This is a genomic window from Paucidesulfovibrio gracilis DSM 16080, assembly GCF_900167125.1.
Classification (GTDB): Bacteria; Desulfobacterota; Desulfovibrionia; order Desulfovibrionales; family Desulfovibrionaceae; genus Paucidesulfovibrio; species Paucidesulfovibrio gracilis.
Window position 1 is genome coordinate 343,924 of record NZ_FUYC01000002.1, and the last position, 57,671, is coordinate 401,594.

Genomic DNA, 57,671 nt, shown 5'->3' on the forward strand with positions numbered 1-57,671 from the left:
CGGAATATTCACCACGATGGTATCGCCATCCACCACACGCCGGACCTGGGCGCGGAGGTGTCCGTATGTTTTGTCTTTTGACAACGCTTCCGGGGCCACGACGCAAAGCGAAGCAACCAGGAAGAGGCAGATCAGCCGCATTTGTGGACCTCCATCCGGCCAAAATGTGTCAATAGTGCCGAACGGAGAGAATCGAATGATAATTGTCGTTCGACAAAAAGTATCTACGTAGCGTGACAGTATTTTGTCAAGTGGACAATTATTATAATACGTATTTTATATAGAAAAAGTAAAGCCCCGGCAGGCCGGGGCTTGGGTCGTTGAAAGTGAGTGAGCGCCTATTGCCAGGCTTGTTGAAACGCCTGCAATCGTTCGGCGTACGGTGGGAATTTGAAGAATGCGGAACCGGAAACCAGCACGTCGGCCCCGGCCTGCACCAGCTCCCGGCAATTTTCCAGGGTCACGCCCCCGTCAACCTGAATCAGGGTGTCGGTCCCGGCCTGATCAATCATTCCGCGCAGTTCACGGATTTTCTCCAGACAGAAGGGAATAAATTTCTGTCCGCCGAAGCCTGGGTTCACGCTCATGAGCAGCACCATATCCAACTGGGGCAGCAGGTATTTCACTGCTTCGCAGGGGGTTGCCGGATTCAGGGACACGGCACATTGCACGCCCTGATCCGCAATGGCGGCCACGGCGCGTTCCAGGTGGTTGGTGGCCTCGGCGTGGACGCAAATCAGGTCGCAACCGGCATCCACGAATTCATTTACATAGCGTTCCGGCCGTTCAATCATCAGGTGCGTATCGAAGAACAGATCCGAGTGCTTGCGCATGGCCTTGATCACGGGCGGCCCGAACGTAATGTTCGGCACGAACAGTCCGTCCATGACGTCCAGATGCGCCCATTGCAGGCCCGCGTCCTTAAGAGCCCCGAGTTCGTCCGCCAGTCGCGCAAAGTCGCACGAGAGCAGGGACGGGGAAAGAATGACTTCCTTGCTCATGCCTTTAGATCCTCTGACAGGCTGGTTACGTATCCAGCCTGGGGTTGTGTTGTTCAGCGTGCCGTGATGTTGAAGTCCACTTTGATCTTGAACATCTTGTCCGCTGGAAGATTGAGCACCTTGATTCCGGTGCGCTCCGTGATTTCCGCGAGGGTGGACTCCACGTCCTCCCAGTTCGGACCGATGTATGTGAACCATACATTGAATTCGTTTTCACGCAAATAATTGTGCGTCACCCCTTCATGCCGGTTGACCTCGGCCACGAATGCGTCCAGCTGGTCTTCCGGTACCTTGGCGGCGCACAGGGTGGACCGCCACCCCAGCTGCCGCGAGCCGAAGTTGGCGCCGATGCGCCGGATGACGCCGCTGTCCCGCAGGCGGTTGATGCGTTCCAGGACTTCTTCCTCGGTCAGGCCCACCTGTTCGCCCACCACGGCGTAGGGTCGCGAGGCAATGGGATAGTCCGACTGAATGATGTTCAAGATGTTGCGATCAAAGTCGTCCATTTCATGCATGGGTGTCTCCGGCAATGGAAAGGCGTTGTTCGGCCTGGTCCCGTGGTAACGAAACCGGCGTTTACGCCTTGGCCTTCTTTTTCGGTTCGTAGGAGCAGAGCGGCTCCTCTTCCAGGTAGTGGCCGTTCATGGTTTGGGCGCGGGCACGGCATCCGCCGCAAACGCGTTCATACTCGCAGTGTCCGCATTTACCCCGGTAGACCTCGGGATTGCGCAGATTGAGGAATTGCTTGGAAGTACGCCAGATCTCCGGGAAAGGGGTGTCGCGCACGTTGCCGCAGTCCAGCTCCAGGTAGCCGCATGGCTGCACCTGCCCGGTGTGGGAGATGAAGCAAAAGCCAACCCCGCCCAGGCAGCCGCGGGAAACCGCGTCCAGCCCGAAGTTTTCAAAGGTGACGGGGATGCCGTCCTCCTTGGCGCGCTGCCGCAGGATGCGGTGGTAATGGGGGGCGCAGGTGGCCTTGAGCTGCATGTCCGTGGTCTTTTGGAAGTCGTAGAACCAGTTGAGCACGTTTTCGTATTCCTGATCCGTAATCACCTCGGTACCCAGCTCCACGGCCCGGCCTGTGGGTACGAGCAGGAAAATGTGCCACGCGGCCGCGCCGATGTCTTGACAGAGGTGGAAGATTTCCTTGAAGAACGGCAGGTTATTCTTTGTCACCGTGGTGTTGATCTGGAATTCGATGCCCGCCTTTTTCAGCCGTTCAATTCCTTCCATACTGGTCTTAAAGGCACCGGGAACGCCGCGGAACTCATCGTGTTGTTCCGGGTTGGCTGCGTCGATGGAGATGGAACACCGCTCAATGCCCACCTCCTTGATGCGCGCCACGTTCTCCTCGGATAGCAGTGTGCCGTTGGGAGCCATGACGCAACGCAGTCCTTTGGCCTTGGCGTAGGGAACCAGCTCAAAAATGTCTTCGCGCAGCAGGGGTTCGCCCCCGGTGAAGATGATGATGGGGTTGCCCACGTCCGGGAAGGTGTCGATAAGCGCCTTGGCTTCCTCGGTGCTCAGTTCGCCCTCGTAGGGTTCGGGGTGGGCCTCGGCCCGGCAGTGCTTGCAGGCCAGATTGCAGGATCGGGTCACTTCCCAGGCGATGAGTCGGCAGGCCGGGGTTCCGTCCTCCAGCGTCATGGTGGGCTTATGGCCGGGATGTTCGTGGGCTTCGCCCGGATGTTTGCCGGGGTGGCCGCCCGGATGTCCGGCGGCATGGGGATGATTGGATTCGCTCATGGGGTTCGCCTCCCGGGGTTACAACGTCTTGAGCAGATCTTCGGTGAAATAGGTCAAAATCAGGTCGGCTCCGGCCCGCTTGATGGCGGTGAGCGATTCCAGCACGACGGCTTGCTCGTCAATCCAGCCGTTTTGGGCTGCGGCCTTGATCATGCTGTATTCTCCCGAGACTTGATAAGCGGCCACTGGCGCGTCGAAGCTGTCGCGCACCTGGCGCACGATGTCCAGATAGGGCAATGCGGGCTTGACCATGAGGATGTCCGCGCCTTCAAAAACGTCGGCCGCGGCCTCGCGCAGAGCTTCCCGGCTGTTGGCCGGATCCATCTGATAGGTCTTGCGGTCGCCGAACTGGGGGGCGCTTTCCGCTGCTTCGCGGAAGGGACCATAAAACGCGGAGGCGTATTTCACGGCGTAGGACATGATGGGCAGGTTTGGGAATCCCGCATTGTCCAGCGCATCTCGGATGGCCAGCACCCGGCCGTCCATCATGTCGGACGGCGCCACCATGTCGGCCCCTGCCTCGGCATAGGAAACGGCCGTGCGTGCCAGCAGCTCCAGCGTGGGATCGTTGAGCACGTCGCCGTCCTGCACGATGCCGCAATGCCCGTGGGAAGTGTATTCACAGAGGCAGACATCCGGGCAGACCAGCAGGTCGGGCCAGTTCGCTTTGATCATGCGGATGGCGCGCTGGACAATGCCGTTGTCGTCATATGCGCCGCTGGCATGTTCGTCTTTTTGCGCGGGAATGCCGAAGAGCATGAGACTGCGCAAGCCGTTGTCCACAGCCTGGGCCACACGCTGTTCCAGTTTTTGGAGGCTGAGTTGGTGCTGTCCGGGCATGGACGAGATGGGCTTTTCAAAATTTTCGTCGTCGGTTTCCACGACGAAGTAGAGCATCATCAAGTCTTGGGGTCTGAGTTCGGTTTCGCGGACCATGTCGCGCATGGTGCGACTGCGACGCAGGCGACGTCCACGGTGAAATTCGGGCATGTCGGCTCCTTTTTTCCTGGCGATGGGAAGCCTCCGCAATGGAAAGGTGTCCCACGCCCCTCTCTGATATGTTCGGCGTTGATCCGCAGCGTTCCGTGCCGGGATTGGGTAAGGCGCGGAACGTGTGATTGTATCCTTGTTCCCCTTGGGGAGTGTGCGACAAACCCCGGGTGGGCGCAAGCTGTGAACCGGAGTGGTAGAGGAAAAAACCGGGGAAGCGGCGCTGTGGCGCCGGACATCCCCGGTGTTGATTCCCGTTGGTTCGTGAACCGCCTGTTATTCCTTGACGCCCACAGGCTCCCCGGTGATTTCCTCGTCCGTGAGGTAGCAGGCCGGGTCTTCGGCCCAGAAATCCCCGTGGTAGGCTTCGGCGCGGGCGCGGAAGTTGCCGCCGCAGATATGCAGGAACCGACAGTCGGCGCAGCGTCCCTTCACGTAGGGGCGCTTGTCCTTCATTTTATGCAGCAGTTCAATTTTCGGGTCGTCCCAGATCTCGGAGAAGGGGCGCTCCAGAACATTGCCGAAGGTGTGGTGGCGCATGAACTGGTCCGCATGGACCGAGCCGTCCCAGGAGATGCAGCCGATGCCGCGTCCCGTGGAGTTGCCTTCGTTCCACTTCAGCAGTTCCAGCACCTCGGCGGCGCGTTTGGGATCTTCCCGCAACATGCGGTAGTAGAGGTACGGACCGTCGGCGTGGTTGTCCACGGTGAGCACTTCTTTGGGCAGTCCTTTGTCGAACAGCGCCTTGGTGCGGTCCATGATCAAATCCACGACCTGGCGGGTTTCCTCGTGGTCCAGGTCTTCCTTGATCAATTCGGAGCCGCGGCCCGAGTAGACCAGGTGATAAAAACAGATGCGCGGAATGTCCCGCTGCTCGATGAGATCGAACAGATGGGGAATTTCCGAGGCGTTGCGCTTGTTGATGGTGAAGCGGAGTCCGACCTTGAGTCCTTCGGCCTGACAGTTGGCCACGCCTTCCAGCGCTTTTTTGTAGGATCCGGTCACGCCGCGGAACTGGTCGTGGATCGTTTCGGCCCCGTCCAGGGAAATGCCCACGTAGGAAAGTCCTACCTCGCGCAGTTCCTTGGCTTTTTTCTTGGTGATCAGGGTTCCGTTGGTGGAGATCACCGCACGCATTCCCTTGCTGGTGGCGTAGCTGGCCAGTTCGGTCAGGTCTTCGCGCACCAGGGGTTCTCCGCCGGAAAAGAGGATCACGGGCGCGCCGTAGGCGGCGAGGTCGTCGATCATCTCCTTGGCCTTCTCCGTGGAGATGGGATCCTTATGCCCGCTGGGATCGATGGCTTGGGCATAACAATGCACACACTTGAGGTTGCACCGCTGGGTCATGTTCCAGACCACCACGGGTTTTTTGTCCTTGGAGAACTGCAGGAGGTGAGAGGGAAGCTGACCCGATTCCCGTCCGTAGCGCAGCGCGTCCGAGGGTTCCACCGAGCCGCAGTAGAGTTTTGAAATACCGATCATTACCTAAACCTCGCTTTGAAGTGGGACCATTGCGGTATCATAAAAGGCGTGGCCCGAAAAGTCGAAATACGGGCATGCCGAAGGCGGAGGACTTTCGTCCCCCCGGCTTGCCGGACTGAAACAGAGCACGTTTCGCGTTTTTTCCTGGCCGTTCGTTTACAGCCCCGCGCCTTGCGTGACACAAAGGCTCCGAAGGGTTCGTGCGCCGTGTTGTACACGTAGGGAGCGGCCCGCATCAAGGGATCGACCTTCCCTATCAACGTATCGTCCTTCCTTCAGCTAAGACGTGGGGCCGAGCTGTCAACCTCGGTCCGGATCAAGCCGTACTTCCACCCGGCGATTGAGTTGTTTGTTCGCGGGGGAGGTATTGGGGACCAGGGGATCGGATTCGCCCCGGCCGTCCGTACGCAACAGGTTCGGGTCCAGTCCGTGGTTTTGGACCAGATAGGTACGCACGGCCATGGCACGCCGCCGGGAAAGGTCCAGGTTGTAGGCTTCGGAGGCGTCGGAGTCGGTGTGGCCGATGAGCAGCACTTCCCGGCCACGCAGTTGGGGCGATTGCAGCGCCTGGGCCAGTTCATCGAGGTTATCATAGTATTCCGGACGGATGGTGTCCTTGTCCACGTCGAATTCAACCCGGATATACACACTGCCTGCCGAAGGCGCGGCCAGTTCTTCAGCCAGATCCATGCCCTGGATGGTGGCTTCCATGTCTGTTTCTGCGCCGGGGGAGGCCTCGTCCTCCTCGGTGAGCCCATCTACGATTTCCCTGCTGGTAAAGGCGTAGCCCAGGGAGCGGGGATCCACGGGCGGCAGCCAGGAGCGAAGCGGCACGGCCATATCCTCGGCAATGGCCCTGGTGATGGCGTAGAGCGGGGAATCGGGCAGGCGGGTGGTGGTGACCCAGAGGATCCAGTCTTTGTTGCGCTGGAATGCAATGCGTCCGGATTGTTCCATGGAGTGCAGGAGCATTCCGGTTTGGGTTTCGTAGATGTCGCAGCGGATGGTCATGGCGGAATCGTCCACCGTACCGCCTGCATAGAGGTAGGGTACGGTGAGAAGAACAAGCATGTCGGCGCCGCGTTGCCCGGCATCGCGCAGGGCGGATTCCCGTCCCCGGTAGGTCTGTTTTTCAGCCAGAACCAGGGTGGGAAAGACCGGACGTTCGGTCCAGGCGTCAAAAAAAATACGGGACATCTGGCGGCCCAGTTCCAGGCGCGTGGGCAGGGATTCGCGAATCCACATGGGATACATGAGTGCCTTGATGGGCGTATGGAGGCGGTCCACCGGGCGGACGTAGATGCGCAGATTGGAGCGGTCCACGGCGGCGTCTGTGGCGATTTCGGTCTGCTGGGTGATGGAGGGCCGCACATAATTGCAGGCGGCCAGCGTACCGAGCAGCAGGGTCGCGGTCAGGAGAAACGCCGGAATCCGGATGCGGGACGGCGGTGTTTGGTGCATGGTCGTTCCCTCGTTGTGCGGATGCGTTACCGATGATGCCAAGGAGCTGACGCTTCCGGCATGATCTCGGTTATGCAGCAATATGCATACCAGCGAACCGGGTGGCTACTGCAACAAGCGGGTGGGCGAGGGCGCGGACTGGATGGATTCGATGAGCCGTCGGCGGGATTGCAACAAGCCCTGACGCAGCATCTGGCGTTCCCGAACAGTGAGGCGGCGGAAATCCTTGCTGCCTGCTTGATGCACCAGGCTTTCCGCTTCGTCGCGGATGTCACGGATGGCATTCTGCAGCTCCGGCTGTCCCGGGCAGGCGCGGGCCGCATCCTGGGCCAGGGCACGCAGTTCCTCGGCCATATTTTGCACGGCGCGTGGTTCCAACTGCCGTTGGCGTCGGCGTCGGGCGGCCAGAGCGTGCAGCGCTTCGCGCATCCGGCGAAAGATCATTGCTGCGGCCCTCCGGCCATGTCCGGCATGGGAACCTGCATGGCAGAGAAAAAGAGCGTGGCAATGACCACGACCATGAGTCCCAGCCCCAGGGCCGCACGCCAGACCGGGACACGGTGGATGGCGGCGCAGCCCACCACGGTGAGTCCCAGGCTCCACAACCAGCCCACCAGATATCCATAGGGCAGAAAGCAGAGCACTAACGGCGCGTAGGAATAGGCTACGGCGCGGAAAGTGGCTTCAAAGCCTCGCGGGGCGGCCTTGAGCAGCATCAGCACGCCATGAAGCATGCCGGTGTTGAGAAACAGATTGATGATGAACAGAATGGGCAGGGTCACGAACAGGGTCACCGGATCCAACCCCGTGGCCGGTCCGCTGCTTTCCAGCATGGTGGCTTCGGCACCGGTCCCCAGTCCCATGCCGGGAACGGGCGGCAGGCCGACCATGTCCCAAAACAGGCTCAGAATCATGTAGAATTCAAACAACAATAGTCCGAATACCAGGGGCCGCGCCATACCCGCCAGAGGCATGACACGGAAGAACAGCCGTGGCTGGAGCAAGGCCCGACGGATGGTCTGCCCGAGTCCAGGGAAGAACCCATAATTTTCCAAATCCTCGAAGGGAGGCGGTAGAGTCGATTCACCCTGCTCGTCCTGTGCGGGGACCGGACCCGGCGACGGACGCGAATGGAGTCGCCCGTCCGGGCCGTAAAAGCCGGAGTCCTGCCGCGCGGAGGAGGCTTGCTCGGATGGAGAGGGAGATTCCGTGGTATGCTGGTCGTCAAAAGCAAACTCTTCGGCCGGGATCGCCCGGAAGCGAAATTTGACGCCACACCGGGGGCAGGTGGCCATTTCACTTTTCTTTGGGATTTTATCCTCGGGAACATCCCTGGTAAAGTCACACTGGGGGCATTTGATTTGCATATTGTTCGATGCGCCGGACCGGGCGGGGCTGGATGTTTTTATCTCAAATATCGAAATCTCACATACGTGAGAACCGGGGACGACGCAACCCGCGTTCAACGGACCGGAGCCTGCGGCAGCAACAGGAGCCGCAGTTCGTTGCAGAGCGGATTGGCTCGCAAAAATCGCCGTAGCGGTAAATGGGGATATTCCGGGCTGAGCCGGTGGTGAAGTGATCCGCCCGAGGCTTTGTCGAATTTTTGGAGCTTTTGTGCCAGGGCTTCCGGACGCTTGCGTGTGTGGGCATAGTGCAGGATGGGCGCATCCAGGATCAGCCCTGTTCGTCCGGAAACGCCGGTAAGCCGTTCGTGGACCGGTTGTTCGAAACGCAGGTCCGCGTGGTTGCGAAAGAGCCGAAGTTGCAGATCCGGCCAGAGACCGTAGCCCACGCGGCAATGGTCTTCGTCTGGCAAGAAGGTCAGACGGGGGAAAAAGTAGGCCTGCACGCCCCGCACGGGGAACAGACCCGGCATCAGGGTCCAGTGGTCGTCGGAAAGGCGCTCGTCACCGTCCAGGTACAGCACCCATTCCGCACTGCATTGCTCCAGCATGTGGTTGCGCTGGGCCGCGAAGTCATTGTTCAGGGGGCGGGCGAATTGGTGAACCGGGCAGGCGGCGGAGATTTCCCGGGGAGGCACCTCCTCGGCGTCCCAGAGCACAATCAGTTCCTCCACCCAGTCCGGGAACTGTGCAAAAAAATTGTCCAGATCAGGTTCATCCGGGTGCAGAACGCAGCCCACGGACAGGGACGGAGCCTGCACCGCGAAGTGGCCGAAAGGCGTTCCGTTGATGGCCGCGTGGGGGCGGGCCAGGGTCAGGGTGCGTTGGAGGGATTGGTAGTCGCTCTTTTCCTTGGCCGCCAGCTCCGGATTGAGTTGTATCATGGCTTGGTCAGGCAGGGCGTTGTCCTGGGCCAGCAAATAAACCAACGCCCAGGGCGAGGTGTCCACCAGCCATTGCAGGGAGCCGTCGGGAGTGCCGCGCAGCTCCGGAAATGCTTCGCGGACCGCTCTGGCCCGGGCGGGGTTGCTTTCGCAAACCGTCAGCCGCGTGGCCGCAGGCAGCTGTTCACGCAAGAGAGAGAGCAAGCGTCCCGAGCCGATTCCCAGGAGCACCAGCCGGTCCTTGCGGCTTTTCTCCAACAAACGCACAAGGCGTTCCGCGTGTTCCGCCAGTTCGGTTTCCGGGCATTCCTTGGGTACCGCGTCCCGGGAGGGGGTGTCTTTCCATTCGAAGGCGAGGATTTCTTCAGTATAGGCGTGGAACAGATGCGGTTCAGTGGGCATGGACGGTTACTCCGTGTTCGGCGAGCACGCTGGTGTAAATGGCTTCGAGTCGACGTACAAGTGTCTGGACCCGGAAGAGACGCTGGGCTTTTTGCTGTCCGGCCCGACCCAGTTTTTGGGCCAGTTCCGGATGGGTGAGCAGGTGGGATACGGCCCGGCCGTACTCTTCGGCGTTGCGGACTACGATGCCGGTTACGCCGTTTTCCACCAATTCCACCTGGGCGTTGTCCCGGGGGGGCGGGCTGGGGTGCGTGACCACGGGCAGACCGCAGGCCATGGCCTCGGCAATGACGAGGCCGAAGGATTCCCCCCGGTCGTTGGCGTGGGCCAGTACGCTGCAACTTTTGTAAAATTCGGCCAGTTCCGCATCGGTGCGAACGCCCGGCAGGAATTCGACACAGTGTGCCACGCCGTGCTGTTCCGCCAGGGTACGGGCTTTGGGTGTGGCTCCGATGACGCGGTAGCGCATTTCGGGTACCCGCTCAAGGGCGTAGGGAAGGAAGTCCAGGGCCATGGAGGACCACTTTCCTGGATCCTGGCGGGAGATACGGCCCACAACAGGGTTGGAGAAATCAAGGGAGCTGGAATGCGCCTTGGCGAAGAAATCCGTATCGACGGGGTTGTAGAGTACGTCGTAGAGGGGCGGCGTGGATGGAATTCCGTACTGCACGGAATATCGTTTGGCGCAAAAATGGGAGACAAAGAGGTGTCTGGCGACGATGCGCCCCGACGGACTGGGGTCATGGTGTCCGAAGACGTTGGTCTCCACCACGGGGATGTTGCAAAGCCGCAAGGGCCGCATCAAGGCCGGTTCGGGCCAGCCAGCCCGGTGAACATGGACCAGGGTGGGGCGCACGGTTTTGAGGATGTGCAGCAGGTCGTCATGGATGTATGTGGTCAGCCCCATGGCCCGAAGCATCTGGCCGCGTTCACCGTCGCGGGGGGAATACACCACGCACTCCCATTGGCGCGGATTCAGGTGGCTCGCAAAGAGCTGGAGCACCTTTTCCGTGCCGCCGAGCCCCAGGGAGTTGGCGATATGCAGAATGCGGACTGGTTCAGACATGGCTCGAAAATCTGTTTGGCCCATTTTCCTGAACTTGGCAAGGGGAACGCCATCAGCGGCGGACTGTCTTTCCGGTCGATGAAGGGCAGAATCAGAGTACCGTTTCATCGGACCATCGGTCCCGGGCGTTTGTCCTCCCCTGCGTCCGGCCCGGCGCATCGTGCCATGCCGGACCGGATCGAACCGCTCAGAGAGAGTTGGAATAGGCGGACGCGGCCCGTTGGCGGAGCAGGTTTACGGATTTGGACAAGGACGGCTTGGGCGGTTGCTTGGGCTGTTCCTCGTCGGCCGTTTGCTGCTGCGGGGCTGCAGGTTGTTGCTTTGCTGCCGGGGCAGGTTGTTGTGCTGCGGCGGAAGCGTGCTGTTCCTGCGGCTGTTTTGATGCCTGAGGTTGCGTGGGAGGCGTTGGGCTTGGCTGTGCGGGGGCCGAAGAAGGCGTCGCGGATTGTGAGGCTGGGACGGCTTTCGCGCCCTGTGCGGCCGTAGGGGGCGTGGGGTTCGATTCCGTAGCTGTAGTGGTTTCCTGGCCCTTCTTCGCGGCGGCGGCCCCCAGAGCGGCGGCCCGGTTTAGCCCGGTGCGGGCCTGGCCGGAGAGCTGTTTTTCGGTTTCCGGTACGATCTGGGCATAGGCAGAGCGAATGTTTTCCAGAATATTCAACACTTCGTCGATCATCCTGGTGTCCATTTTCAGATTGGCCTTGGCCAGCCGGATGTTGCAAAACATATACAGCGAATCCAGGTTGTTGGCGAGCTTTCCGCCTTTGTCGCGGTTCAGGCTGTTGGCCAGTTCGCTGATGATGTCCATGGCCCTGGAAATCAGGATGCCCTTTTTGGCGTAGTCCTTGGCCTCGATCCGCTCTTTGGCCTGCTTGAGGAACTTGATGGCCGCGTCGTAGAGCATGATCAAGAGCTGTCCCTGGGTGGTGGTGGTCACCTGGGTGGCAAGGTAGGCGTGTGCGGCCTTGCTCATGGTTATGGTCCTCCTGGATGCTTGGTGCCCTGGGCGGGCATTCCATGGTTCCGGTGTTTAGCCTTGAGACATTTGGCTGATCTGGCTCGTGAGCTGCGCGGACTGTCCTTCGTATTGTCCGAGCAGCGCGTCGAGCCTGGCAAATTTTTCTTTGAGGGTCCGCTCCATCTTGGTGATGCGTTTTTCCTCATAGGCGATTTTATCGTCGATCATATCCATGATGTCTTCGTAGTTTTCTTCAAGGATATGAAGCGGACCGGTGTTTTCGTTGGTCAACTCTTTCAATTCATTGATAAACTGGCCGGTCTTCCCCTGTTTGAGCACGCCGAGAGGATAATCCTCATCGCTGGTGCCGCTCGGCGGATAGGTGCCGGGCGCCCTGTTCAGCACATCGAGCACAAGACCGGCGGAGGGGTTTTGTTCCACCAGGGTATCGCCCACGGCCACCTTGTTGGACGGCGAAGTGATCCGGTGGTTGACGTTGTCGATGCTGGCCTTGAATCCGTTGATCCAGGCTTCGGTGATTTCGCCGGAGCCGTCCACCGTGTATTTGACCTTATAGGAGCCTGCCTGGGTAATGCTGTCGATGTGAGAGTAATAGGCCAGGTCGTTGGTGTTGTAGACGCCGCCTTCATGGTCCGCGCTGAAGAGTTTGGCCACGGCGTCGGTGTCTTCGGCCAGGGCTTCGTCCAGGCGCTCTTCGTCCACTTGGAGCAGTCCGGCCGTGGGGGAGTTTTCATCCGCGTCCGTGAGGATGCCCACCTGGGAAAGCGAAGAGAAGACATCTCCCTGGGGCGCGGCCCCGCTGTCATCATAATAGAAGAATCCCAAGCCCTTTTCCGAAGCGATATTTTTCAGGTTTTGGGAAATCATTTCCACGCCGTAGTTACCGGTGAGCAGGGAGCCTTCCTCTTCCACGGTGTCGAAGTTGGTGATTTCCAGGATGTACTTGCGAACTTCGTTGATCTGATCCACGAAGGTGCGCACATTTTCCTTTACGGCTTCCTTGTCCGTATTCACGGTCAGGGAGATGTCCGTTCCCAGGGATGAACCCTTCAGATTGAGCGTCAGGCCGTCCACAATGCCGGTGACGGTGTTGGACGGTACGGATATCCAGTCCGAGGTGGGCCAGCCGTTAACTCGTAATTCGGCATTCTGGTTGGATTGGGTTACGTCGAAATCTGCAGCGGTGAAGCCCGAAAGCGTGGTTCCGGCTCCGATTTCCAGGGTGGCGTCCTCGCCCAGATCCATGCCGCGAAATTGCAGGTAGACCTCGGAGCCGTCGGATATGAGGCTGGCCTTCACACCGGGGTTGTCCGGATCGTTGTTGATCAGGTTTTGCAGTCCTTGCAGGGTGGTGCCGCCTGGCACGTTCAGGGAATGGCTCACACCCTGGTAGGAGTATTCAAACGTGGCACCGGCGCCGGATGCCGTGACTTCCGCATCCGTGGCAAGATAACCGTTTTGGTTCGTCAGGATGGCGTTTTGCGCCAGTTGGTTGATGCGCACCGTGTGGGAGGCTACTTCCGCGGAGCTGTCCGCCGTGGCGGAAACCACGTCAGAATACGTACTGGTTACGGACTTGGTCAGAAATTCATTGACCGTGTTCATGCCTTCCATTGTGGACTTGAGGGAGAGCATGCGGGTGTTCAGCTCATTAAAGGCCTCGACCTTGGCTTCCCATTCGGATTTCCAGGATTCAAGACGCACCACACGGTTGCGCTCGATCTTGATCATTCCGTCGATGAGCTGGTTGAAGTCGGTGCCGTTGCCGAGCCCGGCGAAATTTATTTGTCCTGACGTGTAATCACTCATGGCTTTCCTGCCTGGGAAAAATTTTCCTTGTCTGGTTCTCCGCTACGCAAGGTTGCAATTGAGGTGCCATGAATGAAAAAGGCCGGACCACCCGAATGGGGGCGATCCGGCCGTTTGGCTCGCCCTGGATTGGGTCGAGCTGTGATGCCTCTTACCATTAACCGCCGATGAGCTGCAGGGCCATACGCGGCAGCGAGTTGGCCTGGGACAGCATGGCCACGGCGGACTGGGTCAGAATCTGCGACCGGACGAATTCGGTCATTTCGCTGGCCACGTCCACATCGGAGATGCGGGATTCAGCGGCCTGCAGGTTCTCGGCCTGGGTATTCAGCGTGGTGATGGTGTTCTCCAGGCGGTTCTGCAAGGCACCGAGGTTGGCGCGGATCTTATCCTTGGAGGTGATGGCGTTCTTCAGCGCCACCAGGGATTCCTGGGCCAGAGCCTGGGTGGAGATGGCACGGCCGCTGGACGTGGTGGCGGACAAGCCGACACCCAGAGCAGAGGACGTGGAAGTGCCGATGGAGATGTAGTAGTAGTCCTCGGCGCTGTCGTTCTCGGTGCCGAAGTGGACCTTCAGCGGGCCGGTGGCCACAAGCCCGGTTCCGTCGTGGGCGCTGTTGTCACCGGAGAGGTTGCCGTTGAGCAGGTAAATGCCGTTGAAGTCCGTGGAGTTGGCGATACGGGTGATTTCCGAGGCCATGGCCTGATATTCGGAGTCGATGATCAGACGCTGGTCCGAGGTGTACGTACCGGTGGCCGCCTGTTCGGCCAGTTCCTTCATGCGGATGAGCTTTTCGTCGATGACGCCGAGGGCGCCGTCCGCCGTCTGGATCAGGGAAATAGCATCGTTGGCGTTACGAACGCCCTGCTGCAGGGCGCTAATGTCGGCGCGCATCAACTCGCGAATGGCGAGACCCGCGGCGTCATCCGCGGCGGTGGTGATGCGCAGACCCGAGGACAGGCGCGCCGTGGACTTGCTGAGTGCGCCATAAGACTGACTCAGGTTGCGCGCCGCATTCATGGCCATCAAGTTGTGGTTAACGACGAGGGACATACTTTCCTCCTTGAAACGGTTGCGGCTTCCTTGCCTAAATGGATACGGGCACGGCTCCGGTGCCCTTTTCCTTCTTGAGTTGCCCGTTTTATCGACCCCCACGGAAAAAACTTTAGAGGCCGAAACATTTTTTTTGTGCGGTTTCGTCACGACGTTTCAGCGGGATGCGGAGGACGTTTGGAAAATGATGCGCATGGCTTGGCATGATAGCTGCTTAGTTGGAGGGGGAGCGTCGATTTGCCGACGTTCAGCTATATTGCAAGGAGAACCCCATGCCGCAGCCCCGCCGAGAGTCGTTGTTTCCTCCGCATGGTTCCTGCCCGAGCGGGCGGGAGGCCGCCGCCACTTCGGAACGTCTGGATGTTTTGTTCCGCGAAATGGATCGGATGATCTGTGAAGAACCGGATACGTCGAATTCCTTTTCTGTATTGCGGGAACGGGAAATCGCGTCACGGGCGTTTGCCCTTTGGGAACGGGCTATGTGTCGCAACGATGCCGCCCACCCCCTGATGCGGGCTGTACGGCGTCCGGCGTTGGGGCAGGCTGTTCGAGACCTGCTGGGAACATGGCCGGAACCGTCAGCCGGGAGTTGTGCCGAAACCGCTCCGCTGGTCCGACTGCTTGACGCCCTGGAAGAAACTCCGCTGTCGGAGGAATTTTGTCGGGTGGAAAAGGCCATGCAAGGCAGGATGAGTAACGCAAATCGGGTGGCCGAGGCCGTTCGCAGCGATCCTGTGTTGGCGGCCTTGTTGCTCCGTCTGGTCAACAGCCCGTTTTACGGCGTGGGACGGCGTGTGGACTCCCTGCAACGGGCCGTGGCCTTTGCCGGGTTTGATGAATTGTCGGCTCTGGCGTTGGTTGTTGCCGTGGTGCGTGCCTTTGGTGGATCGTCCGGTTTTTGGCGACGTTCTGTTTTGTGCGGTGTACTTTCCAAGGCGTTGGCACGCCGGGCCGGATTGAGCGGACAATGGTTTTTTGCCGCTGGGCTGTTGCATGATGTGGGTGGTTTGCTGGCCCGTATGGTGGTTCCCGGCACCTACGGCGCGTTCGTGCGCTCCCTGGCCGATGGCGCAACGCCCTGGGAACGGCTGGAGAAAAAGTATCTCGGTATCACGACTCCGGAACTCGGTGTCAGGCTTTTGTCCCGGAAGGGTATGCCCGAGTCCGTGGCCGAACTGGTGGGGCGTCGGCGAGGGACCGGCTCTTCAGAGGATCCGGGTACAGCGGCACTGCATGTGGCCGAGGTCTTGGCCGCTTCCATGACCGTGGGACGAAGCAGCGGGGATGTGGTCATACCGGAGTTGCATGTAGCTTGCTGGGAGATGCTGGGGCTCGGCGTTCGCGACGTGGAAACGCTGCTGCCCGAAGCGTTGGCCCAGGCCGTGCGGATTGCCGGGGGCATGCCCGGTTTGCCTGGGAAAAAATAACGTTCCCCTGCCTGGGATTCGTTGCTCGCCGTGTGAGGCAACGGTCTTTTCTATGAGAATTTTCCGGTGATAACGGACCCAAAAAAACGCCGCCTCCACTATGGAAGCGGCGTTTTGGTTTGTATGCGGATGCAACGCAGAGTGTGTCTGCGCGGCTAGAACAGGCCTTTCAGTTCATCCACCGCGCCTTCCACTTCTTCCTGGGCGCCCTGGGTGGCCCCGCCGGCCTGGTCCATGAGCCATTCCCCACCCTGCATGACGATATCGCCGGAATCCTTGAAGGCCTGCTGCAGACCGTCGTACAGGCCGTCCACGAGTTTGGCTGCGGCCTTTGCCGGGGTGGTGCCGCCGCTTTCCTTGCCGATGTCCGCGATATGGATTTCCGGCAGATCAAGGCTCAGTCCTTCGCCGGGAAGACCGGTGATGTCGGCGGTGACCTGTCCGTTGCGGACGTATACGTTTTCAATGATCAATTTTTTGGATGGCTTGCTTTCCGCGGGTTGCTCCCCGGCGGGTTCGCTTTCGCCGCTAGCCTCGGCCTTGCTGCCGCCCGTGGATTCCTGGATATTTTTGAGCAGTGCTTCGAAGTTATCCATTTTGCCCTGGGTCTCGTACACGATGGCCGGGGCATCAATGACGATTTCGTGAATAATGATGGTGTCCGAGAGCAGCGAGTCGCGGTCCAGCTGCACGCTGATGGTACCCACGGCCAGGAGGTCGCGAGGCTTGAATCCCCGGTTCACGGGGTTGCCCACGCGCAAGCCGTTGAGTGCGCCCGAGCCTGAGAACAGTCCGATGTCCGCGTTGTCCAGATGCACTTCGGTCTGGGTGACTTTCGGGCCGAATTCATTCACGCCCATTTCCACGATGGAGTCCACGTTCAGCAGTACGTAGACCAGAATGCCCACCACGAGCACTACGGCGGCCGCGCCGATGAGAAGTAATTTTTTCAAGATGCTTCCTCCCTGATTTTTTAATAATTTTGCTTGTATCCTACCAGGCTCGGTACCGCAACCCGGAAGCGGGGAATGGGTTGTCGGTCCAGGCATGCGTTTCTTTCTTAGGACATGTTGCCGCAAAAAGGTGCGGTGTGTAGGATAAGGGCAAACCATGTTGATCAGGGGGGGCATCCCCTGAAAGGAGTGTGTCCATGGCGGTTATTACCGTGCGGGAGCTTCGCGCCATTCTGGATCGTGGCGATCGTCCCCTGCTGGTGGATGTGTTGTTTGAGGAGCGATTTGCCAGGCAGCACGTCAGCGGAGCGGTATCGGCCTGCGTCTACAACGTGACGTTTTTGGACCAGATGGCGGAACTTGTGGAAGACCGGGATAAGCCGGTGGTTGTTTACGGCGTGGATGACGAGGATCATTCGGCCATGGTGGCGGAAGAAAAGCTTCTTCAGGCGGGATGGATTTCGGTCTTCCGGCTGGGCGGCGGTATCCGTGCCTGGATTCGGGAGGGAGGATCCGTGGAGGGGGAAGCCCCGGCCTCGGATCTGGACGAGGAGGCTGTTTTTCAAGCCCCGTCGGGCGTGGTTACGGTGCTTCCCGCGGAAAGTACCATTGGTTGGGAGGGGCGCAACACTTCCGGTTCGCATCGGGGCAGTCTGGACGTGGAGTCCGGTTCGTTTCGTTTTTCGTCGGACCAGGCATCGGGAGAAGTTGTTCTGGATATGCGCAGCATCCGCAATCATGACGTGGAAGAGGAGTCGTTGCGCAGTGTGCTGGTGGCCCATTTGCTGTCCGAGGACTTTTTTCATACCGACGCGTTTCCCCGGGCGCGGCTGGCGATTGAAACCATGCGTCCACTGCACCGGGAACCGAGGCAGCCGAATCACGCGGTACAGGGAACATTGGAGCTGCGCGGCGTTCGCGCCCCGTTCGAGTGCGAGGCGACGCTGGAAAATCTGGAGGCGGGCCGCATGACGCTGGAAGCGCATTTTGATCTGGACCGCACGCTTTGGGGCGTCAACTACGGGTCTGCCAAGCTCTTTCGTTATCTTGGCTATCATCTGGTGTTCGATCCGATCAGCGTGAACGTACGTCTGGTCTTGGAAGCCTGACGCGTTACACTGCGGGAAAGCGCGGCTGGGCGAAGTGGACGGCGTGCTGCATATCCAGGCCGGGTAATCCGCTGTCCAGTCCTGGACCGGGACCAACGAGGGAATCCGGGGCGGCTTCTCCAAAGGCCAGGGGTTCCAGCTGGTGCCAGAGATGCAGGGTGTTTTGCCGGGCTTGGGCCTGCAATGCGTGGAATGTGACGGTTTCCGGTGTGCCGGTCACCGGGTGGGCGTAGCGGAGCGGGCCGGAGAGCGTTGCTGTTTCCTGGAGCACCATGGACCGGGGCGGGATCGCCAGAGCCAGGATATCCCGCAGGACTTGTAGTTTTCGGGGGAGCCTGGGGCGTAACTGTGCGGCCAGACTCCCGGCGCGGGACAGGGAGAATGAATTCATTCGGCGGAAAATGGTCCAGGCACGTTGCAGGGCATTACATACGTCCGCTTCTCGGCAGCGAATCAGATCGGCCAGTCCTTTTGTCGCGCAATGGGTCAGGGGGTCGGTCTGCCGTAGCAGTCCGGCCAGGGCATAGCGGCCAAGTTCGGTCCGGCTGCCGGCCATGGACAAATCCAGGCAGGATTCCAGAAACCGGTGTCGTTCCACGGCCAGTGGCTCCGCGTAATAGTTGCCGCAGAGGTAATGGATAAGAGGGTGCATGGCCGTGTCCGCGCCGATGTGGGAAGCCATGCCCGCGAGCAAGGCCCGGGCCTGGGGGGCGCGGGTTTCCGTGGCGTGGGCGGCCTGGATACGAAGCAGGTCGTATGGGTCGTGGCCCCCACCGCCATGGAGCCGGTGAGGCAAACGGAGAATGGGTTTTGGTTCCCCGGCCCATGGACGCTCCAGGTAAAACAGGACATCGTGAAATACCGCCCCCAGGAGCAGATAGGGAACGTGATTGCGGGCGTCCGCGCCCAGACGACCGTTTTGCGGCAGATGGGCCGATTGCAGGGCGATTTGAAAATGTACGTATTCCTTGGGCATGCAAAGATCCTACCTGTAAATTGCGGCACTGCCCACCCCCGGGCGCGGCGGGGCGGGCGTTCTCTCCGGCTTTGCATTATGTGAAGCCTTGGGTATGCTGGAGAAAAATTATCAGCGGAGGAAACGCTCATGCGACGGACGAATATTGATGCGGATCAGGTCAAGAAGGTTGAGGTGGAGGAACCGGATCAAACACGCGTGTATAACGGCGGTCCGGGGGAACCTGCGGTACGCTCCGCCGGAAAAAGCGTATTTTTCATCGGCCCGGAGGGATCGGGACGCCGGGAAGTGGGGCGCATTCTGGCTGCACGGCTCAAGCTGGGCTTTGTCGAAATTGCGGATGCCGCCGCGCTCCAGTCCGCCTTGGATGGCGACCGGGTGGTGGCTTCCGTGGATAAAGAGCTGTTGCAGGATGAAGCATTGGCATCAACGCTGAACGCCGGTGGGGTGGTATTTTACACCATGGCCGGGGTGCAGGCGGTGGCCGAGGCCCGCGGTCTGGTGGTGGATGAGGAGTGCAAGCGCCGTATCTTTGCGGAAATAGATGAATGGGAACCGGTGTTCATGCGCATGCTGCACTTTTTGTTGCCCGGCGGCCTGAGCGCCGAGGCCACGGCTGCAAGCGCAGCAGACAAATTGTATATGGTACGATAACGGGAATCAATGGTCCGGAGCGAACAACGCCACCGGCAGGGATGGAGGAATCATGGGCCAGGGCATGGAACCAACGCCGATTGTGGACTTGAAAGGGTTTTACGAGCGCATGCACCAGACCCGGGAAGTGCGCGTCCGGGCCGTGGCGGATATTGCCGCAGGCCGGGTGCCGGATTCCGCGCTGGTACGGGTGTTGGAAACAACGCTTGAGGACTTGCGAAACATCTTGCGTCCTGACGGAAAGGCGGAATTGGAGGTCACGCCCGGCCGATCCATGGAGCTGGATCTCGGGTACGAGATTGGCGAACTGGAAAAGGACGTGCTTTATCTTCGACAGGGCGAGGACGCTCTGTTGACCTTTCTGGCGCAATTGCATCCCGATTTTTCCCAGGAAGTCAGCACGGCACTGAATGTCTTGCAGGGGCGTTCCTTCAAAGCCTGGATTACGGACCGGGACGGCACCACCAACAACTATTGCGGGCGTTACAACTCGTCCATCCAATCCGCATACAATGCGGTCTTTCTTTCCCGCTATGCGCGGGTCCATGTGGGGCGCTCAGTGTTCATCACCTCTGCGCCCCTGCGCGACCCCGGCATCGTCAACGTCAGTGTGAATCCTGACGGGTCCTTCATCTATGCCGCGTCCAAGGGACGGGAGTGTCTGGACCTGGAAGGAGCGCGGCGGGTGTTTCCCATTGAGCCGGAAAAGCAGGCGCTGCTCGATGCCTTCAACGCGCGGATGGAGACCCTGCTTTGCGAGCCAGCGTATGGTACGTTTACGCTCATCGGTTCCGGGTATCAGCGGAAATTCGGGCAGACCACCATTGCCCGCCAGGACATCACCGGTACGATTCCCGAGGATGAGTCCAAGGCGTTTTTGGCCGTGATCGGCCAGGTGGTCGCGGAGGTGGACCCGGAAGGTCGTCATTTCTACATCGAGGACACAGGTCTGGATGTGGAGGTGATTCTTACGGTGGATGACGAGCAGGGCGGCAAAGATTTTAGCAAGGCCGAGGGCGTGGCGTTTTTGGACCAGACCTTTGCCTTGGACCTGCAAAAGGGGCCGAATCTGGTCAGTGGGGACACCCGCTCGGATCTGCCGCTGGCCCAGGCCGTGTTGGAACGGTGTCCGGAGACCTGGGTGGTCTTTGTGACCCGGGATGAGGAACTGGCGGCCGATGTGCGGCGGCTCACGCCCTCTTCTCTCGTGGTGTCGCGGCCGGATGTGCTGGTGACGGCATTGGGCATGCTGGCCCGTTCCGACGTATAAGGCGTCGCAGGGATATCTTCGAACCGGGATGTGACGCGGCTTATTGCCGCACAAGAAGGTTTTGCAAGGAGCGAATATGTCGACCAGCGGACCGCAAGGTGTGATTTTCGATCTGGATGGCGTGATTACCGGAACGGCCAGGGTTCATTCCATGGCCTGGGAAAGCATGTTCAACCGATATCTGCAACAGGTGGCCGAGCGGGACGGCAAACCCTTCCAGCCCTTCACCGCGGAGGACTATCTTGCGTATGTAGACGGGAAGCCGCGCATGCAGGGGGTTCGGAGCTTTTTGGAGTCGCGGGGCATTGACCTGCCTTTCGGCGACCATGACGACAGCCCGGACGTGGAAACCGTTTGCGGCCTGGGCAATCGCAAGAATCTTGATTTTCAGAAGGTGCTCAAGGAGGAGGGACCGGACGTGTTTGCCTCCTCGGTGGAACTTGTGCGCGAATTGAAGCGGCGCGGCATCCGCGTGGGCGTGGCCTCGTCCAGCCGCAACTGCCGGTTGATTCTGGAATTGGCGGGATTGGATGATCTTTTCGAGACCCGGGTGGATGGAGACGTTTCCCTGGAATTGGGGCTGAAGGGCAAGCCGGATCCGGACATTTTTACCACTGCGGCGGCCAACCTCGACCTACGGCCCGGGCAGTGCGTGGTGGTGGAGGATGCTATCTCCGGCGTGCAGGCCGGATGCGCGGGAAATTTTGGCCTGACATTGGGGGTGGCCCGAGAGACGCCCGGGGATGTGCTTTTGGCCAATGGCGCGGATTTGGCCGTGCGTGATCTGGGTGAAATCAGTGTGGACGATCTGGAGGACTGGTTCCGCAACGGCCTGGAACGGGATGGCTGGACCTTTGCCTACCAGGGGCTGGATCCGGAAAACGAGAAGTTGCGAGAAGCCCTGACCACGGTGGGCAACGGATACCTCGGTGTCCGGGGGGCGTTGGAAACGGAGCGTGCTTCCGAGCACCACTACCCGGGGACATATCTGGCTGGTGTGTTCAACAAAATTCCCACTCCGCTGCATGGACGTGATATTTATAATAATGATTTTGTGAACTGCCCCAACTGGCTGCTCATGGAATTTCGGGTGGACCAGGGCGAATATATCAGCCCCATGGACATGGAGGTGCTTTCCTATTCCCATGCGCTGCACCTGCGTGAAGCCGTGCTTGAACGGCGTATGGTGGTCAAGGACAATCTTGGCCGCATAACGCGGTTGGTGTCGCGGCGGTTGGCCAGCATGGCGGATCCGCATCTGTTGGCCCAGCGGTTGGAATTGACCCCGGTGAACTGGTCCGGCCGGGTGACGGTGCGTTCGGGTATTGACGGCAACATCATCAATGACGGCGTGGCCCGGTACCGTCAACTCAACCAGCAGCACCTTGAGTTTGTGAAAAGCGGGAAGGCCGCGGGCGGCGTGTTTTTGGAAACGCGCACCACGGCTTCGGGCTATCACGTGGCCATGAGCGCCAAACACGTTCTGTTTGACGAGGGGCGGCGTATTCACGGCACGCGGGAAGTCTGCCCCGACCGTGCATTCATTGGTGAGGAGTTGTCCTTCCCGGCTGGAGAAGGCCGCTGTTACGCCGTGGACAAGCTGGTCAGCGTGTATACCTCGCTGGATGCGGAGGAACCGCGCCGGGCGTCCGTGGCCCGACTGGATCGGGCGCGTAGTTTCCGGCAGCTTCATGCCGGACACGCCAAAGCCTGGGAACGCCTGTGGGACAAGGCGGACATCAAGGTGGGCGGCGATCGGCTGGTGCAGCGCACCTTGCGGCTGCACGCCTATCACCTTTTGGTGACGGCCTCGCCGCATAACCGGAATTTGGATGCGGGCATGCCTGCGCGCGGACTTTCGGGCGAGGCCTACCGTGGTCATATTTTTTGGGATGAACTGTACATCCTGCCCTTCTATGATCTGCGTTTCCCGGAAATATCCAAGGCGCTGCTTTCCTATCGCTACAACCGGTTGGAGGGGGCGCGGCAGTATGCCCGCGAGCACGGATACGAAGGCGCTATGTTTCCCTGGCAGACCGCGGACGGTGGGGAGGAGGAGACCCAGGAGGTTCATTTCAACCCCAAAAGCGGGGATTGGGGACCGGACCTGTCGCGTCGCCAGCGTCATGTTTCCATCGCCGTATTCTTCAATACCTGGCGGTATGTGCACTGCACCGGAGACTGGAACTTCATGCGCCGTCAGGGGGCCGAGTTGATGCTCTCCATCGCCCGGTTTTGGGGGTCCATTGCCCAAAAGGACGAAGCCACGGGACAATGGCACATTGACGGCGTCATGGGACCGGATGAATTTCATGAATCCCTGCCTGGTTCCAATCGGGAGGGGCTGCGAGACAACGCCTACACCAATGTGATGAGTTCCTGGTTGTTGGAACGGGCTGTGGATCTTCTGGAGCGGCTTTCTCCGGCGGACCGCAAGCGGGTGGCGAAGCGGTCGGGTCTGCGTGACGAAGAACCCGAGCGCTGGCAGGAAATCGCCCGAGGACTGCACGTCAGCCTGAACGAGCAGGGCGTTATAGAACAGTTTGCCGGGTATTTCGGATTGGATGAGCTGGATTGGGACGCCTATCGCGCCAAATACGGGGACATCCACCGTCTGGACCGCATTCTCAAGGCCGAGGGGGATTCGCCGGACCATTATAAGCTGGCCAAACAGGCGGATACGTTGATGATGTTTTATGCTCTCCCCCCCGAAACCATTGTGGACATTCTTGGCCGACTCGGGCATGACGTGGGCGACCCGGCCACATTGTTGCGCCGGAACTATGACTATTACGAGGGGCGCACCAGCCACGGGTCTACGCTCTCCAAGGTGGTTCATGCGCTTATCTCCAGTTATTTCGGGGATGACGCCACTGCCTGGCAATGGTTCCTTGAGGCTCTGGTCAGCGACATCCACGATAGTCAGGGCGGCACCACGCTGGAAGGGATTCATACCGGCGTCATGGCCGGAACCCTGGACATCGTAACCCGCTATTTTGCCGGGGTGGACGTCACAGGGGAGCGTCTTACGATCCAGCCGCATCTTCCCGCGCATTGGTCCGAATTGGAGCTGAAACTCCGTTTTCGGGGTGATTGGTACGGCCTGCGGCTGAAGCCGGGCAAGTTGCGCGTCACCCTGTTGGAGTCGTCCAAGGACGCGGTACACCTTGTGGTGCAAGGGCGGTCCGTGGAGTTGACCCCGGGCCGGGCGCGTACCGTGACGCTGGACAGGTAGACCGCTTGCCGGGCGCCATGCCCCAACGAGATCATCGGAGTGCTTCATGGCCGAAAAAAAATTGCGTGTCGAGCTGTTGAGCATGACGCCCAACGCGCTTGAATTGTTGTATGCCGCCTTTCGGCAATGCTATCATGCCGGGTTTGTGGCCGACATGTGGCCCCGCCTGCTGAACGGGGAGATCCCCCCGGAAAAGCAGGCGGGACTGGTCAGCCGCGTTTTGGAATCCGGCCACGACAGCCCTGTGGAGCATGTGAGCTTTAGCTTTGCGGTGGAAGGCATTTCCCGAGCCTGCTCGCACCAGCTGGTGCGCCACAGGCTGGCTTCCTACTCGCAGCAAAGTCAGCGGTATGTCACGGAGTCGGACATGGAGTACATCCTGCCTCCGGCCATTGCCCGAATTCCGGAGGCGCGTGAACGGTTTGAGGCCTTTATGCAGGAGGTGGGGAGCGCGTATGCGGATCTGCGTGACATCCTGGTGGCGCACGGGCGTGCATCCAAGGCCAATGAGGATGCCCGGTTTGTCCTGCCGCAGGCAGCGGAAACCAAAATCGTGCTGACGATGAACTGCCGGGCCTTGCGGCATTTTTTCCATTTGCGCTGCTGTGCTCGGGCGCAGTGGGAGATTCGAGCCTTGGCCGATGCCATGCTCGTCATTTGTCGAGAGAAGTTGCCCGCGATTTTTGCCACGGCTGGAGCCAGGTGCGTGGAGTTGGGCTACTGCCCGGAATCGGAGCGGTTTACCTGCGGAAAATACCCACTGCGTAAGGATATGGCGTAAGTCGAAGATCCTATCGGCCTGGGGGTATCCCCCAGGCGACAACTCTTCGACATTTCAATGCCTTTTTATCAATGTCCCCGAGGGGACCGTTTTTTTGAACGAAATCGTTGTTACTAAAGCGAGACAATGGTTACCAACCCTTGGCGCTTCTGGATTTCCTGATGACGCCTGGGGAACTGCCATTGGTTGAAGAGGAAGATCGGAAATTTTATCTGATCTTTTTTTGTCCAAAAAAAACATAGTGTTAATGTTATACGTGTAGGAAAGAGACGAATGAATGTCTAGAAAAGTCGGTTATAACTTTTTATCTATGAGAAAAAAATTAAAGTAATTGTAAGGAAAATGACGAAATCAAGAATCATCCCTGTGGAAAACTTTTTTCACACTTGTTGATTCATGGTGAAGAAAAGTCAAAAGTCCTTGCACGGTCCGCTGTTGTGCCGCAAAGACAGAAACGGCTCTAACGCGTGTTGTGCACCTTTTTCAACTTTTACAAAGAGATGAGCTGTAGATAAGAGTTCGGCGCTTCCACGGGGCTTCCGTGGTCAGCCTCTTTGAGCAGATTCCATCCATACGGTAGTGACTCCTTCATGATCAAAGACGTCTGGAACGACATCCTCAAAACACTCGAAAAGAGCCTCAACCCAGGGCTTTTTACTATATGGATCCGCCCGCTGTCCGCCCGTTACGAAAATGGCGTACTCACCCTGCTGGCCCCCAATGATTTTGTGGCTGGCTGGGTGCGTGATCGACTCCTGAACGTGATCGCCGACGCCGCATTGCAGACCATCGGCTCCTCCCCGCGCGTGGAGGTGAAGGTGGACGCCGCACAAACCGCCAAAACACAGGCTGCCGCAGCTGAGGCGCCAACGTCCCCTGGAGTCTCTTCCGGCATGGCCCGAGGAGGGGGGCGGGCGAACGTTGCGCCGCCGGTCGTCTCCTCGCCGCAGCAACAAATGGGCCTGCCCATCGTGCAGACTCCGGAAGTGTGCCGCAATGTCCGCTGGCGGTTCCGCTTCGAGGATTTTGTGACCGGTCCCAGCAATGAACTGGCGCTGGCCGCGAGCAAGAGCATGTGTCACAATACCCTGCTTTCGGATCATCTTTTTTTGTGCTCCAGCCCGGGGCTGGGTAAAACCCATCTGCTGCATTCCATCGGCCGAGGGCTTTCCGCCGCGTCCAATCGAGCCAATCCCCGTGTGGCATGTTTGAACTCCGAACAATTCGCGTCCCGGTTCGTCATGGCCATGCGGGCCAACGAACTGACCCGGTTCAAGGCGGAATTTCGCGAAGCCGTGGATGTGTTGCTGCTGGAGGATGTGCATTTCTTCCAGGGCAAGGAAAAAATGCAGGACGAATTGCTCGGCACGCTGAAGGCTCTGCAGGAACGCGGTTGCAAGGTCGTGCTGACCAGCTCCTTCCGTCCCAAGGAGCTGTCCAACGTGGATTCCCAGCTGGTTTCCCGCATTTGTTCCGGGTTTATGGCGGTGATCGGCACGCCGGATTTCGAAACCCGTCGCCGCATTGTTCTGCGCAAGGCCGAGGCAATGGGCGCCCAGGTCTCGGACGACGTGTCCAATCTGCTGGCTGAACGCATCACCAAAGACATCCGCCAGCTGGAAGGCTGTTTGAATAACCTGGTGCTCAAGGCGCGGCTGCTTAGACAAAACCTTTCCATGGAACTGGCCTGGGACATGCTGGACAACTACACCCAGACCAATCCCCGGCCGGATTATGATCAGATCATCAACTTTGTCTGCCGCACGTATGGACTGACTCAGGATCAACTGCGCTCCAAGAGCCGAAAGCAGCAGGTGGTGCTCGCCCGCGACACCGCGTTTTTCCTGGCCCGCAACCATACGGATCTTTCTCTGGCCGCCATTGGAGAACGTCTCGGCCGTCGTCATTCCACCGTGATCAAGGGGATTACCAAAGTGGAGCGGGAAATTTCCAGCCTCACACCGTTGGGCCGTCAGCTGAAGCAAACAGTGGAGCGCATGACGCCGTAGCCGTTTGCGTTTTGCTTACCGAAAAAAACGTGCGTTCCATGTGGGACGCACGTTTTTTTATGAGCGGGGTTCTTTGGGAGTCAGTCCGTATCCCGGGAACGGCGGAGCATCTCCCGGGCCTGCTCCGGGTCCATGCCCCGCTGCCGGGCGATGGTATCCAGATTTTCTTCAGCGTCGGACGGGCGCATGTATAACGGCGCAACAGCCTCATGCGAGTAGCGGATTTGTGGTGCGCAGGCCGCATCCAGAAGATCCTGGGCGGACGATGCATCCCATGCCGGACCAAGGTCACGAAACGCGATTTCTTGACGCAGGTCGGTGAAAAAAGCGGCGTTGCGGCGCAGTCCGCTTCCCAATACAGAAAGGGGCGCATCCGAGCGGTGAAGCGTTTCCAAATGGCGGGCTGCGTCCTCAATGGTTCCGGACCGTGGCGGTCCCAGTGGTTTGGCCTGTTGATCGAATCCCTGCACATAGACTTGGCGACGCCGGGAGTGGGTAACAACGGCCAGGGGACCGGCGAGCAGTGGTGCGGCGCGGCGGGCCAGGAGCGGCAGGTGGTCGATGCCTGCCTGGGGAAGGTCGTGTACCTCGGCAATGGCCGAGGCCAGCGCCAGGGACAGGCGGAGTCCGGTGAAGCTGCCGGGACCGCGGACGCAGGCGATGCGTTGAATGTGCTTGGTGGTCAGTCCCAAGGCGTCGAGCATGGACCGCAGGGATGGCGCGAGAAAGCGCACGGATTGCCCCGGTACGGTCCATTCCTGGGCCGCCAACAGGGTGGACCCTCCTTGAGGGGCGGGATGCCCCAGGACCAGTTGCAGACGTTCCTCAGCCCCGTTGAGGGCCAGTGTCAGTCCGTCAGGAGAAGAGGATGCGATGGATGTCATTATAGAACGTCAGAGCCATGAGGCCCAGGAGAAAGGTGAGTCCCACATACGTGGCGAACTGCCGGACCATGTCGTTTACGGGGCGTCCCGTAACGGCTTCGAATCCGAAAAAGAGAATATGGCCTCCGTCCAGCACCGGAATGGGCAACAGGTTGAGGATGCCCAGGTTGATGCTGATGAACGCGGCCAGCAACAGCACATCCACAAGACCGGCCCGGGCGTGTTTGCCCACGGCCTGAGCGATCATGATGGGACCGCCCACGCCCTTGAGTGACGCACGGCCTTCCACGATCATGAGAAAGCTTTTGGCCGTCATCTCAATGGAACTGATGGTTTTGCCCAGGGCCGCCCCGGTGCCGAGATCCCAGCCCAAGGAGCGTTCCAGCGGTTCCACGCCAAAGCTGACGCCGATTTTGGGGCGGGGTAAGATCTCGTCGTTCTTATCTTCTTCGTTAAGGAAGGTGGGTAGAACCAGAAATTCATGGTTCACACCGCCGCGCACGACGCTCAGGCGGACGGGGTTCTCACGGCTGAACAGAATGGTGGTAAGCAGGTCATTGGGCGAGTAAATCGCCTCGCCATCGATCCCTATGATGCGGTCGCCGGGTTCCATGCCTGCCATTTGGGCCGGGCTGTCGTCGAAGACCTCCTGAACCGGGAATTGGTAGAGGGTTACCTGACCCTGGGAGAGAAACAGCCCCCAATAGATAAACCAGCCGAGTACAAAGTTGAATACCGGGCCGGCCAACACCACCAAGAGGCGCTGCCAAGCCGGGCGCAACATGAACCGTTGATCTTCGGGGAAGTCGGTGTCTTCATCTACTGTTTCCTGGCTTTCTCCGGCCAGGCTGACGTATCCACCCAGCGGCAGGGCGGAAAGCCGATATTCGGTTTGCCCCATGGTGCGTTTGAACAGCACGGGACCGAACCCTAAGGAAAAGGACTTGACGCCCATGCCCAGGACACGGGCCATGAGGAAGTGTCCGAGTTCATGAAAAAATATCAATCCGCCCAGGACGAGGATCACTGCGATGGTACTGGTCATGATGCTTGCCCCTTTTTCGGGCTTTCTCCTTGCTGCTTTCCGGTCTTGCTCCCAGGGGAGGAATACCGTTTCGTTCGCGCTTGTGCTTCTGGAATACGGTGAGGAAACGACCGTCAGGATTGAATGAGTGCCTGCCGTGTTTCCTTGTCCAGCTGCAGGATGGCTTCCGGGGTATCGACAGTGGTGCCGGAATGGGCCGCAAGGGCGTTTTCGATCATTTCCGGGATAGCAAGATAGCGGATTTTTCCGTTGAGGAACAGGTCTACGGCCACTTCATTGGCGGCGTTGAGTACCACCGGGTGGCTCGGCCCGGCCGCAAAAGCTTCCTTGGCCAGTCGCAGGCAGGGAAAAGCCGTGAGGTCGGGCGCTTCAAACGTCAGCTTTGCGCATTCCGCCAGGTTCAGGCGCTTAAGACCCAGGGTAACCCGTCGGGGGTAGCAAAGGCAATGCGCGATAGGCACCTGCATGTCCGGCAAGCCCAGATGGGCCAGTTGCGATCCGTCGTCGTATTCCACCAGGGAATGGACAATGGATTGGGGATGCACCACCACGTCCACCTGCTCCGCGGGTACGCCGTAGAGTTGGCATGCCTCGATGACCTCCAGTCCTTTGTTCATGAGTGTGGAGGAATCAATGCTGATCTTGGCACCCATGGACCAGTTGGGATGGTTGAGGGCTTGTTCCCGCGTAACCTGGTGCAGATCTTCCCGGGAGCGACCACGGAAGGGACCGCCCGAGGCCGTAAGAATGAGCCGATAGGGTTGGCTGTGTTCGCCGCCATGTCCGGCCAGAGCCTGAAACAGGGCGTTGTGTTCCGAATCCACGGGCAGAATCAGGGCGCCCGTACGGTGGCAGGCCTCCCGGATGAGGTGGCCGCCGAGAACCAAGGATTCCTTGTTGGCAAGGGCAATGGCCTTGCCTGCCCGCGCCGCGGCCAAGGTCGGCGCGAAGCCTGCTGCTCCCACGATGGCCGAAAGGACCATCTGCGCCTCTTCCAGGCGTGCCAATGCAACATATGCCGGGGAGCCGGTCAGTATTTCCGGGGTATAGTCGGCAGGAAGCCGGTCCTGAAGCCGGGGCGCATCCTCCGCATTCAGCAACGCCAGCAACGGGGGACGAAATTGGATGGCCTGCTCGGCCAGGCGTTTTACGTTGCGCCCACCTGCCAGGGCCAGGATGGAAAAGAGTTCCGGATGTTGCTCCACCACCCGCAGAGCGCTTTGGCCGATGGAGCCGGTGGATCCGAGCAAAACGAGTTTGCGCGGAAAATCAGGGGTGGCGGACTCTTCCGGCCAGGGAGAAATATAGGTTTGCACGGTGCCTCTCCGTTTGGCGTAGGGTCAGGAACCCGTCACTGGGGACAGCAGCGGGGTGAAATGATTGCCGAGGATCAGCAAAGGCGCGCATTCCCGGGCCAGGGCGTAGACTGGAATAATGAAAAGCAGGCTGTCCACTCGGTCCAGCATGCCGCCGTGACCGGGAAGGATCGTTCCGGAATCCTTGATGCCCAAGCCGCGTTTGAGTGCAGACTCGAAGAAATCGCCAAGTTGTCCGGCCATGTTCAGCACGGCACCGAGCAGGGCAAAGGCCCATAGGGGGGCGTTTCCAAATGCGAGGCCCAAAAGTACGGTCAAAGCCATGGTGGCGCTCATGCCTGCGATGCTGCCGACCCAGGATTTTTTCGGGCTGACCGCAGGCCAGATTTTTTTTCGGCCCCAGAGACTGCCCGCATAATACGCTGCGGTGTCGCCCGCCATGGCCGCCAGCAGCACCAAGACGATTTCCATGGAATTCCAGAGCAGGGGAAAGTGTAGGGTCAGCGGCAGATAGACCAGTCCGAAGAGAAAGACCATGGCGTCGCGTGCCGGAATTTCCCGTTGGGTCTGGAAGCGGAAAAGAAACGCCAGTCCGCCGGTCCAAAAGCTCACGAGCAGCGCAAAAATGATCCAGGTAGGATCACGCAGTACCGCAGCCCAGAACAGCAAACCGGCACAGACCAGTCCGGCGCTGCGCAGGCGGAGATGTCCCTGTGTCCAAAACAGGGCGTAAAATTCCCAAAGCGTCAGGCCGCAAAAAATCAGAAGAACGGTCAGGAGAACCCAGCCGCCGCAAAAGATACCCGCCGCCGGGATGGTCAGGGCGAGCAGGCCGGTTATGATGCGTTGTTGGTGCGTGTTGACTGGCATAACGGTTGGGGCGCCGAATTCGCCCGGGGGACATGGTTAAACGATTCCAGCGCCGGGGGCAACTGTTGGGGAGTGATTTTAGCCCGCAGACCCCCTGGAAGCGATGGAATCGGTGGGCTGCACCTGGTCCCCGGTCTTGCCGAAACGCCGTTGCCGCCGGGAATAGTCGTCAACCGCTTTTTCCAGCTCCTCGGCGCCAAAATCTGGCCAGAGCGTAGGCGTGAAGTAGAACTCGCTGTACGCCGCCTGCCAAAGCAGGAAGTTGGAAAGCCGTTGTTCGCCGGAGGTGCGGATGACCAATTCCGGATCGGGCTGCCCCTGGGTATAGAGCGCCTCTTCAAACTGTTCCGCTGTAAGCTTCGAGGCGTCCACGCCCTCGGCCAACAGGGATCGCACAGCGCGCAGGATTTCATCGCGGCCGCCGTAGTTCAGGGCCAGGTTCAGGGTCATGCTCCGGCAATGGGCGGTTTTATTGGTGGCCATGCGCAGGGTTTCGCGAACGGCCATGGGAAAACGACCGATATCGCCCAGGAGGCGTAGCCGGATGTCCTGTTCCACCAGTGTGGAGAGTTCGCCTTTGAGAAAGCGTACCAGCAGGTCGAAAAGGACGCGTTTTTCTTCTTCCGGCCTGGCCCAGTTTTCCGTGGAAAAGGTGTAGAGGGTCAGGTGGCGTACGCCCAGTTCCCGGCACCGCGTCACAACGGCCCGGGCCGACTCGACGCCGGCCCGGTGCCCTTCGTGACGCTTCATGCCCCGCGCTTTGGCCCATCGGCCATTGCCGTCCATGATGACGGCGATATGCTGGGGTATCATGCGATTAGATCTCAAGAATTTCCTTTTCCTTGGCTGCGAGCGCGTCGTCGGCCTTGGCTACGAAGTCGTCCGTGAGCTTTTGGATGTCATCCTGAGCCTTGTGCGCTTCGTCCTCGGAAGTGTCCTTGTCCTTGAGCATCTTTTTCACGGACTCGTTGAGGTCGCGGCGCACGTTGCGGATGGCGACCTTGGTGTCCTCGGTGTATTTTTTGGCGACCTTGACCAGCTCTTTGCGGCGTTCCTCGGTCAGGGGAGGAATGTTGATGCGGATGAGCTTTCCGTCATTCACCGGGGTGAGTCCCAGGTCGGATTTTTGGATGGCCTTGTCCACGTCGCTGAAGGCGCCCTTGTCCCAGGGCTGGATGGTGATGGTCCGGGAGTCGGGGATGCTTACGGACGCGATTTGGTTCAGCGGAGTGGGCGTGCCGTAGTAGAGCACCTCAATGCCGTCCACAAGGGAGGTGGAGGCGCGGCCTGTGCGCAGCTTGCCGAATTCTTTTTCCAGGTTCGAAAGCGCGCCGTCCATGCGCTTCTTTCCGTCTTTGATGAGCGATTGCATAGTCTGGCTATCCTCCTTGAACGATGGTTCCCACCGTCTCGCCGTGGGCGACTCGTCGGATGTTGCCTTCCTTGAACAGGTTGAACACGACGATGGGCAGTTCGTTGTCGCGAGCCATGGAAATGGCCGTGGAGTCCATAACGCCGAGGCGTTTTTGCAGGACTTCCGAGAAGGTCACGTCCGCGTACTTGGTGGCATCGCCGAATTTGGCGGGATCCTTGTCGTACACGCCGTCCACCTTGGTGGCCTTAAAGATGGCTTCGCATTTGAGTTCCATGGCCCGCAGCGTCGCGGCGGAATCCGTGGTAAAGTACGGATTACCGGTTCCCGCGGCGCAAATGACCACACGTCCCTTTTCCAGGTGTCGGATGGCCCGGCGCCGGATATAGGGTTCCGCCACTTCGCTCATACGGAAGGCCGTCATCACACGGGTTTGGCAATCAAGCTTTTCCAGGGCATCCTGCACGGCCAGAGCATTCATGACCGTGGCGAGCATGCCCATGTAGTCTGCCTGGGCACGTTCCATGCCCTTGGCACTCGCGGCCATGCCGCGAAAGATGTTGCCGCCGCCGATGACAAGGGCCAGCTGCAGGCCCGAAGCGGCTACATCGGCGATTTCCCGGCCGAACTGTCCAATGGCCTCGGGATCGATGCCAAATGATTTGTCTCCGGCCAGCGCCTCGCCGCTGAGCTTGATCAATACCCGTGAGTACTTCATTTTGTCCATACCCTTGATTTGTTATCCTCAAAAAAAACGGGCCAGAGGCCCGTTTTTTTTGGTTAGTCTTCGGAGCAGCCTTCTCCGAGGGCCAGTCTTGCAAAGCCCTCGATGGTGATTCCGGTTCCTGAAAGCAGGTCTTTGACCGCTTTTTTGTCTTCCTTGATGAACGGCTGGTCCAGCAGGCAGACTTCTTTATAATACTTATTGATACGTCCGAGGACGATCTTTTCGGCGATCTGCTCGGGCTTGCCTTCTTCCATGGCCTGGGCTTTGTAGATTTCCTTTTCCTTGTCCAGCTTGTCCTGCGGGACTTGGTCGGAGCAAACACAAAGCGGGTTGGCCGCGGCCACCTGCATGGCGATGTCCTTGGCGAGCTGATCGTGTTCCCCGGCCTTGGCACCCTTGAGTGCGACCAGAACGCCGATTTTGCCGTTGGCATGTACGTAGCTGCCGACCAGGCCGTCCACGGACAGCGTGGCCAGACGGCCGATTTGCAGGTTTTCGCCGATCTTGCTCACGAGCGGAGTCAGATCCTTGGCCGCATCGGAGAGGCTGTCGACGGACTCGGCCTTTTCCTTGGCCACGTCAGCGGCCAGTTTCTTGGCGAAGGCCACGAACTCTTCGTTCTTGGCGGCGAAGTCGGTCTCGCAGAGCAACTCGGCCAGGGCGGCGCTGGCACCGTCATCGGCGACCCAAAGGCCGACGGTGCCTTCGGAGGTGGCGCGACCGGCTTTCTTGGCGGCCTTGGCCAGGCCTTTTTCACGAAGATATACGACGGCCTGTTCGATGTCGCCGTCGGCTTCAACGAGGGCTTTCTTGCAATCCATCATGCCCGCGCCGGTCTGTTCGCGCAGGTCTTTCACCATAGCAGCGGTAATAGCCATTGTAGCGTTCCTCCTGACCCTTATTCAGCAGTCTCAGCTTCGGGCTTGGCTTCTTCGGCCTTGTCCTCGGCTTTCTTTTCTTCGGGCTTTTCAGCCTTGGCTTCGGCTTTTTTCTCTTGCTTCTTGGCGGCTTCGGCCTTTTTCTCCTGCGCCTTGGCCTCGGCCTTGGCTTCGTCCAGGCGGGCGGAGCCTTCCATGCAGGCTTCGGCGACGTGGGTGGAGAAGAGTTTGATGGCGCGGATGGCGTCGTCGTTACCCGGGATGATGAAGTCAACCACATCCGGGTCGCAGTTGGAGTCGACAACGGCAACAACGGGGATGCCCAGCTTGCGGCATTCGGAAATGGCGATGTGCTCGCGCTTGGGGTCGATGACGAAGGCCGCGGCCGGCGGTTCGGTCATGTCCTTGATGCCGCCGAGGGTATTATTCAGCTTTTCCACTTCGCGGCTCATGTGGACCACTTCCTTTTTGGGGAAGCGGTTGATGCTGCCGTCTTCGAACATGGTCTCAAGTTTCTTGAGGCGGTCGATGCTGCGCTTGATGGTCTGGAAGTTGGTGAGCATGCCGCCCATCCAGCGGTGCGTGACGTAGAACATGCCGCTACGCTCGGCCTCGGCCTTGATGGCCTCCTGGGCCTGGCGCTTGGTGCCCACGAACAGGATCTTCCCGCCCTGAGCCACGGAATCGGCCACAAAGTCGTACGCCTTTGCGAACATCTTCACGGTCTGCTGCAGATCCATGATGTGGATGCCGTTGCGGGAGCCGAAGATGTAGGGGCGCATTTTGGGATTCCAGCGGCGGGTCTGGTGACCGAAATGCACGCCGGTTTCCAGCATTTGCTTCATCGTTACGTAAGCCATGAAAAACCTCCTGGGTTCGTCCTCCACCCCGGACTGTGAAACGGCCTATTTTGTTTGATTTTGGCCGCACCCAGAGACTGGAATCACGGGGTGTGTGTTTTTTAAGACGGGGTTCCTTACGATGGATCACCGAAAAAGGCAAGTCCAACGGAGCGCCGTCCGAAATAGAAAACCATCCGTGCGCGGAGCTAAAGGCTGATAACCAGCGGCACCACCACGGGGTCGCGTTCAAGTACTTTGCGGAAAAAACGGCGAAGGGAGGAGCGCAGCCGTTCCTTGAGTTTTTTCAGGTTGCCGGGGGGGACGTTTTCGTAAACCTCCAGCACGATGCACTTGGCGTCCTCCAGCAAGTGGGAGTATTGTTGTTCAAAAATGAATCCCTTGGAGACGATGTCCGGGCCGAGGGTTATTTCGCCGGTATTCTCGTCGATGACGAGCAGCACGATGACCAAGCCTTCTCCGGCCAGGAGCGCCCGCTCCTTGAGCACTGTCTGTCCTACGTCGCCCACCCCCTTGCCGTCCACCAGGGTCACAGTGGCGTCCAGGGGATCCTCCAGGCGCAGTTCGCCGTCGGGCAGCAGCGTGAACGGCTGGCCATCCTCCACCACCAGGGCGCGTTCCGGGGCAACGCCGCACTCCACGGCCAGTCGCTTGTGTTTGACCAAGTGCCGGTATTCTCCATGCACGGGGACGAAGAACTTGGGCTTCACGGTGTCCACCATGATGCGCAGTTCCTGACGGTGGGCGTGTCCCGAGGCATGGATGGCGGCGATGCTTTCGTAGAGCACCTCGGCTCCGAGTTTGTAGAGCCGGTTGATGACTTTGGTGATGGCCCGCACATTGCCGGGGATGAATCGGGAGGACATGATCACCAGATCGCCTTCCTGCACGGCGAGCTGACGGTGTTCGCCCTGGGACATGCGTGACAGCGCGGCCAGGGGTTCGCCCTGGGAGCCGGTGACCAGTAAAACGACCTCGTCGTCCGGGCGCTGGGTGACTTCCTCCAGGGGAAGAATGACGCCATGCGGGACGCGTAACAGGCCGAGTTCTTGAGCAATCTCAAGGTTGCGCAACAGGCTTTTGCCGCTCACGCCCACTTTACGCCCGAAATCAAAGGCCAGGTCGATGATTTCCTGCATGCGCTGGATGTGGGAGGAGAACAAGGTCACCAGAATACGGCTCTTGGCTTCGGCGAACAGCTCGCGCAATCGCAACTTGGTTTCCCGTTCCGTGAGGGAATAGCCTTCTCGTTCGGCGTTGGTGGAATCGGAAAAAAGCAGGGTCACCCCGGAGCTGGCGAATCGGGCAAGTCCTTCCAGGTCTGTGGCGTGTCCGTCCAGGGGGTTTCGGTCGATCTTGAAGTCGCCCGTATGGACCACGCGCCCCACAGGGGTTTCAATGCCCAGGCCGAATCCTTCGATAATGGAGTGGCAGACCGGAAAGAAGGTAAATGCCAGGTCATCCATCTCTACGCGTTCTCTGGCCTCCACAGGGCGCAGGTCCGCATATTTGTCCAGTCCGTGCTCGCGGAGTTTGGATTCCACCAGCCCCAGGGTGAACCGGGAGCTGTAGATTGGAGCGTTCACATACGGCAACAGCCAAGGCAGTGCGCCGATGTGGTCCTCGTGGCCGTGGGTCAGAATAATGCCCTGGATTTCATGCCGGTTCTCCAGCAGGAAATCAAAATTCGGTATGGCTACGTCCACCCCGTAGAGGAAGTCCTCGGGGAACATGAGTCCGCAGTCGATGAGCACCATGGTTTGCTCGGTGCGCAGGGCCATACAGTTCAGGCCGATTTCTCCAAGGCCGCCCATGGGGTAGACCGTCAGTGATCCGCTCATTCGCTCTCCCGGCGAAGTTCAAGGTAGGCACGATTCATCTTCTGATACAGGTCGTCGCGGAATTTGTCACGGTCCTTCAAGGTGTAGGCGCTCGTGTCGATGGGGGGCAGGGCTTTGACCCGCACAACGGGTTTGGTATTCAGCTTCCAGGCACCCTTGGGCAGTACTTCCCCCATGCCGTGGATGACGACGGGGGCGACAGGCAGACCGGTTTTCAGTGCCAGGATAATGCCTCCGGTCTTGAAGGATTGCAGCTGGGAACGATCCTCGGCCCGGGTGCCTTCGGGAAACACGATGGGCGAGACTCCTTTTTTGACGACTTTCACGGCATTTTCCACGCTTTTCATGGCAGCACGCCGGTTGGATCGGTCAATGGGGATGTGTTGCGCTCCCCACATGGCCCAGCCGAATACGGGAACGTTCCAGAGACTTTGCTTGGCCAGAAAGCGGACGTGATAGTCGCGCAACAGCCAGTAGCCGAGCATGATGTCCAGCTGGCTTTGGTGGTTGAGCATGAAAACGTAGTGTCCGCCCGGCTCCAGGGCGGAAAGATCCACTTCATAGCGGACCCCCGTGAGCCAGGCCAGTTTGCTGGTCCAGGCGTACCCGAATTTTTCTCCCCACCGCCCCCGGTTTTTGGTGAACCCCATGAGACCCATGGCGCACGAATAATACACGGTGATGGGAAAGAATAAGAGATAGAATAGAAATTTACGCATGTTTTGGGGACTCCTCAAAGGGCGCACGGTAGCGGAAAAGCCGTGAGCGGACAAGAGGCGGAATTGGGCGTGTGGCGTTCGGCAGTCCGCTTTGGTCACAAAAAAGGCCGGGTGGAATGGTTTCCGCCCGGCCCGGGTGTTTGTGGTGGAACGTCCCTACGGTCTGGATTACTCCGCGTCGGCCTCGGCTTGCGAGGCCTTGATGACCTGCTCGGAGACGTTGGGCGGGCATTCCTCGTAGTGATCGAATTCCATGGCGAAGGTTCCCTGGCCGCCGGTCATGGAGTTGAGGTCCGGGGCGTATTTGAGCACTTCGGCCATGGGGACGTGGGCCCGGATTTCCGTGATGCCTGCGTTGGAATCGGAACCAAGCACCTTGCCGCGACGGCCGGAAAGGTCGCCGATGACGTCGCCCATGAAGGAGTCGGGAACGGATACGCTGACGAGCATGATGGGTTCCAGCAGTTTGACTCCGGCCTTTTCGCAGGCTTTTTTGTATGCCAGTGACCCGGCTACCTTGAAGGCCATCTCCGAGGAGTCCACCTTGTGGTAGGTGCCGTCGTAGAGGGTCACCTTGAAGTCGATGAGCGGATATCCGGCCAGGAACCCGCGTTGGGAGGCCTCCTGGATGCCCTTGTCCACGGCCGGGATAAACTGCCCGGGAATGGCGCCGCCCACGATTTTGTTTTCAAATTCGTATCCGGATCCGGCAGCCAACGGTTCCATGTGAATCCAGCAGTCACCAAACTGACCGCGTCCGCCGGATTGCTTCTTGTGGCGGCCCTGAATTTCCGTGGCTTTCCCTTTGAGGGTTTCGCGGTAGGGAACCTTGGGCGTCTTGAGCACGATCTGCACCTTGGAGCGACGCTTGGCCCGTTCTGCCGAGATTTCAATGTGGTTCTGGCCCATGCCTGAAAGCAGGGTGTCCCCGGTTTCCTCGTCGCGGGCCAGGGACAGGGTGATGTCCTCGTCGAGCAGTTTGGAAACCGCGGCGTAGACCTTGTCCTCGTCGCCTTTTTCGGCCGGGGCCAGGGCATAGGTGATGAGCTGGGGTGCAAGCTCCGGCGGCTGGAGTTCGAACTCGCCTTTTTCCGGTACCAGGGTGTCGCCCGTGCGGGTGGCCTTGAGTTTGCTCAGGGTCACGATGGCGCCCGGTCCCATGGGATCCTTGGTTTGCTTTTGTTCCTTGCCTTCCATGAGCAGCAGCTGCCCCACGCGCTCCTTTTCATCGCGAGTGGCGTTTTGCAGGGCGGAGTCCGCGTTCAGCGTACCGGAGAGCACGCGCACCACGGTGAGCTGACCGGCAAAGGGGTCGGCCAGGGTCTTGAACACGAATGCGGCCAGCGGCTCGTCCGGCGAGCTTTTGCGGACGGATTCATCCTTGCCGGTCCAGTCTGCATGGTCCAAAGGCGAGGGAAGCAGATCCTGAACCGTGTCCAGAAGCATGTCCGCGCCTTTGTTTTCCAGAGCGGCTCCCACCACCACGGGGACCAGTTCACCGGAAACGACGCCGGTTTTCAGCCCCTGGATGAGTTGTTCGTGGGTGAGTTCGCCTTCTTCAAAATACGTTTCCATGAGCTGTTCGTCGGACTCGGCCACGTTTTCGATCATGGTCTCGCGCATGGTTTCGATTTCGTCGGCCATGTCCGCAGGGATGTCGCCGGGAGTGGCGTTGCCGTCGTCGTCGAACAACAAGGCCTTGTTGGCGAGCATGTCCACCACGCCCTTGAAGTCTTCCCTGGCGCCGATGGGATGGTAGAGCAGCACGGGCTTGATGCCGAGCATGTCGCTTAATCCGGCGAACGCCGTATCAAAGTCGGCGCGGTCGCGGTCCATTTTGTTGATGAAGACCACGGCGGGCAGTCCGGCTTTTTGGATTTCGGACCAAACCTTGCGGGTATGGGGCTTTACGCCGTCCACCGCGTCAATGACGAGCACGGTGCTGTCTGCGGCGGTGAGCAGGTAGCTGAGGTCACCGCTGAAGTTGGCGTCGCCCGGAGCATCGATCAGGAAGTGCTGGTTCTTGTTCCACTTGTAGCTGGCGAAACCAGGCTGGATGGACCCGCGGCGCTTGATTTCCTCGGGTTCGTAATCCAGGGCGGTAGTGCCCTCCTCGATTTTGCCCAGCCGGTTGATGATTCCGGTTTTGAAGAGCAACATTTCAGCCACGGAGGTTTTTCCGCAGCCGCCATGTCCAACCAATGCATACGTTCTCTGGTTCTTCAATGCGTCAGACATTCCCAACTCCATTCCACTCAGGTTTTGTCGAGCGGTGGCCGCAAGTTACGACCCGCCGCGAACGAGCAGCAGTTTTTTAAGGGTTTAGACCTATAGGAATAGCAGCCGCATCTTGTCAAGGGGGGCTTCGCGCTTGGTTTGGTATCTAAGCAGTTGATCTGTGATGCAAAATAGACCAGTGCAATGCAATCAACGCTTGTGAAAAAAAGGGTAAACTGTGCAGTCTGAAAAACAGGTGCAGGGTAAGAGGCTGTTCTTGCGGTTGCGGGAAAAGAATGCTCTGCGTTGCGTGCATGTTCGTTTTGTGGTTAGCTCTGGACCAATCAAGGAGTCTTGTCATGCCGTTGCCGGACTATCAGGAGCGCGTGGAGCGCATGCAGCGCGGGTTGGGGCGCGCCGTTCAAAAAGATGTAACGCTTCTGAACATCCCGGGCCGGTCCTTGGCCTGTAAGATTGATCCGCTGTATTATCTGGCGGTCCAGCCCTTGTTTGATCAGGCTTTGGAACGCTGGGCCGGGTTGCCGCCCGGTGCTGCCGCCGATACGCTGGTACGCACCGGAATCTATGTGACCCGACCGCCAAAACGCGAGCATGTCCTGCCTTTGAACGTGACCTGGGGGAACAGGTTCCTCCGCATTCAGGCCACTTTCGTGGACGCGGATTTTGTCGATAAGGCGCTGAAGATGTATTCCGGCGCACGTCGTGGAGTCGATGTCTCGGAATTGCGCATCGACCATGCGGATCGCGAACAAGTGGAACGGCTGTTCCAAAACAAAACCGCTCCCGGCGGTGTTGCCTTTGCGGGGTGAGAAAACCAGGAAGGCATGCCTTGGGTGGCAAGGTGGATTCGGCGCTGGCGCGTGGTCGTATTGCCGCGAACTTCGGGAGCAGCCTTCCCGAAATTCGCGGCAGACCACGGGCCTGGGGCTAATAACGATGTTAGCCCATGGAATTAGTTCTGTTTTACTTTGCTGTTCGGGCAGGTGTCCGAGAGGAAGCAGATGGAGCAGCCGCCTTTGTAGGGCATGTGGGTGAACACGGCGTACTGGTGGTCCAGGGTGCCTTCCGCGTTCCAGTGCAGCCCCAGGGATTCGAACGTATCCTGCACGGCGGCGCCCGGCTTGGGCAGGGGGGCGCATTGGCCCTGGTCCAGTTCCGGGATGAGGTGCCGGGCCGCGGTCATGACCATGGTGATGGCCAGGTTATGGAAGCTCATGCCCAGGGAGGGGGAATCCTGCCAGATTCCTTCCACTTCGTTGTCCACGTCTTTGGTGAGCCAGAGCAGCAGGTAGGCGTTGCCGCCTTGGGGGTTCACCAGTTTTTTCGCGTTGAGCTGCTGTTTCCAGCGCTCCCAGCGCGGGGCCATTTCTTCCATGAGATCCTGTTCAATGCGTGTTTCCTGGCTGATTTCGGAATAGAGCCAGATATCAAATTCAGGGTTTACGTCCAGTGTTTCCACGTTCAGCTGGGCCATGTTTGCGTCCTCCAATGCTCGGGGGGATAAAATGCTCGTGGACCCATACCCGCTTTCCTGGCGCGGCTCAAGCGTCCTGCTTTCGGTTCACAGTCCGCCGTATCCTTGATATGTTTCACAAGATATGGAGAGTCCTGAACGCCAAATTTGAGGGAGTTGTGTCCATGCGAGGGGCGAACCGACTTGTCGCGTTTTTGACCACGCTGCCTGCCCGGAACCGTGAACTGGCCAACTTGTTGTTGGCGGTGCTTATTGGCGTACTGGCTGGGTATGGTGCTTTGTTGTTCCGCTACGTGCTCATGTCCATGCAATGGCTGTTTTATCAGCACGGTGAGGACGTGCTGACCTGGATACACACCGTACCATGGTGGATGAAAATCGCTTTGCCTGCGGGCGGAGGATTGGCCGTGGGGTTGATCGTGCATTTTTTTGCGCGGGAAGCCAAAGGACACGGCGTACCCGAGGTCATGGAGGCGGTGGTGCTCCGTCAGGGGCAGATTCGCAAGCGTGTAGCTCTGGCCAAGATCGTGGCCTCGGCCATTACTATTGGTTCCGGCGGTTCCGTGGGACGGGAGGGACCGATGGTGCAGATCGGCTCATCCATCGGTTCTTCGGTGGGACAGCTTTTCAAGGTACCCAGTCTGGATATGCGAACCATGGTGGGCTGCGGCGCGGCCGCTGGCATAGCGGCCACCTTTAACGCACCCATTGCCGGAGTACTGTTCGCTTTGGAAATCATTGTCGGGGATTTCGGACTGATGGCCTTTTCCCCGGTGGTGCTGGCCTCGGTGACGGCCACGACCATTTCCCGCTACTATCTCGGTGACCTGCCCGCGTTCGTTATTCCGGATTATTCCATTGTCTCACTGTGGGAATATGCGTTCTATCCCGTGCTGGGCGTGTGTACGGCCATGGCTGCGCTATTGTTCATCAAGGTGCTGTACGCTTTTGAGGATGGATTCGAGGCCATGCGTATTCCGGGCTGGATCAAACCTGCCGTGGGGGGCGGCTTGTTGGGCGGAGTGATCATCTTTTTCCCGGAAACCTTTGGCGTGGGCTACGGGGCCATGAACCTGTCCCTGACCAATCAGATGGCGGGATGGGCGTTGTTGGTGCTCGTGTTCGTCAAAATCCTGGCCACGTCCATTGTCCTGGGATCGGGGGGATCGGGCGGTATTTTTGCTCCCTCCCTGTTCATGGGAGCCATGCTGGGGGGCGCGTTCGGCTGCGCGGTGAACGCGATTTTTCCGGCACTGACAGCCCAGCCCGGAGCATATGCCCTGGTGGGCATGGGAGCCATGGTGGCCGGAACCACCTACGCACCCATTACCGCCATTTTGATTCTTTTTGAAATGACGGGAAGCTATTCCATCATATTGCCCTTGATGATCACGTGCATTCTGGCCACGATCATCAATTCCTCCGTGCGGCGCGGCTCCATCTACACCACCAAACTGTTGCGCCGGGGCATCGACATCCTGGCGGGTCGAGCCGGCAATGTGCTGGAGTCCTTGCTGGTCAGCGAGGTCATGGACCATCACATCCACACCGTGCCGGAATCCGCGTCTCTGGAGCGGATCATCTGGACCTTTAAGACGGAAAACGCGCCGTATCTGCATGTAATCAATGCGCAGGGCATGCTCACGGGGGTTATTTCCTTCCGCGATTTGCGCGCCGTGCTCAACGAACCGGCCCTGCACCACTTGATCATCGCCAAGGATTTGGAAACGCCCCAACCAGTGGTCGTCACGCCCAGCGATACGTTGCAAACCGCTTCGAGGCGATTGGTGAACAAAGGGGTTTCCCAACTCCCGGTGGTGCGTTCTGTGGAGGAACCGTTCCCCCTGGGGACGCTTACCGAGTCCGCTGTGACGTCGGCCTATAACCAGGCTGTGGTGCGGCGGGCCATCATCCGTCAGGAGAATTGACCCAATGGACCTGTTGACCATTGTGGTTCCGGTGTACGGCCAGTGGGCATACACGCGGGATTGTCTGCGGAGTTTGCGACGCTGCACCCCGGGCCGTTTCTATCGGGTGGTGGTGGCGGACGGGGCGTCACCGGACGAGACCGGAACCGAATGCGGACCGCTCCTTGCGGAATTGTTCGGTGATTTGGGCGAGCATCGCCGTTCCGCCCAGCGGTTGAGTTTTGCGGGAGCGTGCAATCTGGGCGCTGCGGGAGCTGCATCCGAATATCTTTTTTTTCTGAACAACGACACACTGCTGCTTCCGGGTTGGCTGGATCCGCTGATTGCGGCATTGCGGCGGGAATCCCGACCATGCGTGGCCGCGCCCCTATTGCTGTATCCCGAAATCCAAGACGTTCCGGATTGGCCGCTGGCGGGCCGGGTGCAACATGCGGGCATTGCGCTGGATCCGAACAAGCACCCTGTGCATCCGTTTCACGGGTTCCCGGCAGGTCACCCTGCGGTGCGCCGTCGCCGACGGCTTCAGGCCGTAAGCGGCGCGGCCATGCTGGTGCCGCGCCGATTGTTCGAAGACCTCGGCGGCTTTTATGAAGGCTTTCGAAATGGTTCCGAGGACTTGGATTTGTGCGCTTCAGTGCGGCGCCATGGCGGCCGATGCCTGTATGAGCCGCAAAGTGTGTTGTATCATTATAGCGGTGCCACGCCAGGGCGGTATGCACATGTGCGGGACAACGCGACCCTGCTCAACAAGCGTTGCCGTGACGCGTTTGTGCCGGATCTGCAGCGGCTGGCGGGGTCGCATGGATTTGTATTGGAATTGAACGAGTGGCTCGAGGTCGTGGTGCGGGAGCAGGCCGTGGAACAGGATGAAACAGTGGAGGATTCCTGTACGCAGGTGGGAGGGGATCCCCTGCGTGGTCTGTTTGCATTACTGGAGCGGCGTCCTTTGCTGGAATCAGCCTATGTGAAACTGGCAAACCGGCAAAGAGTGCTTGAGAAATATGGGGATGTGGCCCGAACGCTTCAGGTGCGAGCCTTCCTTTTTCCGGGATTTGCAGCGTTTCGTGCCGCGGGTGCGGCTTGTGCTCAGGTGCATGACCAGGTCGGCGTTTCCCGTTGGCGTGCGCGGGAACGGGCCGCACAAGAGCGCCTGGCTGATTTGCCGGGTTTGCTGGGTCAGGCCCGCGCCGCGTTGGATTGGTTTTCCGGGAATGGTCAAGATGAAATGAAAAATATGTATTTTCAGTGGATTGAGAATGTCAAAAATAAATGACCGCAGCGGCCTTTCCTTGCAAATTCGGCTTGTCCGCCCAGAGGATGGAGCGTATTTTGCGGCGTTGCTCGGGCAGGATCGGGAAACCGTGCGTTGCATGGCCAGTCTGCCATGGCCCATGACGGAGTCCACGGCCACGCATTGGCTGAAAGAACGTCTGGCCGATGGAGCCTGCATTTATGCCGTGTTGCGGCGCGATGACCGAACATTTTTGGGTACCGCAGGGTATGGGTTGCGGTCGGGACGTGAGGGTACCGTGGCCGAAGTGGGTTTTTGGGTCGGGCGTCCCTACCGAGGACAGGGCGTCGCGAGTCGCGGCCTGGCCCTGGCGTTGCGACGGGCTGCACAGGACGGAGCGGTTCTGGCCGTGGGCAATGTGTTTCCGGACAATGCCGCCTCGGCACGGGTGTTGCGGAACAACGGGTTTGTTTTTGTGGGGCAACACGATGAGGAGTTGCCGTTGCGCGGCGGATTGCGCCGTTTGGATGTATACCAAAGGAGTCTTGGCGATGACGGTTGAGGGGAGCGCGTCCCGTTCCGGGAGCTTGATTCGTTTGCGTCCGTCAGCGGATGGGGACGCGGCCTTCATGGTGGATTTGCTGGGTGAGGATCGGGAATCCGTGATGCGAATGGCTCGTATGCCCTGGCCCCTGAACGAGGATGGGGCGCGGCATTGGCTGCGTACCGTCGGGGCGAGCGGCACCACCTTTGCTGTTCTGCGTGCCGAGGACCGCGCCTATGTCGGGTGCATTGGGCTATGGCCCATCGCCGAAGCCGACGGGGGCGTGGCCGAGTTGGGATACTGGATCGGGCGGACATATTGGAATCAAGGGTATGCTTCGGCCGCGGTGAAGCTGGTCCTGGAGGTGGCCCGCCGGCAGGGGCTGGATTGTCTTCAGGCAACGGTGAAGCCGGACAATGCCGTGTCTCGTCATATTTTGGAAAAATACGACTTTGTTTTAGCTGGTGAGCGCCTTCAGCACCAGCCGTTGCGTGGCGGAGAGCAGACCGTGTTGGTGTACGAACGTGATATGGAAGTTCGTCAGGCCGACCATGATCGGGCGCCCATGCGGGAGGCTTTGCGTCGTCGTCGCCCCAGGGATAGGGAGATGCGTTAACCGTTCGTCGGATGGACGGCTCCCGTGGCTGGAAACAGGTTTGTTTTACGGGAGCAATGAAAAAGCGGAGGGCCGGGGAGCCTTCCGCTTTTTGTTTTTTGAGGGCATGAGCCGGGCTATTCGTCCAGCAGCGCGTGCATGAGCGCCTCGTCCAGGGTGGGGTGGGCGAAGATAAGTTCTTCGGCCTGCTGCCTGGTCCAGGCGTCGCGGACCATGATGGTGGCGGCTGCGGCAAAACGGGACGCGTCGTGTCCCACGGCCGTGATGCCCACCACGCGGTCGTCGTGCCAGACCACCTTGACGAATCCCTGGGTGGCGGCGTGGGCCTGGGCAATGGGATTGGCGGCCCATGGCGAAGAGGTTACGCGGCAGGCTTTGCCTTGTGATTCCAACTCCTCGGCCATGACGCCCACCCGCAAGCACTCCGGAGAGCCGTAAAGCACACTGGGGACGGGACCGGATGCGTAGGGCGTATCAATTTTTCCGGCCAGGAGCCGTGCCAGGTAGCGGGCTTGGTCCGAAGCGGCGTGGGCCAGCTGAATGCGTCCATTCACGTCGCCAAGGGCGTAGACATGTTCCGTGGCCCGGAGATGATCGTCCACAACCACCCAGCCCGGTCCGCGCAACTCCACGTCCAGGTTGTCCAGACCTAGTTCCTCGGTATTCGGACGGCGTCCCACGGCAATGAGCGCCTTTTCCGCTTCCACGCGGGTGCCGTCTTCCAACGTGAGCACGGCCGCGGCATTTTCTGTGACCACGGAGGCCACCTTGACTCCTGTTTTGACCTTCCATTTCCAACGGCGGAAAACCGATTGCAGGGTTTTGGATACCTCGGGATCCTCATACGCGGCCACGCGGTCCAGCGCGTCGAACAGGTGGATTTGCGCGCCCATGCGATGTGCGACCTGGGCCATTTCCAACCCGATGAATCCCGCACCCACCACGATGAGGCTTTTGGGCATTTCCGGCAGGGCGAGAAAGGCGTCGGAGTCCAGCACGGCGTCTCCGTCCGGGGTCAGACCGGGAAAGGATGAAGGGCGACAACCCGTGGCCAGGACGAGGTCGGTTCCTTCCAGCACCACGCTGGCGGTTTCCGCACTGACCTCCACGCGTCCCGGACCAAGAACCCGGGCGTGTCCCTCGTAAAGATCCACTCCCGTGGTTTTCAGCTTGGCGGCCATGGCTTTGCGGCTTCCGGCCAGGAGTTTTTCCTTGCGGCTGTGGAGGGCGGACCAGTCCACGTCGATATGGCCTTGAGCGATTTTTACCTTGGCCTGCGCCTGGAGTTCTTCGATGGAGGCGGTGGCACCGAGCATCAGTTTGGTGGGGACGCAGCCCCGGTTCAGGCAGGTGCCGCCCAGGGCGTCGCGTTCCACCAGGGCGGTGCGCAGGCCCAGAGCCGCGGCCTGCACTGCGCAGTCGTATCCGCCGGGTCCGGCGCCGATGATGACGAGATCGTATTGCACGGGAGCGTCTCCTTAAAAGTTTGTCCCGGGACACGGGCTATGATGCTGCAAAAGGGGCCGCGTCCGGAAAACGGAACGCGGCCCTTGTTGAATCGAATGTTGCCGGTCTCCACCCATTGGGGGGAGAAAAGCGGCTAGTCGTCCACCAGGACCATTTCCCGCGCGGCCTTGGTTTCGTCCAGGCGGGTTACGGGCTGGGTCACGGGCGCGGCCGTGATGGGCGTGGGGTCGTTTTCGATCTGCTCGGCGATTTCCAGCAGGTCGTCCACGAATCCGTCCAAAGTGGCTTTGCTTTCGGTTTCGGTCGGCTCGATCATGAGCGCTTCCTTCACGATGAGCGGGAAGTAGACCGTGGGGGCGTGATGCCCTTTATCCAGCAGCGCCTTGGCGATGTCCAGGGCGCGGGCGCCCTTCTCGGCCTGGCGAACCGCACTGAGCACGAATTCATGCATGCAGGTGCGGTTGTAGGGGATTTCAAAGGCATGCTCCAGCCGCTTGCGCAGGTAGTTGGCCGCGAGGACGGCATTTTCCGAGGCGCGGGGCAGGCCTTCGCGTCCGAGGCGCAGGATGTAGGCGTAAGCCTTCAGGTAGACGCCGAAGTTGCCGTAGAAGGGAGCCACATAGCCGATGGATTTTGGCTGGTCGTAGTCCAGATAGAACTGGCCGTCTTCCAGCTTTTCCACGCGGGATACGGGCAGATAGGGTACCAGGCGTTCACTCACGCCCACGGCGCCGGAACCGGGACCGCCACCGCCGTGCGGGGTTCCCAGGGTTTTGTGCAGGTTCAGGTGCACCACGTCAAAGCCCACGTCGCCCACGCGCATCTTGCCGAGCACCGCGTTCATGTTTGCGCCGTCGTAATAGAGCAGCGCATCCACTTTGCGGAGCATGGCTACGATTTCCGGCAGGTTGCGTTCAAACAGTCCCAGGGTGTTGGGGCAGGTCATCATCACGCCCGCCACTTCGTCGTCCAGCACTTCGCGCAGGGCTTCGGGATCCACGATGCCGTCGTGGGATTTGATGGTCACCACTTCGAATCCGGCGATGGTGGCGCTGGCGGGGTTGGTGCCGTGGGCCGAGTCCGGGCAGATGATTTTTGTTTTCTTATTGCCTTTGTCGCGATGATACGCGGCAATGAGCATGACCCCGGTGAGTTCGCCGTGGGCACCGGCCATGGGATGCATGGTAAAGGCCTTCATGCCCGTGATTTCACTGAGCAGGCGTTCGGAATCGTGAATGACTTCCAGCGCGCCCTGGCAGAGCTTGCCCGCCCCCTTGAGCTGCGGCAGCACGGGATGCAGCCGGGTGAATCCGGGCAACGCCGCGATTTGCTCGTTGATCTTGGGGTTGTATTTCATGGTGCAGGAACCGAGCGGGTAAAAATTGGTGTCCACGCTGAAGTTGGCCTGGGACAACTCCGTAAAGTGGCGCACCACGTCCAGCTCCGAGACTTCAGGGAGGCCGGGGGCGCTGTCGCGCAGCAGCTCGGCAGGGATGAAATCGGTCACATTGTCATGTCCGTTGCGGGGCCAGACCCCTTCGCGCCCGGACACGGATTTTTTGAAGATGGTGGTCATGCCAGCACCCCCCGAAGCATTTCCGCGAAGACGCCGATCTGTTCCTCGCTTGTTTTTTCCGTACAGGCCACAAGCAGCCCGTTTTCCAGCCCTTCATAGTAGCGTCCCAGAGGGAAGCCCGCCACAATGTTCTTTTCCAGCAATGGAGAGATGACCTCGTAGGCGTTGACGGGCAGGCGCAGAGCAAATTCATTGCCGAAGGCGCCCTGGGTGAGCATTTCTACGCCCGGCACCTCGGTGAGACGCTGGGCCGCGTAATGGGCGCGTTCCATGGAGAGCATGGCCGTGCGGCGCAAGCCTTCCTCGCCCAGCAGGCTGAGATGGATGATGGCGCGCAGGGCGCACAGAGACTGGTTGGAGCAGATGTTGGACGTGGCCTTTTCCCGGCGGATGTGCTGCTCGCGGGCCTGGAGGGTGAGCACGTATCCGGTGCGCCCCTTGGTGTCCTCGGTGCGTCCCACGATGCGGCCGGGAAGCTGGCGGACCATTTTCTTGGTACAGGTCATGACGCCCAGGTAGGGACCGCCAAAGGAAAGGGGCAGCCCCAGGCATTGGCCTTCGGCCACGGCAACGTCCGCGCCCATCTGTCCGGGAGTCTTGAGCACGGACTGAAGCACGGGATAGGAGAGCGTGATGCACACGGCCTTATGCGAGTGGGCCGCATCAAACAGTGTGGTAAAGTCGTTCACGCTTCCAAAGAAGTTTGGATTCTGCACCAGGATGGCGGCGGTCTCGTTGTCCAGCGCACTGGTGAGCGCCTCAAGATTGGTCCGGCCTTCGTTGTGGGGAACGGTGACCAGCTCCAGGTCCAGGTTGGTGGTGTAGGAATCGAGCATGACCCGGTAAATGGGATTCAGGGCTTCGCTGACCACGACCTTGCGGCGTTTGGTCTTACGAACTGCCATCATCAACGCCTCGTATAGGGCGGTGCCGCCGTCGTAGACGCTGGCGTTGGCACAGTCCATGCCCATGAGCCGGGCCATGGCGGTCTGAAATTCAAAAATGGCCTGCAGGGTACCCTGGCTGGATTCGGGCTGATACGGGGTGTAGGCGGTTAGAAATTCACCCCGGGAGGAAAGGGCATCCACGGCTGCCGGGATATGGTGGTCATAAAATCCCGCCCCGAGAAAGCTGCTTTCCGGGTTGGCGTTCTTGGCGGCCAGCCGCTCCAGATGGGCGAGCACTTCCATTTCGCTGCGGCCTTCCGGGACATCAAAGCTCCTGGGCCGCATGTCTTCCTTGATTTCGTGAAACAGCTCATCCACATCGGACACGCCGATGACGTCGAGCATTTCCCGGATTTGCTCCGGGGTGTGGGGAACATAAGGCATGGCATCTCCTGGCGGTGGGACGGTGCGAACAGGAAAACCCCCGTCCCGCATGCTGTGACGGAGCCGACCCGCCGGTCGGTTGACCATCCGGCGGGCCGACGAAATAGGCCGGGACCGGGGGTCAGTGTTCTTCCGACTCCACCAGCGCCTGATACGCCGCGTAATCCAGCAGTCCTTCGGGAGCCTGGGCAACCTTGAGCTTCAGGAGCCAGCCTTCGCCCAGAGGATCTTCGTTCACCTTTTCAGGCGCGTCTTCCAGCGCGTCGTTTACGGCCACGATTTCGCCACAGATCGGGGAATACAGTTCGCTGGCGGCCTTTACGGATTCGACGGAGCCGAATTCATCGCCCTGATCAAAGGTGTCGCCCACGTCGGGCAGCTCCACGAAAGTGATGTCGCCGAGCTGTTGTTGGGCGAAGTCGGTGATGCCGACGGTGGCGGTATCTCCGTCCACCTTCACCCATTCATGGGACTTGGCGTAGAGAAGTTCCTGCGGATTCATTATTTGATGACCTCCTCAAACAATGTGCAATGGATACGAATTGGGCGGAAACCGGACGTTTGTGCCGGTTCCGGGCTTCGGGCGTGGCTCCCGTTTTTTGCGGGGGCCGCGGCGCGGCGGCGCAGCCGTCGTTCCGCATGACGACACGCTTTGCGCGACGTCCGTTGTTTCGCAGCCTGTTAGCATTCCTTGTTGTGGAATGAAAGTGTTGATCTACGAACAGGGCCGAAAAAAATACCATGCATATTTCGCATTCCGCAATTTTTAGGCAGCAAAAGCAAAATCTGCATTATCTGCACCCGGAATTCGGGGCGTCAGCGCGTGGGGCGGGGGATTGTCGGTGGTGCCTTGGGCTTTTGTGGGCTTTCCCTATTGATTGTTTGCGATCCGTGAACTAATTTAAAGTGATTGGAGTCCGTCTGTTGCGGCCGGCTTGGAAACGGTGGGCAACATGGTGACGGATTGTTTTTCAGATTCGAGGGGGAAAAAATGTCCAGTCGTCGTGCGGTGGTGGTCATTCTTTCGGTATTGCTCGCGTTCGGCATGACGTCGTTCGCCCTTGCCCAGGATGCCAAAAAACCGGTGGTTATCGAGGGAAAGAAGATATTGCCGCTTCGGGTGCTTTGCCGCCCCTTTTCCAATGTATACAATAGCCCTGATGCGGCTTCGGGAACAGTGCGTGAAAACGTGGCCGCATTTACCTCCTTCTACGTCTACGCCAGACCTTCCGCAGAGGAGCGGGAGTTGGAGTCCGGATGGTACGAAGTGGGAACCGACAATCGCGGCGGCGTGCTCGGCTGGATGAAGGCCGATGACGTGTTTGAGTGGAAGCAGACCATGTGTCTGGCTTACACCCACCCGCAGGATCGGCAGCCCGTGCTTATGTTCGACGGACGCGGACCTCTGGACGATCTGCTGGCCAAACCGCAGGCAGAGCGCACCGCCGCCGCCGAGCAGCTCTATTCCGACATCGCCTCTGGAACGCCGCCCGCGGATTTCCCCGTGGTTTCGGTGGAACCAAAGAAATACATCGACATGTCCGAGCAGTTCTATCTGCTGCCCATTCTGGATTTCGACACGGTGCAGATCGACGGGCGTGAGGGACGCGTGGTGCAGCTTGCCGCCGTGACCAAAGCCGGACCGGGCGCGCGGGAAAAATCGGACATCCGCACGAACCAGGACTATCTGCAGGAGGCCACCACCGGATCCACGCAGGTGGATGACGCGGACCTTCGGGATCTCAAGATTGATATCGTCTGGGTCATGGACACCACGGTTTCCATGCGACCCTACATCGAACGCACCATGCAGGTGGTGCGGGATGTTTCAGAACAGATCACACTGGACACCCAGGTGGCCCAGGGAATGCGATTCGGCATCTGGGGATACCGCGATCCCGTGGATCAGATTCCCGGCATCGGATACACTACGAAAAACTATACGCCCGCATTGCAGGATATCGCCGGGTTCATGCAGACCCTGGCCGGTGTGGACGTGACGCCCGTTGATTCCGTGGATTACGCCGAGGACGTCTTTTCCGGCATGGCTGACGCCATCAAGCAGACGCAGTGGACGCCGGGGGCCATTCGTTTCGTCATCCTGGTGGGCGATGCGCCCGGTCATGAGCTTGGTCACAAGTTCAATGCCTCGGGCAAGGACGAACAGACCATCCGCAATTTCGCCAACGAACAGTCCGCCTACATCTTTGCGGTGCACGTCAAAAACCCCAAGGCCAAGCAGCGGTATCACGAAGCGGCCGAGCGCCAGTTCAAGCAGCTTTCGCGCAACAAGGGAACCGGCGGGCAGTCCGCGTATTGGAGTGTGTTCTCCGACGACATGGACGGCTTTACCCAAGTATCCATGGATGTTGCCTCCCGTATTACGGGGTTGATGAGCAGCGCGGTGAAGGGCGACGTGGCTCCCCTGGCCGCCGGGGGAGAAATGGCCGGTCTGGAGCCGGATCCTGCGGCTGGTTCGGAAACCACAAACACGGCTCCGGCCGCGAACGCCTCGCCGGAGGGCGACGTGTTGGATCAGGTGGTGCGCGCCGCCCTTGTGGAATGGGTGGGTACCAAAACCGGAGCCCAGGCTCCCCGCGACATCGTGGCCTGGGCAGTGGACAAGGACTTGGTCACGCCGGCCATGCAATCCATGGAAGTCCGACTGCTGGTCACCAAGAATCAGCTGGATTCGCTTAAGACCGTGCTGGACGAGATCATGGCGGCGGGGTTGCGGGGCCAAATCAGCGCAGAAAAATTCTTTGATGCGTTGCAGGCCACTTCCGCGGCCGCGGCCCGTGATCCCGAAAAGATCAAAAATGCTTCCCGGCTGGCGGATACCGGGCTGGTACCCGAATTCCTGGAAGGCTTGCCGTACAAGAGCCAGCTTATGGACATGAGCAACGAGCTTTGGGAGGCCATGGGCGTGGACGGGCAGGAAGCTTTCCTGGACCAGTTGGATGCCCGGGTCAAAACGTATCAGGAAATTCACGACAGCCCCGACCTTTGGGTGGAACTGAACAAGGGGGACGATCCCGACCAGTACGTCTACCCCATTAGCCTGGAGCTGTTGCCGTAACATTGTTGGACACCGCGTCCCGTGTCCGGTCGTATGGCCGGATGCGGGGCAGGTTTTCGAAACGGGCAGAGGGGAAGGAATATGGCCCGATCCGAGGACGCCGCCGTGGTGTATCGACTCCGCGATGTGCGCAAAATACGCGAAAAGGGCGGATTCCGCTTTGAATTGCGGATTCCGGACTTCACCGTGCGTCGTGGGGAATTTCTCGCGGTGGTGGGACCGTCCGGCTGCGGCAAGTCCACGTTGCTGGACATGCTGGGATTGGTGTTACGGCCCACCTCGGCCCGGGAGTTCTTTTTCCGCGCCCAGTCCGGGAAACAGCAGGAAGCCGGACCGGTCAGCATCCTGGACTTGGGTGAACCGGACATGGCCAACGTGCGCCGCCGTTCCATTGGCTATGTGTTGCAGAGCGGCGGGTTGCTTCCTTTTCTTTCGGTCCGGGAAAACATTCTGCTCCCCTGTCGGTTGAACAGGATGCGCGGGGCCGAGCATGTGGACGCGCTGGCCAAAGCCTTGGGCATTGCCGAACAATTGAGTAAAAAACCCCAGCATCTTTCCGGCGGCCAGCGCCAGCGGGTGGCCATTGCCCGCGCCCTGGCGCACCGTCCGCCCTTTGTGCTGGCTGACGAGCCGACCGCTGCTGTGGACAAGCTCACGGCCAAAGAAATCCAAAAACAGTTTAAAACCATTTCCAGAAATCTTGGGGTGACCTTGGTGTTGGTCACGCACGATCTGGGGCTGGCCCGTTCCGGTGCGGACCGGATTTTTGGTTTCAAGGTGCAGCGCGATGCCGAAAACAGCACGATTTCCACCCTGGCGGAATACAAGGGGGCGGCATGAGACGGACGCGCGGCATTGTTCTCCGGCTTTCCCTGGCGGACCTGTTCCATGAGTGGATTCTGTCGGTCTGCCTGGTGATGGCCGTGGCCGCGGTCCTTTCTCCGTTGCTGATTTTGTTTGGACTGAAATTCGGAACCATTGAAATCATGCGGGACCGGCTCATTGAGGATCCGCGCAACCGGGAAATCCGGCCCATGGTGTCCCGCAGTTTTGAACGCGATTGGTTCGAGTCCATGGCCGGGCGTCCGGACGTGGACTTCGTGGTGCCGTTCACGCGGCAGATTTCCGCGCAGGTGGATGCGCGGCTCGTGTCCGGTGGTGAAAGTCTGTCGTTGGATATTTTGCCCACGGACCAGGGCGACCCTTTGTTGTTGCAGAATGGCGCCGAGGTTCCTGGGGAGATGGAGTGCGTGCTTTCTTCTTCCGCGTCCGAGGAGCTGGGCGCCAGCCCGGGCGATATGCTGGCCGTGCGGGTCAAGCGGCTGCGGGGTTCCGATTATGAAACCGCGGACGTGCGGCTTCGCGTAACGGGCGTGACCCGTGCCCGGGCCACCATGCTGCGTTCCATGTATGTTCCGCTGCCGTTTCTGGAGGCGGTGGAGCGCTTCAAGGACGGGCAGGCTGTACCGGAATATGGTTGGCCCGGTGAGCAAGCTCTGGCCTATCCCGTGTATGATCATCTTGTTGTATTGCTACGCGAACCGTTGCCACGGGTGGATTCATTCCGACTGGTGAACAACACCGGCTTTACGCGCAAAGAGGAATTGGACCCGCAAGCCCTTGCCGAGCGTGTCGGCTGGAAAGCGGCCGCTTCTGGCAGTGCGTATCTGGTGTCCTCGCGCACCAAGCCCGTGGATGCGGAAAGTCTTTTGGCCGTGCAGTATGCCCTGCGGGGGCGCGGCGCGGTGCTGGTCCCGGGCGTACGCGATTTGGAAGCCGTGTTGTTGGCGCCGGACGGCGGGGAAGTGGCCCGCCTCGGACTGGACGCTTTTTCCATGACCGCCGAGGACGCGGAATCCTGGGGCGTTGCGGTGCACCCCGGCTGGCATCGTGTTGCTGAAGACGCGCCCGCTTCCATGTGGCGCAAGGTATTGTTACCCCCGGAATTGGCGGAACAATACGCTCCTGCACAAGAAGGCCCAGAGGCCGCCGATCCGTTGCGGCTACGCCTGGAACGGGAAGATGGCACTGTTTTGGAGTTTCCCGTCCACGTTCAACCCGGGGCGAATCCGGTTTCTGGCCGGGCGTTGATTCCTGTGCGGCTGGCCGGGGTCTTGAATTTGTTCGGGGAACGAAACGTAGGCTTTGAACCCCGGTCCGGCGAATTCACGCTGGAGCGTCGTGGGTATGCCGGATTTCGACTGTATGCCGCAACCATTGATCATGTGGACGGATTGCGACGTGAGTTGGAAAGCCGGGGTGTTACCGTGAGCACCGAGGCGGAGCGGATTCGCGACGTGATGGAACTGGACGGCTACCTGACCCTGATTTTTATGCTCATTGCGGGCGTGGCCCTGGCTGGTGGCGCGGCGTCCCTGACAGCCAGCCTCTATGCTTCGGTGGAGCGCAAACGGCGTGACCTTTCCGTGTTGCGGCTGCTGGGACTGTCCGGACCAACGTTGTTTCGGTTTCCCATTTATCAAGGCTCACTGATCGCTTCAGCGGGGTTCGGCGTGGCCTTTGGGTTTTTTGAGATGTTGGCCGTGGTCATCAATACATTGTTTCGTGACCACTTGCAGGCTGAGGAAAGTCTGTGTCGGCTGGAACCATGGCACCTTGCTTCGGCATTGGCCGGAACCGTGCTTGTGGCGGTGCTGGCGGGCAGTGTGGCGGCCTGGCGAGCCACACGCATTGAACCGGCCGAAGCGCTTCGGGACGAATAGGGAGAGGTGATGCGGATGTTCAGACCTGGTGTGATCATTGGGGACGGCGCGGCACGGACCGTCTGGGGATTTTTGCTGGTGCTGGCGATGCTGGCCGTGGCCTGGCCGTGCCGGGCGCACAACCCCCGTCCTGCGCAGGGAGATATGGTTCTGCCTATGCCCGGCGGTGAGGAAATGGTTTTTCGTCCGGTGTTTCTGGACCAGGGGGACGGTCCCTTTGCCTTGCGGCGGTTCAAGATGGGCGATCCCTCGGGCGGGTTTCGGGAGCATCCCACGGCCGTGGCCCTGGGCGGTTCCTTTTTGGTGGATCGGGGCGGTCGCAAGGATTGGTGTTACTACATGGGCAAGTACGAAGTCACGGAAGGGCAATATTATACCGTGATGGGACTGCCCGACGGCGCCAGTCAGGACTTGCTGCAATCCAATCTGCCTATGACCCGCGTGACGTATTTCGACGCGCTGACCTTTGCGGATCGCTATAACCGTTGGTTGATGGAGAACGCCCAGGGCAAGCTTCCCATGAGCGGGCCGTCGCCGGGATTTGTCCGTTTGCCCACGGAAGCGGAATGGGAGTTCGCGGCTCGGGGCGGAGCCGAGGTCGGGCCGGATCAGTTCGACCGCAAAATACCGTATGATGACGTCTTGCCGAAATATGAGTGGTTTTCCGGTCCCAGTTCTTCGCACAATAAGCTGAAGGCGTCCGGCGTTCTTGATCCCAACGTGCTGGGACTGCACGACATGCTCGGCAATGTGACCGAGATGACGCAGTCGCTGTACCGGATTGAATATTATCAGGGGCGTCCCGGTGGTTTCGTGGCCCGGGGCGGGCATTTTCTCACGGCGGAGGCTATGCTGCGTTCCTCGCTTCGTACCGAGGAACCGTTCTACATCGGTAGCCAGGCCAAGGGATTCAAACCCAATGCCAAGCCCACCATGGGATTTCGGCTGACGTTGTCGTCGATTATTTACACGGACCGGGCTACGCTTAAGGATTTGGAATTCGCATGGGAAGAATACCGCGAAGGCCAGGGCGCGGCCATGCCTGCCGCGGTTTCCGTCAGCCCCACCAGCGTTCAGGCGGACGTGAAGTCCCAGGAGGCCATGGAACATTTGCAACGGCTCAAGGCGGAGGTGGCCCGTTTGGGTGGCGGTGAGGCGTTGTCCCGTGAACTTGGCTTTGTTGAAGCATCTCTTGCAGACATGGCCGTGATTCGTCGTCAGGCGGACGAGGATTCCGCGTATGCCTGGGCCAAGATTGCCGCGGAGCAGGGATTTTTCCTGTATCGCGAACTGCGCAAGCTTCCCACCGTGCTCATGCTGTTGGAGAGTGCGGAAAAGGCCGGACGCACGGCCATGGTGGAAAAACTTGGAACGCGTCGTGACGAGGTGCAGGGCAATATCGACGCGGCGTTGGGAACGTATTCGGAATCGTTCCGGCGTCTTGCTTCCACCCCGGATTGGGCCGTGGACAAGGCTTTTGAACGCTACACCGAATTTTTGCTCAAGCACAGCGCCGCGGACCAGGTTCGTGTGCTCAAGACGGTGCGGGCGCAATATAAGGACTTTGACCAAACCAAACGTGCCGATACCGTGGGATGGCGTCGGCAATTGGAAGCCCTGGCCGCTCCCTAGTGATGCCGGGGTGGGGTAGTTTGTAAGACGAATAACAAGGAGAGTCGGGATGAAGAAAATCATTAGCCTGGTATTGGTGTTGACCCTGCTCGGCGGCGGCCTGAGCGTCATGGGCGGGTGCGCCAAGACCGATCGGGGACAAACCCAGCAGGAAGGCGCGGCCACGGGCGCTGCCGGCGGTGCTGTGCTGGGCGCCATTCTCGGTGCCATCATCGGTGGGGATGCGGAAAGCGCGGCCTGGGGCGCGGCCATTGGTGCGGCTGCCGGTGGTGCCGCTGGCTATGCGTATGGAACACACGTCGCCGATAAAAAAGAGGAATACGCTGAAAAGGAACAGTGGCTGGATGCCTGTGTCGCCAGCCTGGAGCAGACCAACGCTGAAACCCGGGAGTACAACGCGCAGCTTCAGACAGAGATTGCGGAGTTGAATACGCAGACGTCCACCTTGCGTGCTGAATACGACAGTAAAAAGGCGGATCGGGACACGCTCCTGGCGGAAAAGGAAGTGGTGGATAAGAAGCTAGCCGAGGCCAAGGAAGCCCTTGGTAAGGCCAATTGGGAGCTGGAAAACCAGCAACGCGTTTTGGCCGAGGCCCAGGATTCTGGTGCCACGGACCAGGCGCAGGCTC

Annotated in this window: 50 protein-coding genes (2 of these 50 only partly in view); 17 read left to right on the top strand and 33 right to left on the bottom strand. The window is 59.7% G+C overall.

The window, feature by feature from the left end:
• The 14 genes from B5D49_RS03905 to B5D49_RS03970 all read right to left on the bottom strand — a co-directional run.
• Positions 1–141 carry the start of a thermonuclease family protein gene (locus B5D49_RS03905; RefSeq protein WP_078716337.1) on the bottom strand. 285 nt of this gene lie to the left of the window's left edge, so the window shows 141 of its 426 coding nt (coding positions 1–141); its start codon is at positions 139–141; the stop codon falls past the left edge of the window.
• A gap of 197 nt (positions 142–338) precedes the next feature.
• On the bottom strand, positions 339–1,001 hold the full coding sequence (gene rpe / locus B5D49_RS03910; protein ID WP_078716338.1) for a ribulose-phosphate 3-epimerase: 663 nt from the start codon (positions 999–1,001) through the stop codon (positions 339–341).
• Between the two features lie 53 nt (positions 1,002–1,054).
• Positions 1,055–1,507, bottom strand: a complete 453-nt coding sequence (gene ahbA / locus B5D49_RS03915; RefSeq protein ID WP_078716427.1) for a siroheme decarboxylase subunit alpha — start codon at positions 1,505–1,507, stop codon at positions 1,055–1,057.
• Positions 1,508–1,577: 70 nt separating this feature from the next.
• Complete coding sequence (gene ahbD, locus B5D49_RS03920; protein ID WP_078716339.1) at positions 1,578–2,747, bottom strand: heme b synthase; 1,170 nt, start codon at positions 2,745–2,747, stop codon at positions 1,578–1,580.
• An 18-nt stretch (positions 2,748–2,765) separates the two neighbouring features.
• On the bottom strand, positions 2,766–3,737 hold the full coding sequence (gene hemB / locus B5D49_RS03925; protein WP_078716340.1) for a porphobilinogen synthase: 972 nt from the start codon (positions 3,735–3,737) through the stop codon (positions 2,766–2,768).
• A 276-nt stretch (positions 3,738–4,013) separates the two neighbouring features.
• Positions 4,014–5,219, bottom strand: a complete 1,206-nt coding sequence (gene ahbC / locus B5D49_RS03930) for a 12,18-didecarboxysiroheme deacetylase (protein WP_078716341.1) — start codon at positions 5,217–5,219, stop codon at positions 4,014–4,016.
• Between the two features lie 300 nt (positions 5,220–5,519).
• Positions 5,520–6,680, bottom strand: a complete 1,161-nt coding sequence (locus B5D49_RS03935) for an OmpA family protein (RefSeq protein WP_078716342.1) — start codon at positions 6,678–6,680, stop codon at positions 5,520–5,522.
• A 105-nt stretch (positions 6,681–6,785) separates the two neighbouring features.
• Positions 6,786–7,124, bottom strand: a complete 339-nt coding sequence (locus tag B5D49_RS03940; protein WP_078716343.1) for a hypothetical protein — start codon at positions 7,122–7,124, stop codon at positions 6,786–6,788.
• Positions 7,121–8,047: a YIP1 family protein gene (locus B5D49_RS03945; protein ID WP_078716344.1), complete on the bottom strand. Its 927-nt coding sequence runs from the start codon at positions 8,045–8,047 to the stop codon at positions 7,121–7,123. The genes B5D49_RS03940 and B5D49_RS03945 overlap by 4 nt, the downstream gene beginning before the upstream one ends.
• Positions 8,048–8,142: 95 nt before the next feature.
• Positions 8,143–9,372, bottom strand: a complete 1,230-nt coding sequence (locus B5D49_RS03950; RefSeq protein ID WP_078716345.1) for a glycosyltransferase family protein — start codon at positions 9,370–9,372, stop codon at positions 8,143–8,145.
• Positions 9,362–10,438: a glycosyltransferase family 4 protein gene (locus B5D49_RS03955; protein ID WP_078716428.1), complete on the bottom strand. Its 1,077-nt coding sequence runs from the start codon at positions 10,436–10,438 to the stop codon at positions 9,362–9,364. Before B5D49_RS03955 ends, B5D49_RS03950 begins: the two co-directional genes overlap by 11 nt.
• Positions 10,439–10,625: 187 nt before the next feature.
• Positions 10,626–11,408, bottom strand: coding sequence for a flagellar export chaperone FliS (fliS, locus tag B5D49_RS03960; protein WP_078716346.1), 783 nt, complete (start codon positions 11,406–11,408; stop codon positions 10,626–10,628).
• A 57-nt stretch (positions 11,409–11,465) separates the two neighbouring features.
• Positions 11,466–13,223, bottom strand: a complete 1,758-nt coding sequence (gene fliD, locus B5D49_RS03965) for a flagellar filament capping protein FliD (RefSeq protein WP_078716347.1) — start codon at positions 13,221–13,223, stop codon at positions 11,466–11,468.
• A 157-nt stretch (positions 13,224–13,380) separates the two neighbouring features.
• Entirely contained in the window at positions 13,381–14,277 is an 897-nt protein-coding gene (locus B5D49_RS03970) for a flagellin N-terminal helical domain-containing protein (RefSeq protein WP_078716348.1), read from the bottom strand.
• Positions 14,278–14,549: 272 nt separating this feature from the next.
• Here B5D49_RS03970 and B5D49_RS03975 point away from each other — a divergent pair, with 272 nt between their 5' ends.
• A complete protein-coding gene (locus B5D49_RS03975; RefSeq protein ID WP_078716349.1) occupies positions 14,550–15,704 on the top strand; it encodes an HDOD domain-containing protein in 1,155 nt (384 codons plus the stop codon).
• 155 nt (positions 15,705–15,859) lie between these two features.
• Here B5D49_RS03975 and B5D49_RS03980 read toward each other — a convergent pair whose 3' ends face one another.
• A complete protein-coding gene (locus tag B5D49_RS03980; RefSeq protein WP_078716350.1) occupies positions 15,860–16,657 on the bottom strand; it encodes an AsmA family protein in 798 nt (265 codons plus the stop codon).
• 197 nt (positions 16,658–16,854) lie between these two features.
• Here B5D49_RS03980 and B5D49_RS03985 point away from each other — a divergent pair, with 197 nt between their 5' ends.
• Positions 16,855–17,766: a YceI family protein gene (locus B5D49_RS03985; RefSeq protein ID WP_078716351.1), complete on the top strand. Its 912-nt coding sequence runs from the start codon at positions 16,855–16,857 to the stop codon at positions 17,764–17,766.
• A gap of 4 nt (positions 17,767–17,770) precedes the next feature.
• Here the strand turns inward: B5D49_RS03985 and B5D49_RS03990 are convergent, their stop codons facing one another.
• A complete protein-coding gene (locus tag B5D49_RS03990) occupies positions 17,771–18,742 on the bottom strand; it encodes a zinc dependent phospholipase C family protein (RefSeq protein WP_078716352.1) in 972 nt (323 codons plus the stop codon).
• Positions 18,743–18,871: 129 nt separating this feature from the next.
• Here B5D49_RS03990 and B5D49_RS03995 point away from each other — a divergent pair, with 129 nt between their 5' ends.
• The 5 genes from B5D49_RS03995 (at position 18,872) to dnaA (ending at position 26,691) form a co-directional block, all read left to right on the top strand.
• On the top strand, positions 18,872–19,396 hold the full coding sequence (locus B5D49_RS03995; protein WP_078716353.1) for a hypothetical protein: 525 nt from the start codon (positions 18,872–18,874) through the stop codon (positions 19,394–19,396).
• A gap of 52 nt (positions 19,397–19,448) precedes the next feature.
• The gene (locus B5D49_RS04000; RefSeq protein ID WP_144019111.1) at positions 19,449–20,666 is read left to right on the top strand and encodes a trehalose 6-phosphate synthase; all 1,218 of its coding nucleotides are present in this window, start codon (positions 19,449–19,451) and stop codon (positions 20,664–20,666) included.
• Positions 20,667–20,742: 76 nt separating this feature from the next.
• Positions 20,743–23,901 (top strand): beta-phosphoglucomutase family hydrolase, encoded by a 3,159-nt coding sequence (locus B5D49_RS04005; protein WP_078716354.1) that lies wholly within the window; start codon positions 20,743–20,745, stop codon positions 23,899–23,901.
• A 46-nt stretch (positions 23,902–23,947) separates the two neighbouring features.
• A complete protein-coding gene (gene thyX / locus B5D49_RS04010) occupies positions 23,948–24,682 on the top strand; it encodes an FAD-dependent thymidylate synthase (RefSeq protein WP_078716355.1) in 735 nt (244 codons plus the stop codon).
• Positions 24,683–25,272: 590 nt separating this feature from the next.
• Positions 25,273–26,691 carry a chromosomal replication initiator protein DnaA gene (dnaA, locus tag B5D49_RS04015; RefSeq protein ID WP_078716356.1) on the top strand — a complete coding sequence of 473 codons (1,419 nt, stop codon included), beginning with the start codon at positions 25,273–25,275 and terminating at the stop codon, positions 26,689–26,691.
• Between the two features lie 80 nt (positions 26,692–26,771).
• Here the strand turns inward: dnaA and tsaB are convergent, their stop codons facing one another.
• From tsaB to fusA, 12 genes are all read right to left on the bottom strand, one after another.
• Entirely contained in the window at positions 26,772–27,575 is an 804-nt protein-coding gene (tsaB, locus tag B5D49_RS04020) for a tRNA (adenosine(37)-N6)-threonylcarbamoyltransferase complex dimerization subunit type 1 TsaB (protein WP_078716357.1), read from the bottom strand.
• The gene (rseP, locus tag B5D49_RS04025) at positions 27,547–28,620 is read right to left on the bottom strand and encodes an RIP metalloprotease RseP (protein WP_078716358.1); all 1,074 of its coding nucleotides are present in this window, start codon (positions 28,618–28,620) and stop codon (positions 27,547–27,549) included. The genes tsaB and rseP overlap by 29 nt, the downstream gene beginning before the upstream one ends.
• Before the next feature lie 113 nt (positions 28,621–28,733).
• Positions 28,734–29,936: a 1-deoxy-D-xylulose-5-phosphate reductoisomerase gene (gene dxr / locus B5D49_RS04030; RefSeq protein ID WP_078716359.1), complete on the bottom strand. Its 1,203-nt coding sequence runs from the start codon at positions 29,934–29,936 to the stop codon at positions 28,734–28,736.
• Positions 29,937–29,960: 24 nt separating this feature from the next.
• Positions 29,961–30,806: a phosphatidate cytidylyltransferase gene (locus B5D49_RS04035; protein ID WP_078716360.1), complete on the bottom strand. Its 846-nt coding sequence runs from the start codon at positions 30,804–30,806 to the stop codon at positions 29,961–29,963.
• A gap of 78 nt (positions 30,807–30,884) precedes the next feature.
• Positions 30,885–31,619, bottom strand: a complete 735-nt coding sequence (locus B5D49_RS04040; RefSeq protein ID WP_078716361.1) for an isoprenyl transferase — start codon at positions 31,617–31,619, stop codon at positions 30,885–30,887.
• 4 nt (positions 31,620–31,623) lie between these two features.
• Positions 31,624–32,178, bottom strand: a complete 555-nt coding sequence (gene frr / locus B5D49_RS04045) for a ribosome recycling factor (protein WP_078716362.1) — start codon at positions 32,176–32,178, stop codon at positions 31,624–31,626.
• A 7-nt stretch (positions 32,179–32,185) separates the two neighbouring features.
• Positions 32,186–32,905, bottom strand: a complete 720-nt coding sequence (gene pyrH / locus B5D49_RS04050; RefSeq protein WP_078716363.1) for a UMP kinase — start codon at positions 32,903–32,905, stop codon at positions 32,186–32,188.
• A gap of 53 nt (positions 32,906–32,958) precedes the next feature.
• Positions 32,959–33,783, bottom strand: coding sequence for a translation elongation factor Ts (gene tsf / locus B5D49_RS04055; RefSeq protein WP_078716364.1), 825 nt, complete (start codon positions 33,781–33,783; stop codon positions 32,959–32,961).
• A gap of 20 nt (positions 33,784–33,803) precedes the next feature.
• On the bottom strand, positions 33,804–34,643 hold the full coding sequence (gene rpsB / locus B5D49_RS04060; protein WP_078716365.1) for a 30S ribosomal protein S2: 840 nt from the start codon (positions 34,641–34,643) through the stop codon (positions 33,804–33,806).
• Positions 34,644–34,831: 188 nt separating this feature from the next.
• On the bottom strand, positions 34,832–36,484 hold the full coding sequence (locus B5D49_RS04065; RefSeq protein ID WP_078716366.1) for a ribonuclease J: 1,653 nt from the start codon (positions 36,482–36,484) through the stop codon (positions 34,832–34,834).
• Positions 36,481–37,203, bottom strand: a complete 723-nt coding sequence (locus tag B5D49_RS04070) for a lysophospholipid acyltransferase family protein (RefSeq protein WP_078716367.1) — start codon at positions 37,201–37,203, stop codon at positions 36,481–36,483. The genes B5D49_RS04065 and B5D49_RS04070 overlap by 4 nt, the downstream gene beginning before the upstream one ends.
• A 168-nt stretch (positions 37,204–37,371) precedes the next feature.
• On the bottom strand, positions 37,372–39,441 hold the full coding sequence (gene fusA, locus B5D49_RS04075; RefSeq protein ID WP_078716368.1) for an elongation factor G: 2,070 nt from the start codon (positions 39,439–39,441) through the stop codon (positions 37,372–37,374).
• 338 nt (positions 39,442–39,779) lie between these two features.
• Between fusA and B5D49_RS04080 the strand changes: the two genes are divergently transcribed.
• A complete protein-coding gene (locus tag B5D49_RS04080) occupies positions 39,780–40,250 on the top strand; it encodes a hypothetical protein (RefSeq protein WP_078716369.1) in 471 nt (156 codons plus the stop codon).
• A 143-nt stretch (positions 40,251–40,393) separates the two neighbouring features.
• Here the strand turns inward: B5D49_RS04080 and B5D49_RS04085 are convergent, their stop codons facing one another.
• Entirely contained in the window at positions 40,394–40,915 is a 522-nt protein-coding gene (locus tag B5D49_RS04085) for a hypothetical protein (protein WP_078716370.1), read from the bottom strand.
• A gap of 164 nt (positions 40,916–41,079) precedes the next feature.
• Between B5D49_RS04085 and B5D49_RS04090 the strand changes: the two genes are divergently transcribed.
• The 4 genes from B5D49_RS04090 to B5D49_RS04105 are packed head-to-tail and all read left to right on the top strand — an operon-like array spanning position 41,080 to position 45,234.
• Entirely contained in the window at positions 41,080–42,843 is a 1,764-nt protein-coding gene (locus B5D49_RS04090) for a chloride channel protein (protein WP_078716371.1), read from the top strand.
• A 4-nt stretch (positions 42,844–42,847) separates the two neighbouring features.
• Entirely contained in the window at positions 42,848–44,116 is a 1,269-nt protein-coding gene (locus tag B5D49_RS04095; RefSeq protein ID WP_078716372.1) for a glycosyltransferase family 2 protein, read from the top strand.
• Positions 44,100–44,636, top strand: a complete 537-nt coding sequence (locus tag B5D49_RS04100) for a GNAT family N-acetyltransferase (protein ID WP_078716373.1) — start codon at positions 44,100–44,102, stop codon at positions 44,634–44,636. Before B5D49_RS04095 ends, B5D49_RS04100 begins: the two co-directional genes overlap by 17 nt.
• Positions 44,626–45,234, top strand: a complete 609-nt coding sequence (locus tag B5D49_RS04105) for a GNAT family N-acetyltransferase (RefSeq protein WP_159447122.1) — start codon at positions 44,626–44,628, stop codon at positions 45,232–45,234. Before B5D49_RS04100 ends, B5D49_RS04105 begins: the two co-directional genes overlap by 11 nt.
• 116 nt (positions 45,235–45,350) lie before the next feature.
• Here B5D49_RS04105 and B5D49_RS04110 read toward each other — a convergent pair whose 3' ends face one another.
• From B5D49_RS04110 to gcvH, 4 genes are all read right to left on the bottom strand, one after another.
• Complete coding sequence (locus B5D49_RS04110) at positions 45,351–46,700, bottom strand: dihydrolipoyl dehydrogenase family protein (RefSeq protein ID WP_078716375.1); 1,350 nt, start codon at positions 46,698–46,700, stop codon at positions 45,351–45,353.
• Between the two features lie 134 nt (positions 46,701–46,834).
• Positions 46,835–48,277, bottom strand: a complete 1,443-nt coding sequence (gcvPB, locus tag B5D49_RS04115) for an aminomethyl-transferring glycine dehydrogenase subunit GcvPB (protein WP_078716376.1) — start codon at positions 48,275–48,277, stop codon at positions 46,835–46,837.
• Positions 48,274–49,608, bottom strand: a complete 1,335-nt coding sequence (gene gcvPA, locus B5D49_RS04120; protein ID WP_078716377.1) for an aminomethyl-transferring glycine dehydrogenase subunit GcvPA — start codon at positions 49,606–49,608, stop codon at positions 48,274–48,276. The genes gcvPB and gcvPA overlap by 4 nt, the downstream gene beginning before the upstream one ends.
• A gap of 121 nt (positions 49,609–49,729) precedes the next feature.
• A complete protein-coding gene (gene gcvH / locus B5D49_RS04125; RefSeq protein ID WP_200806768.1) occupies positions 49,730–50,113 on the bottom strand; it encodes a glycine cleavage system protein GcvH in 384 nt (127 codons plus the stop codon).
• Positions 50,114–50,599: 486 nt separating this feature from the next.
• Here gcvH and B5D49_RS04135 point away from each other — a divergent pair, with 486 nt between their 5' ends.
• The 5 genes from B5D49_RS04135 to B5D49_RS04155 form a co-directional block, all read left to right on the top strand.
• On the top strand, positions 50,600–52,687 hold the full coding sequence (locus tag B5D49_RS04135) for a vWA domain-containing protein (RefSeq protein WP_078716380.1): 2,088 nt from the start codon (positions 50,600–50,602) through the stop codon (positions 52,685–52,687).
• Between the two features lie 81 nt (positions 52,688–52,768).
• Positions 52,769–53,527, top strand: coding sequence for an ABC transporter ATP-binding protein (locus tag B5D49_RS04140; RefSeq protein ID WP_144019116.1), 759 nt, complete (start codon positions 52,769–52,771; stop codon positions 53,525–53,527).
• Positions 53,524–55,410: an ABC transporter permease gene (locus tag B5D49_RS04145; protein ID WP_078716382.1), complete on the top strand. Its 1,887-nt coding sequence runs from the start codon at positions 53,524–53,526 to the stop codon at positions 55,408–55,410. The genes B5D49_RS04140 and B5D49_RS04145 overlap by 4 nt, the downstream gene beginning before the upstream one ends.
• Positions 55,411–55,419: 9 nt before the next feature.
• Complete coding sequence (locus B5D49_RS04150) at positions 55,420–57,042, top strand: formylglycine-generating enzyme family protein (RefSeq protein WP_144019119.1); 1,623 nt, start codon at positions 55,420–55,422, stop codon at positions 57,040–57,042.
• A gap of 49 nt (positions 57,043–57,091) precedes the next feature.
• Positions 57,092–57,671, top strand: partial view of a glycine zipper domain-containing protein gene (locus B5D49_RS04155; RefSeq protein WP_078716383.1) — the 5' portion only. Its footprint extends 95 nt past the window's final position; 580 of the gene's 675 nt are visible here — the first part of the coding sequence; the start codon lies at positions 57,092–57,094; its stop codon lies beyond the right edge, outside the window.

What these genes read in the sequence shown, in the direction of transcription:
- rpe (WP_078716338.1), bottom strand. Translation starts at nt 1,001, where the DNA reads ATGAGCAAGGAAGTCATTCTTTCCCCGTCCCTGCTCTCGTGCGACTTT.
- ahbA (WP_078716427.1), bottom strand. Translation starts at nt 1,507, where the DNA reads ATGGACGACTTTGATCGCAACATCTTGAACATCATTCAGTCGGACTAT.
- ahbD (WP_078716339.1), bottom strand. Translation starts at nt 2,747, where the DNA reads ATGAGCGAATCCAATCATCCCCATGCCGCCGGACATCCGGGCGGCCAC.
- hemB (WP_078716340.1), bottom strand. Translation starts at nt 3,737, where the DNA reads ATGCCCGAATTTCACCGTGGACGTCGCCTGCGTCGCAGTCGCACCATG.
- ahbC (WP_078716341.1), bottom strand. Translation starts at nt 5,219, where the DNA reads ATGATCGGTATTTCAAAACTCTACTGCGGCTCGGTGGAACCCTCGGAC.
- B5D49_RS03935 (WP_078716342.1), bottom strand. Translation starts at nt 6,680, where the DNA reads ATGCACCAAACACCGCCGTCCCGCATCCGGATTCCGGCGTTTCTCCTG.
- B5D49_RS03940 (WP_078716343.1), bottom strand. Translation starts at nt 7,124, where the DNA reads ATGATCTTTCGCCGGATGCGCGAAGCGCTGCACGCTCTGGCCGCCCGA.
- B5D49_RS03945 (WP_078716344.1), bottom strand. Translation starts at nt 8,047, where the DNA reads ATGCAAATCAAATGCCCCCAGTGTGACTTTACCAGGGATGTTCCCGAG.
- B5D49_RS03950 (WP_078716345.1), bottom strand. Translation starts at nt 9,372, where the DNA reads ATGCCCACTGAACCGCATCTGTTCCACGCCTATACTGAAGAAATCCTC.
- B5D49_RS03955 (WP_078716428.1), bottom strand. Translation starts at nt 10,438, where the DNA reads ATGTCTGAACCAGTCCGCATTCTGCATATCGCCAACTCCCTGGGGCTC.
- fliS (WP_078716346.1), bottom strand. Translation starts at nt 11,408, where the DNA reads ATGAGCAAGGCCGCACACGCCTACCTTGCCACCCAGGTGACCACCACC.
- fliD (WP_078716347.1), bottom strand. Translation starts at nt 13,223, where the DNA reads ATGAGTGATTACACGTCAGGACAAATAAATTTCGCCGGGCTCGGCAAC.
- B5D49_RS03970 (WP_078716348.1), bottom strand. Translation starts at nt 14,277, where the DNA reads ATGTCCCTCGTCGTTAACCACAACTTGATGGCCATGAATGCGGCGCGC.
- B5D49_RS03975 (WP_078716349.1), top strand. Translation starts at nt 14,550, where the DNA reads ATGCCGCAGCCCCGCCGAGAGTCGTTGTTTCCTCCGCATGGTTCCTGC.
- B5D49_RS03985 (WP_078716351.1), top strand. Translation starts at nt 16,855, where the DNA reads ATGGCGGTTATTACCGTGCGGGAGCTTCGCGCCATTCTGGATCGTGGC.
- B5D49_RS03990 (WP_078716352.1), bottom strand. Translation starts at nt 18,742, where the DNA reads ATGCCCAAGGAATACGTACATTTTCAAATCGCCCTGCAATCGGCCCAT.
- B5D49_RS03995 (WP_078716353.1), top strand. Translation starts at nt 18,872, where the DNA reads ATGCGACGGACGAATATTGATGCGGATCAGGTCAAGAAGGTTGAGGTG.
- B5D49_RS04000 (WP_144019111.1), top strand. Translation starts at nt 19,449, where the DNA reads ATGGGCCAGGGCATGGAACCAACGCCGATTGTGGACTTGAAAGGGTTT.
- B5D49_RS04005 (WP_078716354.1), top strand. Translation starts at nt 20,743, where the DNA reads ATGTCGACCAGCGGACCGCAAGGTGTGATTTTCGATCTGGATGGCGTG.
- thyX (WP_078716355.1), top strand. Translation starts at nt 23,948, where the DNA reads ATGGCCGAAAAAAAATTGCGTGTCGAGCTGTTGAGCATGACGCCCAAC.
- dnaA (WP_078716356.1), top strand. Translation starts at nt 25,273, where the DNA reads ATGATCAAAGACGTCTGGAACGACATCCTCAAAACACTCGAAAAGAGC.
- tsaB (WP_078716357.1), bottom strand. Translation starts at nt 27,575, where the DNA reads ATGACATCCATCGCATCCTCTTCTCCTGACGGACTGACACTGGCCCTC.
- rseP (WP_078716358.1), bottom strand. Translation starts at nt 28,620, where the DNA reads ATGACCAGTACCATCGCAGTGATCCTCGTCCTGGGCGGATTGATATTT.
- B5D49_RS04035 (WP_078716360.1), bottom strand. Translation starts at nt 30,806, where the DNA reads ATGCCAGTCAACACGCACCAACAACGCATCATAACCGGCCTGCTCGCC.
- B5D49_RS04040 (WP_078716361.1), bottom strand. Translation starts at nt 31,619, where the DNA reads ATGATACCCCAGCATATCGCCGTCATCATGGACGGCAATGGCCGATGG.
- frr (WP_078716362.1), bottom strand. Translation starts at nt 32,178, where the DNA reads ATGCAATCGCTCATCAAAGACGGAAAGAAGCGCATGGACGGCGCGCTT.
- pyrH (WP_078716363.1), bottom strand. Translation starts at nt 32,905, where the DNA reads ATGGACAAAATGAAGTACTCACGGGTATTGATCAAGCTCAGCGGCGAG.
- tsf (WP_078716364.1), bottom strand. Translation starts at nt 33,783, where the DNA reads ATGGCTATTACCGCTGCTATGGTGAAAGACCTGCGCGAACAGACCGGC.
- rpsB (WP_078716365.1), bottom strand. Translation starts at nt 34,643, where the DNA reads ATGGCTTACGTAACGATGAAGCAAATGCTGGAAACCGGCGTGCATTTC.
- B5D49_RS04065 (WP_078716366.1), bottom strand. Translation starts at nt 36,484, where the DNA reads ATGAGCGGATCACTGACGGTCTACCCCATGGGCGGCCTTGGAGAAATC.
- B5D49_RS04070 (WP_078716367.1), bottom strand. Translation starts at nt 37,203, where the DNA reads ATGCGTAAATTTCTATTCTATCTCTTATTCTTTCCCATCACCGTGTAT.
- fusA (WP_078716368.1), bottom strand. Translation starts at nt 39,441, where the DNA reads ATGTCTGACGCATTGAAGAACCAGAGAACGTATGCATTGGTTGGACAT.
- B5D49_RS04080 (WP_078716369.1), top strand. Translation starts at nt 39,780, where the DNA reads ATGCCGTTGCCGGACTATCAGGAGCGCGTGGAGCGCATGCAGCGCGGG.
- B5D49_RS04085 (WP_078716370.1), bottom strand. Translation starts at nt 40,915, where the DNA reads ATGGCCCAGCTGAACGTGGAAACACTGGACGTAAACCCTGAATTTGAT.
- B5D49_RS04090 (WP_078716371.1), top strand. Translation starts at nt 41,080, where the DNA reads ATGCGAGGGGCGAACCGACTTGTCGCGTTTTTGACCACGCTGCCTGCC.
- B5D49_RS04095 (WP_078716372.1), top strand. Translation starts at nt 42,848, where the DNA reads ATGGACCTGTTGACCATTGTGGTTCCGGTGTACGGCCAGTGGGCATAC.
- B5D49_RS04100 (WP_078716373.1), top strand. Translation starts at nt 44,100, where the DNA reads ATGTCAAAAATAAATGACCGCAGCGGCCTTTCCTTGCAAATTCGGCTT.
- B5D49_RS04105 (WP_159447122.1), top strand. Translation starts at nt 44,626, where the DNA reads ATGACGGTTGAGGGGAGCGCGTCCCGTTCCGGGAGCTTGATTCGTTTG.
- gcvPB (WP_078716376.1), bottom strand. Translation starts at nt 48,277, where the DNA reads ATGACCACCATCTTCAAAAAATCCGTGTCCGGGCGCGAAGGGGTCTGG.
- gcvPA (WP_078716377.1), bottom strand. Translation starts at nt 49,608, where the DNA reads ATGCCTTATGTTCCCCACACCCCGGAGCAAATCCGGGAAATGCTCGAC.
- B5D49_RS04135 (WP_078716380.1), top strand. Translation starts at nt 50,600, where the DNA reads ATGTCCAGTCGTCGTGCGGTGGTGGTCATTCTTTCGGTATTGCTCGCG.
- B5D49_RS04140 (WP_144019116.1), top strand. Translation starts at nt 52,769, where the DNA reads ATGGCCCGATCCGAGGACGCCGCCGTGGTGTATCGACTCCGCGATGTG.
- B5D49_RS04145 (WP_078716382.1), top strand. Translation starts at nt 53,524, where the DNA reads ATGAGACGGACGCGCGGCATTGTTCTCCGGCTTTCCCTGGCGGACCTG.
- B5D49_RS04150 (WP_144019119.1), top strand. Translation starts at nt 55,420, where the DNA reads ATGCGGATGTTCAGACCTGGTGTGATCATTGGGGACGGCGCGGCACGG.